This is a genomic window from Bacillus sp. ISL-47 (genome assembly GCF_018613175.1).
In the GTDB taxonomy this organism is placed as follows: domain Bacteria; phylum Bacillota; class Bacilli; order Bacillales; family Cytobacillaceae; genus Cytobacillus.
The window spans coordinates 1-57,671 of record NZ_JAGGQS010000020.1; the positions used below are offsets into that span (position 1 = coordinate 1).

General features: G+C 41.1%; 55 protein-coding genes, 1 other RNA gene and 1 other annotated feature (1 of these 57 running past the window's edge). Of the genes, 9 read left to right on the forward strand and 47 right to left on the reverse strand.

Annotated elements, in window-relative coordinates:
* The first annotated feature begins 422 nt into the window (after positions 1–422).
* Positions 423–1,562: an IS110 family RNA-guided transposase gene (locus J7I93_RS07405; protein ID WP_214724824.1), complete on the forward strand. Its 1,140-nt coding sequence runs from the start codon at positions 423–425 to the stop codon at positions 1,560–1,562.
* Positions 1,563–1,875: 313 nt separating this feature from the next.
* Here the strand turns inward: J7I93_RS07405 and J7I93_RS07410 are convergent, their stop codons facing one another.
* Positions 1,876–2,025, reverse strand: a complete 150-nt coding sequence (locus J7I93_RS07410; protein ID WP_214724826.1) for a hypothetical protein — start codon at positions 2,023–2,025, stop codon at positions 1,876–1,878.
* Positions 2,026–2,499: 474 nt separating this feature from the next.
* On the opposite strand from J7I93_RS07410, the gene J7I93_RS07415 reads away from it, so the two are divergent.
* Positions 2,500–3,474 carry a F510_1955 family glycosylhydrolase gene (locus J7I93_RS07415; RefSeq protein WP_214724828.1) on the forward strand — a complete coding sequence of 325 codons (975 nt, stop codon included), beginning with the start codon at positions 2,500–2,502 and terminating at the stop codon, positions 3,472–3,474.
* A 25-nt stretch (positions 3,475–3,499) separates the two neighbouring features.
* Here the strand turns inward: J7I93_RS07415 and sigK are convergent, their stop codons facing one another.
* From sigK to mtnN, 4 genes are all read right to left on the reverse strand, one after another.
* Complete coding sequence (gene sigK / locus J7I93_RS07420; RefSeq protein ID WP_110066085.1) at positions 3,500–4,216, reverse strand: RNA polymerase sporulation sigma factor SigK; 717 nt, start codon at positions 4,214–4,216, stop codon at positions 3,500–3,502.
* A 785-nt stretch (positions 4,217–5,001) separates the two neighbouring features.
* Positions 5,002–5,142 carry a YrzI family small protein gene (locus tag J7I93_RS07425; RefSeq protein ID WP_214724830.1) on the reverse strand — a complete coding sequence of 47 codons (141 nt, stop codon included), beginning with the start codon at positions 5,140–5,142 and terminating at the stop codon, positions 5,002–5,004.
* A gap of 377 nt (positions 5,143–5,519) precedes the next feature.
* Positions 5,520–5,780 (reverse strand): YrhC family protein, encoded by a 261-nt coding sequence (locus tag J7I93_RS07430; RefSeq protein ID WP_214724832.1) that lies wholly within the window; start codon positions 5,778–5,780, stop codon positions 5,520–5,522.
* A gap of 156 nt (positions 5,781–5,936) precedes the next feature.
* Positions 5,937–6,641, reverse strand: a complete 705-nt coding sequence (gene mtnN, locus J7I93_RS07435) for a 5'-methylthioadenosine/S-adenosylhomocysteine nucleosidase (protein WP_214725106.1) — start codon at positions 6,639–6,641, stop codon at positions 5,937–5,939.
* A gap of 293 nt (positions 6,642–6,934) precedes the next feature.
* On the opposite strand from mtnN, the gene J7I93_RS07440 reads away from it, so the two are divergent.
* Positions 6,935–7,141 (forward strand): YrzA family protein, encoded by a 207-nt coding sequence (locus J7I93_RS07440; RefSeq protein ID WP_214724834.1) that lies wholly within the window; start codon positions 6,935–6,937, stop codon positions 7,139–7,141.
* Positions 7,142–7,241: 100 nt separating this feature from the next.
* Here the strand turns inward: J7I93_RS07440 and J7I93_RS07445 are convergent, their stop codons facing one another.
* The 25 genes from J7I93_RS07445 to J7I93_RS07565 form a co-directional block, all read right to left on the reverse strand.
* Complete coding sequence (locus J7I93_RS07445) at positions 7,242–7,925, reverse strand: YrrS family protein (RefSeq protein ID WP_214724836.1); 684 nt, start codon at positions 7,923–7,925, stop codon at positions 7,242–7,244.
* Between the two features lie 249 nt (positions 7,926–8,174).
* Positions 8,175–9,968, reverse strand: a complete 1,794-nt coding sequence (locus J7I93_RS07450) for a peptidoglycan D,D-transpeptidase FtsI family protein (protein WP_214724839.1) — start codon at positions 9,966–9,968, stop codon at positions 8,175–8,177.
* Between the two features lie 65 nt (positions 9,969–10,033).
* Positions 10,034–10,510, reverse strand: coding sequence for a transcription elongation factor GreA (gene greA, locus J7I93_RS07455; protein WP_214724841.1), 477 nt, complete (start codon positions 10,508–10,510; stop codon positions 10,034–10,036).
* A gap of 361 nt (positions 10,511–10,871) precedes the next feature.
* Positions 10,872–11,507, reverse strand: a complete 636-nt coding sequence (gene udk, locus J7I93_RS07460; protein ID WP_214724843.1) for a uridine kinase — start codon at positions 11,505–11,507, stop codon at positions 10,872–10,874.
* A gap of 4 nt (positions 11,508–11,511) precedes the next feature.
* Positions 11,512–12,780 (reverse strand): peptidase U32 family protein, encoded by a 1,269-nt coding sequence (locus tag J7I93_RS07465; protein ID WP_214724844.1) that lies wholly within the window; start codon positions 12,778–12,780, stop codon positions 11,512–11,514.
* Between the two features lie 60 nt (positions 12,781–12,840).
* Positions 12,841–13,770 carry a peptidase U32 family protein gene (locus J7I93_RS07470; protein ID WP_214724846.1) on the reverse strand — a complete coding sequence of 310 codons (930 nt, stop codon included), beginning with the start codon at positions 13,768–13,770 and terminating at the stop codon, positions 12,841–12,843.
* Between the two features lie 5 nt (positions 13,771–13,775).
* A complete protein-coding gene (locus J7I93_RS07475) occupies positions 13,776–14,411 on the reverse strand; it encodes an O-methyltransferase (RefSeq protein ID WP_214725108.1) in 636 nt (211 codons plus the stop codon).
* A 513-nt stretch (positions 14,412–14,924) separates the two neighbouring features.
* Positions 14,925–16,058, reverse strand: a complete 1,134-nt coding sequence (gene mltG, locus J7I93_RS07480; RefSeq protein ID WP_214725109.1) for an endolytic transglycosylase MltG — start codon at positions 16,056–16,058, stop codon at positions 14,925–14,927.
* 468 nt (positions 16,059–16,526) lie between these two features.
* Positions 16,527–16,811, reverse strand: a complete 285-nt coding sequence (locus tag J7I93_RS07485) for a DUF1292 domain-containing protein (protein WP_026583774.1) — start codon at positions 16,809–16,811, stop codon at positions 16,527–16,529.
* A gap of 13 nt (positions 16,812–16,824) precedes the next feature.
* On the reverse strand, positions 16,825–17,241 hold the full coding sequence (gene ruvX / locus J7I93_RS07490) for a Holliday junction resolvase RuvX (RefSeq protein WP_214724848.1): 417 nt from the start codon (positions 17,239–17,241) through the stop codon (positions 16,825–16,827).
* A gap of 2 nt (positions 17,242–17,243) precedes the next feature.
* The gene (locus tag J7I93_RS07495; RefSeq protein WP_009333061.1) at positions 17,244–17,510 is read right to left on the reverse strand and encodes an IreB family regulatory phosphoprotein; all 267 of its coding nucleotides are present in this window, start codon (positions 17,508–17,510) and stop codon (positions 17,244–17,246) included.
* Entirely contained in the window at positions 17,507–17,746 is a 240-nt protein-coding gene (locus tag J7I93_RS07500; protein ID WP_214724850.1) for a hypothetical protein, read from the reverse strand. The genes J7I93_RS07495 and J7I93_RS07500 overlap by 4 nt, the downstream gene beginning before the upstream one ends.
* 34 nt (positions 17,747–17,780) lie before the next feature.
* Entirely contained in the window at positions 17,781–20,414 is a 2,634-nt protein-coding gene (gene alaS, locus J7I93_RS07505) for an alanine--tRNA ligase (RefSeq protein ID WP_214724852.1), read from the reverse strand.
* Positions 20,415–20,819: 405 nt separating this feature from the next.
* Positions 20,820–21,902, reverse strand: coding sequence for an AI-2E family transporter (locus tag J7I93_RS07510; protein WP_214724854.1), 1,083 nt, complete (start codon positions 21,900–21,902; stop codon positions 20,820–20,822).
* Between the two features lie 299 nt (positions 21,903–22,201).
* Complete coding sequence (locus tag J7I93_RS07515) at positions 22,202–22,327, reverse strand: YrzQ family protein (RefSeq protein ID WP_353050261.1); 126 nt, start codon at positions 22,325–22,327, stop codon at positions 22,202–22,204.
* Between the two features lie 33 nt (positions 22,328–22,360).
* Positions 22,361–22,552, reverse strand: a complete 192-nt coding sequence (locus J7I93_RS07520) for a hypothetical protein (protein WP_214724858.1) — start codon at positions 22,550–22,552, stop codon at positions 22,361–22,363.
* Positions 22,553–22,567: 15 nt separating this feature from the next.
* The gene (locus J7I93_RS07525; protein ID WP_214724860.1) at positions 22,568–23,038 is read right to left on the reverse strand and encodes a PRC-barrel domain-containing protein; all 471 of its coding nucleotides are present in this window, start codon (positions 23,036–23,038) and stop codon (positions 22,568–22,570) included.
* A 125-nt stretch (positions 23,039–23,163) separates the two neighbouring features.
* The gene (locus J7I93_RS07530) at positions 23,164–23,319 is read right to left on the reverse strand and encodes a hypothetical protein (RefSeq protein ID WP_214724862.1); all 156 of its coding nucleotides are present in this window, start codon (positions 23,317–23,319) and stop codon (positions 23,164–23,166) included.
* Positions 23,320–23,366: 47 nt separating this feature from the next.
* Entirely contained in the window at positions 23,367–23,531 is a 165-nt protein-coding gene (locus J7I93_RS07535; RefSeq protein WP_214725131.1) for a hypothetical protein, read from the reverse strand.
* A 62-nt stretch (positions 23,532–23,593) separates the two neighbouring features.
* A complete protein-coding gene (gene recD2 / locus J7I93_RS07540) occupies positions 23,594–26,020 on the reverse strand; it encodes an SF1B family DNA helicase RecD2 (RefSeq protein ID WP_214724864.1) in 2,427 nt (808 codons plus the stop codon).
* 31 nt (positions 26,021–26,051) lie between these two features.
* The gene (locus J7I93_RS07545; protein WP_214724866.1) at positions 26,052–26,717 is read right to left on the reverse strand and encodes a tetratricopeptide repeat protein; all 666 of its coding nucleotides are present in this window, start codon (positions 26,715–26,717) and stop codon (positions 26,052–26,054) included.
* Positions 26,718–26,855: 138 nt separating this feature from the next.
* Positions 26,856–27,971: a tRNA 2-thiouridine(34) synthase MnmA gene (gene mnmA, locus J7I93_RS07550; RefSeq protein ID WP_214724868.1), complete on the reverse strand. Its 1,116-nt coding sequence runs from the start codon at positions 27,969–27,971 to the stop codon at positions 26,856–26,858.
* Positions 27,972–28,039: 68 nt separating this feature from the next.
* Entirely contained in the window at positions 28,040–29,182 is a 1,143-nt protein-coding gene (locus tag J7I93_RS07555) for a cysteine desulfurase family protein (RefSeq protein ID WP_214724870.1), read from the reverse strand.
* 91 nt (positions 29,183–29,273) lie between these two features.
* Positions 29,274–29,693 carry a cysteine metabolism transcriptional regulator CymR gene (cymR, locus tag J7I93_RS07560; protein ID WP_144545340.1) on the reverse strand — a complete coding sequence of 140 codons (420 nt, stop codon included), beginning with the start codon at positions 29,691–29,693 and terminating at the stop codon, positions 29,274–29,276.
* Positions 29,693–30,382 (reverse strand): YczE/YyaS/YitT family protein, encoded by a 690-nt coding sequence (locus tag J7I93_RS07565; protein ID WP_214724872.1) that lies wholly within the window; start codon positions 30,380–30,382, stop codon positions 29,693–29,695. The genes cymR and J7I93_RS07565 overlap by 1 nt, the downstream gene beginning before the upstream one ends.
* Positions 30,383–30,649: 267 nt before the next feature.
* Here J7I93_RS07565 and J7I93_RS07570 point away from each other — a divergent pair, with 267 nt between their 5' ends.
* On the forward strand, positions 30,650–31,912 hold the full coding sequence (locus J7I93_RS07570; RefSeq protein WP_214725111.1) for a replication-associated recombination protein A: 1,263 nt from the start codon (positions 30,650–30,652) through the stop codon (positions 31,910–31,912).
* 60 nt (positions 31,913–31,972) lie between these two features.
* On the opposite strand, the gene J7I93_RS07575 is transcribed toward J7I93_RS07570, so the two are convergent.
* Together J7I93_RS07575 and J7I93_RS07580 are read right to left on the reverse strand one after the other, a co-directional pair.
* Entirely contained in the window at positions 31,973–32,932 is a 960-nt protein-coding gene (locus J7I93_RS07575; RefSeq protein WP_214724874.1) for an ABC transporter permease, read from the reverse strand.
* A complete protein-coding gene (locus tag J7I93_RS07580; protein WP_214724876.1) occupies positions 32,925–33,851 on the reverse strand; it encodes an ABC transporter ATP-binding protein in 927 nt (308 codons plus the stop codon). Before J7I93_RS07580 ends, J7I93_RS07575 begins: the two co-directional genes overlap by 8 nt.
* 183 nt (positions 33,852–34,034) lie before the next feature.
* Here J7I93_RS07580 and J7I93_RS07585 point away from each other — a divergent pair, with 183 nt between their 5' ends.
* Positions 34,035–34,556 carry a hypothetical protein gene (locus J7I93_RS07585; RefSeq protein WP_214724878.1) on the forward strand — a complete coding sequence of 174 codons (522 nt, stop codon included), beginning with the start codon at positions 34,035–34,037 and terminating at the stop codon, positions 34,554–34,556.
* Between the two features lie 888 nt (positions 34,557–35,444).
* On the opposite strand, the gene J7I93_RS07590 is transcribed toward J7I93_RS07585, so the two are convergent.
* Positions 35,445–36,206 (reverse strand): tRNA threonylcarbamoyladenosine dehydratase, encoded by a 762-nt coding sequence (locus J7I93_RS07590; protein WP_214724880.1) that lies wholly within the window; start codon positions 36,204–36,206, stop codon positions 35,445–35,447.
* 239 nt (positions 36,207–36,445) lie between these two features.
* Between J7I93_RS07590 and J7I93_RS07595 the strand changes: the two genes are divergently transcribed.
* Positions 36,446–37,405 carry an NAD(P)H-dependent flavin oxidoreductase gene (locus tag J7I93_RS07595; protein WP_214724882.1) on the forward strand — a complete coding sequence of 320 codons (960 nt, stop codon included), beginning with the start codon at positions 36,446–36,448 and terminating at the stop codon, positions 37,403–37,405.
* An 87-nt stretch (positions 37,406–37,492) separates the two neighbouring features.
* Here J7I93_RS07595 and ssrS read toward each other — a convergent pair.
* From ssrS to J7I93_RS07615, 4 genes are all read right to left on the reverse strand, one after another.
* Positions 37,493–37,680, reverse strand: a non-coding RNA gene (ssrS, locus tag J7I93_RS07600) — 6S RNA.
* Between the two features lie 190 nt (positions 37,681–37,870).
* The gene (gene aspS / locus J7I93_RS07605) at positions 37,871–39,646 is read right to left on the reverse strand and encodes an aspartate--tRNA ligase (RefSeq protein WP_214724884.1); all 1,776 of its coding nucleotides are present in this window, start codon (positions 39,644–39,646) and stop codon (positions 37,871–37,873) included.
* Between the two features lie 37 nt (positions 39,647–39,683).
* Complete coding sequence (hisS, locus tag J7I93_RS07610) at positions 39,684–40,958, reverse strand: histidine--tRNA ligase (RefSeq protein WP_214724886.1); 1,275 nt, start codon at positions 40,956–40,958, stop codon at positions 39,684–39,686.
* 149 nt (positions 40,959–41,107) lie between these two features.
* Positions 41,108–41,349 (reverse strand) — a binding site (T-box leader).
* Between the two features lie 191 nt (positions 41,350–41,540).
* Positions 41,541–41,717, reverse strand: coding sequence for a hypothetical protein (locus J7I93_RS07615; RefSeq protein ID WP_214724888.1), 177 nt, complete (start codon positions 41,715–41,717; stop codon positions 41,541–41,543).
* Positions 41,718–41,997: 280 nt separating this feature from the next.
* Between J7I93_RS07615 and J7I93_RS07620 the strand changes: the two genes are divergently transcribed.
* Entirely contained in the window at positions 41,998–43,749 is a 1,752-nt protein-coding gene (locus J7I93_RS07620) for an N-acetylmuramoyl-L-alanine amidase family protein (protein WP_214724890.1), read from the forward strand.
* Between the two features lie 208 nt (positions 43,750–43,957).
* Here the strand turns inward: J7I93_RS07620 and dtd are convergent, their stop codons facing one another.
* From dtd to J7I93_RS07660, 8 genes are all read right to left on the reverse strand, one after another.
* Positions 43,958–44,398, reverse strand: a complete 441-nt coding sequence (gene dtd / locus J7I93_RS07625; RefSeq protein ID WP_214724893.1) for a D-aminoacyl-tRNA deacylase — start codon at positions 44,396–44,398, stop codon at positions 43,958–43,960.
* Positions 44,399–44,412: 14 nt separating this feature from the next.
* Positions 44,413–46,605: a RelA/SpoT family protein gene (locus J7I93_RS07630; protein WP_214724895.1), complete on the reverse strand. Its 2,193-nt coding sequence runs from the start codon at positions 46,603–46,605 to the stop codon at positions 44,413–44,415.
* Positions 46,606–46,959: 354 nt separating this feature from the next.
* Positions 46,960–47,472 carry an adenine phosphoribosyltransferase gene (locus tag J7I93_RS07635; protein ID WP_214724897.1) on the reverse strand — a complete coding sequence of 171 codons (513 nt, stop codon included), beginning with the start codon at positions 47,470–47,472 and terminating at the stop codon, positions 46,960–46,962.
* Complete coding sequence (gene recJ / locus J7I93_RS07640; protein WP_214724899.1) at positions 47,463–49,832, reverse strand: single-stranded-DNA-specific exonuclease RecJ; 2,370 nt, start codon at positions 49,830–49,832, stop codon at positions 47,463–47,465. Before recJ ends, J7I93_RS07635 begins: the two co-directional genes overlap by 10 nt.
* A 426-nt stretch (positions 49,833–50,258) precedes the next feature.
* Positions 50,259–50,576, reverse strand: coding sequence for a LapA family protein (locus tag J7I93_RS07645; protein WP_214724901.1), 318 nt, complete (start codon positions 50,574–50,576; stop codon positions 50,259–50,261).
* A gap of 29 nt (positions 50,577–50,605) precedes the next feature.
* Complete coding sequence (locus tag J7I93_RS07650) at positions 50,606–51,502, reverse strand: cation diffusion facilitator family transporter (protein ID WP_214724903.1); 897 nt, start codon at positions 51,500–51,502, stop codon at positions 50,606–50,608.
* A gap of 187 nt (positions 51,503–51,689) precedes the next feature.
* Positions 51,690–53,957: a protein translocase subunit SecDF gene (gene secDF, locus J7I93_RS07655; RefSeq protein WP_214724906.1), complete on the reverse strand. Its 2,268-nt coding sequence runs from the start codon at positions 53,955–53,957 to the stop codon at positions 51,690–51,692.
* 329 nt (positions 53,958–54,286) lie between these two features.
* Entirely contained in the window at positions 54,287–54,583 is a 297-nt protein-coding gene (locus tag J7I93_RS07660) for a post-transcriptional regulator (protein ID WP_214724908.1), read from the reverse strand.
* A 134-nt stretch (positions 54,584–54,717) separates the two neighbouring features.
* Here J7I93_RS07660 and spoVB point away from each other — a divergent pair, with 134 nt between their 5' ends.
* On the forward strand, positions 54,718–56,283 hold the full coding sequence (gene spoVB, locus J7I93_RS07665; protein ID WP_214724910.1) for a stage V sporulation protein B: 1,566 nt from the start codon (positions 54,718–54,720) through the stop codon (positions 56,281–56,283).
* Positions 56,284–56,359: 76 nt separating this feature from the next.
* On the opposite strand, the gene J7I93_RS07670 is transcribed toward spoVB, so the two are convergent.
* The gene (locus tag J7I93_RS07670) at positions 56,360–57,010 is read right to left on the reverse strand and encodes a DUF421 domain-containing protein (protein ID WP_214724912.1); all 651 of its coding nucleotides are present in this window, start codon (positions 57,008–57,010) and stop codon (positions 56,360–56,362) included.
* A 212-nt stretch (positions 57,011–57,222) separates the two neighbouring features.
* Here J7I93_RS07670 and J7I93_RS07675 point away from each other — a divergent pair, with 212 nt between their 5' ends.
* Entirely contained in the window at positions 57,223–57,609 is a 387-nt protein-coding gene (locus J7I93_RS07675; protein WP_110066041.1) for a TIGR04086 family membrane protein, read from the forward strand.
* 40 nt (positions 57,610–57,649) lie between these two features.
* Here J7I93_RS07675 and yajC read toward each other — a convergent pair whose 3' ends face one another.
* A protein-coding gene (yajC, locus tag J7I93_RS07680; protein ID WP_214724914.1) for a preprotein translocase subunit YajC crosses the window boundary here: on the reverse strand, positions 57,650–57,671 show its 3' end. It continues 263 nt past the right edge of the window; the window shows 22 of its 285 coding nt (coding positions 264–285); the start codon falls outside the window, past its right edge — the gene reads right to left on this strand; its stop codon occupies positions 57,650–57,652.

Sequence of the window (57,671 nt, forward strand, 5' to 3'; positions counted from 1 at the left end):
GTGTTTATTCGAAGGAGCTGATTCAGTGTCCTGCGGGAAGAGAGGGAGCGGGAGACCCCGCAGGCGTGAAACGTCGAGGAGCTCTGTTCCTCCCCGGGTTCGCTGCGTGACTGGAGCGGAAATCAACGGGCAATCTTTAGAGTCCAAAAACAACAATCTATACGAAAACTATCATGATTCCTCTGGCTCCCAACCCATGCATGAAAATAAATCTCCTATGTCCATAATGTAGAGGACACAAACAGTTTATAGGACGTGGCTCTTTATGGTGGCGTAGACCCTGTTACGAAAACTGTTTGAGTGGATTTGGTGATCAACCCTTTGTTGGCTCATTCCCTCTGGGAAGGATGACCACGTACAGAAAAATGCCTATTTTCAAATCCACTCACTGTTTGTGATTTAATACGTGGAGGATTAGAATTATGGATGTATTTATTGAACGTTGTGCAGGTCTTGATGTTCATTCGGAGACAATCGTTGCCTGCGTTCTTACCGGCAAACAAGACGAGGATTTGATCAGGATAACCGAAACCTTTCCAACCTTGACGAAGGATCTCTTCCGTCTATTAAAATGGTTGGAAGAGCACGGGGTTACCCATATTGCGATGGAAAGCACCGGAGTATATTGGAAGCCTGTGTTTAATATCCTTGAAGACTTTTTTGATATTACTCTTGCGAATGCACAAAGGATTAAAAATGTCCCTGGAAGAAAAACTGATGTTTCCGATGCCGAGTGGATTGCCAAGTTATTACGACACGGACTCATTGAAAAGAGTTTTGTGCCCCCGTCCGATATCCGGGAGTTACGGGACCTGACACGCCTTCGAAAAAAGTGGATAGGCCAATTGACTTCTGAGAAGAACCGGATTCAAAAGGTTCTGGAGTGTTCAAATGTAAAGCTGAGTTCGGTCATTTCTGATGTCTTTGGGGTTTCAGGGAGAAGGCTGCTTGAGAAATTGGTGGAACAGGGATACGTGGAAGAGGATGATGTCGAAAGCCGGATTCACGGAAAGATGTCATCTAAAAAACAATTAATTACTGACTCGCTTTTCGGTACGATAAATGATCGTCAAAGATTTTTAATCAAACAGTCTTGGCTTCACATTCAACAGCTGGAGGAACATATTTTAGAAGTAGAAAAAAGAATTGACCAACTTCTGGAGGAATATAAAGAAGAACTTCACTTGCTTCTGACCATTCCTGGGATAAAGAAAGATACAGCAGCCATCATTATTGCCGAGATTGGAGTGGATATGAATCAGTTCCCAACCTCTCAACACTTATCCTCGTGGGCAGGTGTATCTCCTGGCAATCATGAAAGTGCAGGGAAACGCAAAAGCACTCGGACAACAAAAGGAAATCCGCACATAAAATCAGCTATGTGTGAAGCAGCCTGGGCTGTTTCCAGATGCCGAAATAGGTGGTTAGCTACTAAATACTGGTCTACGGCCGCTAGAAGAGGAAAGAAAAAAGCACTCGTTGCCACATCGCATCGAATGCTTCGAATCATCTACTCCATGCTTATAAACAAGGAGCCATTTAAAGAAAAAGAAGTTATTTAGTTTAACCCAAACCAAATAGATATATACATGGTTACCTTCCTACAGGTAGCCCTGCTTTCTTATTGGCTTTTTTAGGTTACTTTAAGGGTTGCCGAATATGATCATTAATATTCGTAGATGCCAGAATTAATTATTTTCACAGAAAAGAGCCTTGAGAAAACACGCATTAAGGAATTGTGAGTAATCCAAGAATTTTGCGCCTTTCATTCCAATCAACGTGGTGCCAAAATCAACAACGCCTGTAACCCCCAAAATATTTTATCCTGATAAAAGAAGCCCATACCGACTTCGGTATGAGCTAGGCTGCAAACTACTATTTATAATAACCGCCATAATAGGCAAATCCGCCAAAAACAAGCAGCAGAATCAGCAGAACCACCACCAGTGCCAGCCAGAATCCTCCACCCCCGTAATATCCTCCAGTATAAGGTGGAATCGGATAGCCGTAATAACCATAAGGCATAATGCTTCTACCTCCCTTCGCCTTCTATTATTAAGATATGTGTCAAACAGGAGGAGCGTTTAGGCGATTACATCAAATTCACTGCGATAGATAAGTAAAATCCATATTTTCCTGAGCACCGCTAAAAAAACGCATCATATGATAATAGCAAGAGGAAAATTAAGGGAGGAGTGTTAAATGAAAATCATATCCATCTGCAATAAATGCAAAGGAACAGGAAGTATAAAGGCTTATAAATTTATAAAGAAAACTTGCCCTGTCTGTAATGGAAAAGGAAAAATGACAAAAAACATTACGGATATCAAGAAAGAGAAAAGACAAAAAAATTCGCTTATTCCCCATTAGGAAGCATAACATTGAATTTACATCGGCTATGGACCCTTTCCTCAGGCAAGGGTTTTTTATTTTGATTTTAAATGATTTATAATGACAACGGAAAGAAACATCTGATTACGGTCAATTGGAGTGAAAAAAATGAAACACTGCAGGAACGGGGTACTTCTTTTAATATTTTTACTTGTTTTGCTTGCATCGGGTTGTTCATCTGAGGAGAAAAAAAGTGAAAGTCCAAAGGAGCTGCCTTCTAAAAAGGCTGTTGAAGAAACTCCCTATGAATTTACCAGAGCCTCAGCCCAGCAAATTGAACACATCCAGGGGATAGGCTATCCTGGAAATGATACAGGGCTTTATCTCTCATCCAGTGATGGATTAAAGCTTTTCAAAGATGGCGCATGGCATGAAACTTCCACCCAGCACCACAACTATATGGGGTTTCAGGCAGTAAAAGACGGTTATATTGCCAGTGGCCATCCAGACGAAGATTCTGATTTAAAAGACCCGCTTGGCATTGTAAAAAGCACAGATAAAGGCAAAACGATTGAAGGTCTGATGTTTTACGGTGAGAGTACATTTCCTTTTTTATCAGCTGGCTACAACACGGGTATCATTTATATCATTAATCAGGAGGAAAACACTGAGCTTGATGCCGGGGTATATCGTTCTGAAAATGAAGGGCAAATCTGGGACCCAGTCAGTTTAAAAGGATTGGATGCTGACACACTCGGGATGATAGCAGCCCACCCTGATTATGCTAATATAATGGCAATGTCGACGAGAAGCGGAATCTTTTTTTCCCGTGATAAAGGAGAAACGGTAGACTTAGTGTCTGAACCAATCATGGCTACAGCTTTGGCATTCACGGAAGACAGTTTGTACTATGCATTTGTTGAGCAGGAAAAGGTATTACTCAACAAGGTGAATCTTGAAACAATGGAAACCTCCACGGTCGAAATTCCATTTCTTAGCTATGACAACCCTATTACATATATTGCAGCAGATTATAATAATAGCGGCAGGCTTGCTTTCTCGACCTACCTGAAGGATTTATATGAGTCAGCAGACAGCGGCGAGACCTGGGAGCTTTTATTAAAAAATGGCAGAATAAAATAACTAAAGGGACAGCCAAGCTGTCCCTTTAGTTATTTTTACGCTTTTCTTTTTCTGCCCGATAAAACTCATGGAACATCTTCATTAGTGCCCGCTTCTCTATGCGGGAAACATAGCTCCTTGAAATACCAAGTTCTTTTGCAATTTCTCTCTGGGTTTTTTCTTTTTGCAAGTCCAGCCCAAACCTGCCGACGATGACCTCTTTTTCTCTGTCATCCAAAACATCAATATATTCCTTCACTTTTTCAAGTTCCATATTAAGCTGAATCGTATTTATAACATCTTCGGATTCTGACTTGAGTACATCAATAAGGGATATTTCATTACCCTCTTTGTCCTGTCCAATGGGATCGTGAAGCGATACATCCTTCTTTGTCTTTTTTAATGCCCGCAAATGCATAAGGATTTCATTCTCAATACACCGGGCTGCATATGTGGCCAGTTTTGTTCCTTTGCCTTCTGAATAGCTCTCAATTGCTTTTATCAGCCCAATCGTCCCTATAGATATCAGATCTTCAGAATCTTCTCCGGTATTTTCAAATTTTTTTACGATATGGGCTACCAGCCTGAGATTATGTTCGATCAGCATATTACGGGCATGCGCATCTCCAGCAGCCATCAATCGCAGGTATTTTTTTTCATCTGCAGGTGACAGCGGTTGAGGAAATGCATTATTTTTTACATAAGATACAAGGAACACAATTTCCTTAACCAAATAACCAAGTGCAGTTAAAATTCCGGACATTGTTCCACCCCCGCTTTTAATGCGTGTTCAAAAAAGCCTATAACTAATTCCTATGTAAGCATGGAGTTGTTTTTGTCTGTCCCATATAGATATTTTCAAACGGAAAAATTTCCCTTTCTACTTTGCGGGCTTCAATGGACATTTAATAGGTTTTTTCTTATGATGAGATTATATAAAAAGAGAAAGAGGTCTTATTTTTGAACGCGCAGCGTATAATTTTGGCACTCGTTTTTTTCATTGTTTTGATGGATAGCCTGGCAAAATTCATTTTTGACGGCTTTTCTTTAAGAACTTTACTTTTGTTACTGGCAACAGCCGCAATTGTAGTATTTCTATGGTTATTTCCAAATAAAAAGGACTGACACATTAGCAGTCAGTCCTTTTTTCAAGCAATTGCCTGGCTCTTTATACCTAGTCACTCTGTTACGCTTACCTCAGCGGCAATGATGCAGCCAATTGCTCCGCAAATAACCAATCCCATAACAATCGAGAACATCTCCTACACCCCTTTAGAAATTCCTGGTTTTCTTTAATGTACCATGGATTTTCCTTCTAAATAGCAGGTGAATGTGAACATTCTGTTAATCACAGCAACAGAAAAGGTTATTTCCTTTTTTTCCGGAATCCAAGTGTTAAAATTAAAATATGCAGTGACATACCCAATACCCTCCCTAACACAGTATTGTTAGGTGGAGTCTTTCTCCACCCAGAAAATTGCCTGACGTCCTTGAATACGAAAAATCATTTTCCTAACCACCTTTCATGTTTTTTTTAAATCATTTTTATTAAAACGGGCGATACATTGAAAACTGACGGTCACGGTTTTGGTCCTGGATTTTTTTGACCATTTGTTCACGCATAATATCTTCTGCAGATAATTTACGTTTTTTAATGGTTACAGTCAAAAATAATATATTTAAGGTCATTAGATTTTCCACCTCCTCTTTCATATCCCGCCTAAAGGCACAAAAAAGCCGCAAAGAGATATACACTCTCTGCAGCTTGATCATGAAGGCATAAAAAAGCCGCAGAGCACGATTCCTCCCTGCGGCATGGATATGTACTGTCAAAAAGTCAAGCGATCCATTCCATGTAGGTCGAATTCGGTAAAATAAATATTTAGTTCTGCTTCTACTGCAATACCTTTGTTCATCATTTCATTCGACCTCCTTGTTAGAATTTTTCACTTATAATGGTAATTATATCCACACACATATGGTTTGTAAACCTTTTTTTAGAGATTTTTTTAATTTTTTTTAGAGGCCATAAAAAAAACACCCTGAAGCAGGGCGTTTGCATTCTTTTATTTTTTCATCAGGAATTCCCGGCCTTCATCCATTTCGTCAAGCTTTGCGCGGAAACGCTTGGAGAGTGCAAAGAAATAAATGGATCCAAACAGGAAAACGGAAGAGGATCCAGCCATTATATATAATTCAAACATTGTATTCGCAGTATCGGGAATAATTAAACCCAGGTAAAAAAATGAGCCGACAGCAAGCAGAGCAATAGCAAACCGCTTGAAGTCCACCATTTTCTCAAATAAAAGCTTTGCTTCTTTTTTCATTTTATCACCTTCTATTTTATATGTCTTTTTAAAGACTATAATCCTACTTTAACATAGAAAGCAGTAGTCCAGGTGATGTAAATATTGTAAGCACAATAAGACCATCCAATAAGAGAAAGCGGTTCTCAATGAAAACCGCCTAATAACTTGTGTTGCTTATTTATTTTGGATAATGGCCTCAACAATCTTCATAACCAGATTGGCCGAATGGAGTGCCGCCTTTTCCAAAAATTGATCAAAAGAAATATCGGACTCTTTTCCTGCAATATCTGACAGAGAGCGAATAACTACAAAAGGGGTTTTAAATTGATAAGAGACCTGGGCGATAGCCGCTGCTTCCATTTCTACCGCCTGCAGATCTATGAATTTATCACGGATATAGTCCACTCTTGCCGGATCATTCATAAAGGAGTCACCCGTCGCAATCAAGCCTCTGGCAACCTGGATATCCTGGATTTCATTCGCGCAGCCCTCAGCGATTTTTACCAGCCTGCTATCAGCCTCAAACGCGGCCGGCAGTTGCGGCACCTGCCCGTACTCATAGCCAAAAGCGGTAACGTCTACATCATGATGCCTTACCTCTGTGGAAATAACGACATCCCCTACATTTAAATCAGGGTTAAAACCGCCTGCCGATCCAGTGTTAATAACATAGTCCGGCTTAAACCGCTCTAAAAGGATAGCAGTGGACATGGCAGCATTCACTTTCCCAATCCCAGATCGCAGAAGGACTATTTCTGTTCCATTCATCTTTCCTGTTGTAAACTCGCAGCCGGCGATGGTTTCCTGCCCTTTGCCTTCTATTTTATCTCTAAGTAAAGTAACTTCTTCTTCCATTGCTCCAATAATCGCTATTTTCATCATAAAACCTCTTTTCATATTTTCTATGGCTTTTTCTATTGACAGGTGGATCGCACCACGCTTTATGTAAAACTTCAGGAACATGCCATTTGTTTCCGCAAAGACTATTCTACCATCACTGCCAGGAATTTTTCCATCGATCGCAAATTTATTGGTTTTATCAGCATCTCTAATTTTCAAACCGCCGCAAAAGGATAAATCCTGCAGAAATTTGCCAGAACAGTCTGGCGGCTCTAAAATAAATGATAGAAAATCTTTGTTTGAACTTTGCTTAAGGAAGGATGATTTTGTCTATGAATTTTCAGTTTGATTTAATTGAAGATAAAGTTGAATTTTATGAGGCTCCTTCATTAAAGGAGCTTGAAAAGAAGATAAATAGCCAAATCGAACATAACAAGGCGATTCTTTTATCTGTCCATCATGTTTCCCATCAAATGCATCTTGACGAGAATGGAAGAACTTATTACTCTGCCGTTGTCCATTTCAAGGCAAAAAAATAAGGGCGTTTAGACGTCCTTATTTTTTTGCTCTGTTAAACATGTCTGTTGATTTCAGCTCATAGGGCCAAGTACAATAATTAACAATAACCTAGCCTATTTTTTAATTAATTTCATTTAACACTTCTACCTTTACCGGCTTCCAGCCTTGACCGTCCACCCAGTCAATATAGACACGATATTTTTCGCTTTGGTCCTTTGTTGATATGGTTCCTACAGATTTGTTTGGTCCATTATTGCCAAGAAACCATACTGTCATATTGCTTTGATCAACTTCAGTAGCATAAGAGATTGCCTGGAGCATTTCCTGCCAGTCTACGGCATTCTGGTCATAGACTGCTGTGTGTTCACCTGATTGGGACGTGCCCACCGGTTTCCATGCTGGATTTTCGATTGTTTTTTCAACATCCGGCGAGCTTCCGCCTTCTGTTACAACTTTTTCATCTTCTTCTTTTGATTCATCTTCAGCTTCCTCATCTTCCTCCTTCTCTGCTGCTTTTTCTTCGTCTTCTTTAGCCTTTTCTATTTCTTCTTCTTTTTCCTGTTCAGAATCACTGGCTTGTTTATCTGTATTCTTTTCATTTTCTTTTATCTCATTCTCAGATGCTGTTTGTTCCTCCGCCTGAAGCTCTTCATCATTGTTCCCGCCAAAGAAAATCTTGGCTGACACAACGATAATTAGTAATACAACAAGTGCAATTAGACTATTTAAAATGATATTGGTTTTTTTTCTTTTTTCCCGTTTACCTAATCGGGACTCTCTTGATGATTGCTCATTCCCTTTCAAGGCTTTCTCCTCCCCAAACTTTTATCAGGATTACACAATAATGCTAATGAAAGGCATAAAACTATTTAGCCACGCCACGCCCCATCTAAGTCGTTACTTCCTAAATTGCGGCTGTGAACATTCTAACACGACATAAGGCTATCTTAAAAGAAATAACCTTTTCCATGAAAAAAGCGAGCCGTACGTTTATTTTGTATCAATAAAATGGATGCTGAAGCCATTTGGAAAGTTACAATATATCACAGTTTTTTATGAATCTGCAGAGCCAAAGGACGGAACTTCTTCTTTATGATTAAAGTTGTATATCCCTTTCACCAAGTCTGCAAATAGGGGATTCACACCGCCTGTATCCTCTGTTACCCCAAGATTTACGGTAACAAGCGCATATTTCGGGTTTTTATAAGGGAAATAACCCGCAAACCATTTATTATGGAGCTGCTTTCCGCCTACTATTCTTCCTGTCTCGGCAGTACCGGATTTGCCGGCTACCTCATATGGAAGTTCTCTGAACCATCTTCCGGTTCCATCCTCATTAATCACAACCTCTCTAAGAAGTTTTTGAAGTTTCATAGCTGTATAAGGAGCAACCATTTCTCCGGTCAGCTTTTGCTTCTTAAATTCCAAAAGAGATGTACTGTTTTTATATTCGATTTCTGAAGCAACCCGAACCATTTCTTTCTGTCCGCCTCGCGCTATTGTTGCCATCATATTGGCAACAGCAAGAGGGGTGGCTCTGACTTCGTGCTGGCCAATCCCTGTTAAGGCAACATAATTACGGTCCTTTTTGGCATCTTCTGATAAAAACACACGGCCCTTTTCTTCATCCTGAAGCTGCCTAAAGTCATTGAAATGGTATATATCGCCTTGCCAGGTCACAGGACCCGTCAGCGATAACCTCTCTGCATAAACCTCCAATAATCCGGAATCAATATCTTTTAATTCATTTGCTACGGTAGCAAAAGTATTATTGCAGCTTCTTGCAAAGCTATCATTGAAATTAAGCATTCCATGCTGATACTTCAGGTCTGGCTGCCCATTAATTTTCTTGCTGCAATCAAATTGCCTTGCAGGGTCATCCAGTCCATGATCAATAGCTGCTGCAGCAACGACTGTTTTGAATACTGACCCCATAATTTGCTGTTTTATCATTTGATTGACGGCTCCGCCGCTTTCTTTCCCAAAGGGATTATCTTTATTAATGGCAGGGCGCGATACCATCGCCAATACAGTATTTGTCTCAATATCCAGGAGAACAATTCCCCCTTTTTTGATGCCATGCTGATCAGCAAAATTTTCAGCCATCATTTGCAGATCATAGTCCAAGGTTGTCTTAATATTGACAGGATAGAAAGGATTAGCAGGCTCTACATATTTCACATTGATGCCAAATAAGGGGCCTCCAGTTGCATCCACATGGTAGACTAGTTTAGAAGCACCTTCAGGAAGCAAAAATTCATCGAAGCTCTTCTCCATGCCTGTTACGCCCACCATTGTGCTAATAGATAACTCTTTATCCGGGTACCTTTCCTTAACGAGATTTTGATTTTCTCCTGTAATTCCAATTAACTGTGCAGCTGGACTCTCTAAAAGGTTGTACTTCTTCTCAACAGCAAAAACTCCTGGGATCTTCAGAGCATTTATTTTCTCCATTTGTTCCTCAGTCAGCTGGAGCGGCTCAGGCTTGCCAAAAGCGAAAGGCTCCTTGGCGTTTTCAACTGAATAGCGGAGAGAATATTCCGATGCACCTGTAATTTCCGAAACCCGTTCAATATCCCAATCCATTTTTGCCAGGAACGGAAATAAAATAAGGACAGGAATATCTTTATGAGTGAGGGGCTTGCCATTTCGGTCTAAAAAGTTCCCCCTTCCAGTATCTATGACCATTTCCTGGGATCTCTGGCGAACACTTGCTTCAAGCAGATTTATTCCCCTGTCTGTAAAATGTTCAGTCGATATGAGCTGAAGCTGAATCAGCCTTCCCACCAGCAAAAATAGACCTGCAAAACTTATAATAAGCCAGCCAACTGCTCTTTTTCTCCACATAAAAAACACCTCGTCAAAAGTCTTGACGAGGTTTGCTGATTTCAAACTATTCGAATTTAAAAATATTATTTAATGGAAACAATACGTACGTTCATTTCTCCCCCAGGAGTCTGGACAGTTACTTCGTCCCCAATCGTACGCCCAATTAGGCTTTTTGCAATCGGTGAATCGTTTGAGATTTTCCCTTCGAAAGGGTCTGCCTCGGCACTTCCTACGATCGTATACGTTTCTTCGTCTCCATCTGGAAGTTCAACAAAAGTAACAGAACGGCCAAGTGCAACAGTATCTCCAGCCATTTCTTCCTCTTGGATGATTTTCGCATTGCGGATCATATTTTCAAGTGTTGTAATACGGCCTTCTACAAAAGCCTGCTCTTCTTTAGCAGAATCATACTCAGAGTTTTCGGATAGATCCCCGAAGCTTCTTGCGATTTTTATACGTTCAACTACTTCTTTACGTTTAACCGATTTTAAATAATCAAGCTCCTGCTCAAGCTTTTCTTTACCTGCTTGTGTCATAGGGAAAACTTTTTCTGTAGCCAAAACCTTCACTCCTTCGAATTACACATTCCTTTACGGTTTGTGTTTCTATAATGTGTATGTACTTCTTTATATCAGATTTTTAGGAAAATGAATAGGAGCGCGTCCTCGTTAAAGGGCGCGCATGTAATATTTTTAGCTTTGTTAACCTTGCCTGTGGATTTCGCTCGGTGCTCAGCGAATCGCAGGCGGTCCGGGAGCCTTCAAGGCGCTTTAACACAGCCTCAGTGTTTAAAAATTAGGCTCTTTTCTCATAGATTGTTGTGTTTGTTTATGAATTTTGCCTTCAAAAAACAACAAGCTTTACGAAAAAGCCAAAAAACAAAAATAATGGATCCTATTGAACATTTTCTATGCTATTGTTTCATAAAAATGACTTTTGTTCAAGAATTGTTTGAATTTTTGTGACCATTAAATCAATAGCGACATAATTATGTCCGCCTTCAGGGATAATGATATCCGCATATCTTTTCGTTGGTTCAATAAATTGATTATGCATCGGACGTACCACATTTACATACTGCTCAATGACTGAGTCCATTGTACGGCCGCGCTCCTTAATATCTCTAAAGAGGCGGCGGATGATACGCAAATCTGCGTCCGTATCGACATATAATTTAATATCCATCAAGTTACGGAGCCTTTCATCCTCCAGGACAAGGATCCCTTCAAGGATAATGACATCCTTGGGCTCGACTTTAATCACTTCTTCGGATCTTGTATGCATCGCATAATCATATACTGGCTTGTTCACTGGCTCATACCGCAGCAGGCTTTCGACATGCTCTATCAGCAAATCGTTATCAAATGCAAGAGGATGATCATAATTAGTCTTCAATCTTTCTTCAAATGGCAAATGCGTCTGGTCTTTATAATAATAATCCTGTTCAATCATCAAGATAGAGTGCCCTTTAAAGCGATCGTAAATCGATTTTGTTACACTCGTTTTTCCGGAGCCGGAACCGCCGGCTACCCCAATTACAACGGGTTTGCGTTTCATTCGGTTAGAGCTCCTTTCGCATCATGTTGTTAGGGTATACCGGCTTTTCAACCTTGAAGTGAACAATTTGGAGCGGGTGGCGTGCTGCATCCAATTCATTGCCTTTTTCATCCCAAATTTTATCGATGACTTGTGTAAAGTTCTCAATTTCAGGTCCAAAAAACTCAACTTCCTGCCCCGGCTTAAAATTGTTTCGCTGCTGAAGAGTAACCATTTGTGTGTCGGGATTGTAATCCAGTACTAAACCAACGAAATCAAAATTCGTCTTTTTGCTATGATTTCCAAACATTTGCTCTTTATACCCCGGTACCCCTTCAAAGAACGCTGGAGCAGTTTCACGATTAGCACATTTGTCCAACTCTTCAAGCCACTCCTGCTTAATTACAAAATTGTCTGGATCTGCGCAGTAAGCGTCAATCACTTTTCGATATACACTTACTACTGTTGCAATATAATGAATGGATTTCATGCGTCCTTCGATTTTCAGGCTATCAATTCCCAATTCAATCATACGCGGAATAGACTCGATTAGCTTCAAATCTTTAGGGCTCATAGCAAATGGAGCATCCCCTTCTGTGTAAAGAGGCACCTCATTTTCGTCTTCAAGCTGATACAAATCGTAATCCCAGCGGCATGATTGGCAGCAGCCGCCCCGGTTGGAATCACGGGCTGTCATATGGTTGCTGAGTGTACATCGTCCAGAATATGCAATACACATCGCACCATGGATGAAGGTTTCGATTTCAATATCAACCTTTTCCTTCATTTCTTTAATTTCTTCTGCACTTGTTTCACGCGCAAGAACAACACGTTCCAAGCCTTCTTCCTTCCAGAACTCAACTGCTTTCCAATTGGACAAGGATTGCTGCGTGCTTAGATGCACTTCGATTTCAGGAGCAACACGGCGGCAGGTTTCGATTATTAGGGGATCTGCTACAATAATTCCGGCAACTCCCGCTTCTTTAAGTCCAAGAAGATAATCCTCCAGGCCCTCAATATTTTCATTATGTGCAAAAATATTTGTTGTCACATAAATCTTTGCCCCATATTTTTTGGCGAACTCCACGCCTTCTTTCATTTCATCAAAGGTGAAATTGCCCGCATTTGAACGGAGCCCGTATTCCTGACCGCCAATAAACACAGCATCAGCACCATAGTGAACGGCAATTTTCAGCTTTTCAAGGTTTCCTGCAGGGGCTAGCAATTCAGGCTTTTTTACAATAACCCTTTTGCCATTGACAATTTCGGAAATATTATCTTTTACCGCTGTCATAAAGCTGCCTCCTCTTTCTTATTGTTTTATATAAATCACTATAGCTATCCAGCCAGCAGATTAATAAACTGTTTCTTTGAAGAAGAACCCTGTATCAAGCGGGCGGTTAGCCGGCTGAATCTTTTCAATTTCTGCTAATAGATCATCTTTTATTTCATCATATTGATCCGGGTCTTCGACAAAAGTATCAATTGCTTTTCGATATAATTTAGTGGCTTCAATAATATATTCAGAACTTTTTAATACCCCATCAATTTTAAAGGAATCAATGCCGGCTTCCATCATATCCTGCAGTTCATCGATAATGCAGATATCATTTGGGCTCATAATATGAGTACCGTTTTCGTCCTCGAAAATCGGATATTTGTTTTCACGTTCTTTATCATGAAGAAACATATTCTTTTCCTGTTTACGGTTCTCTACTTCCAGTGCCTTCCCCTGATATTCATAATAATTTCCAAGAAGGGAACGTTTGGATTGGAACATCGCTGTCATACCATGAACCTGCACTTCAATTTCAACTTCAGCATTTTCTTTTATTTCAACAATGGCGTCCATATTAATCTCCCGTGCAAGAACGGCGCGTGCAGCACCTTTTCTTCCCCAGTAATTACATGTATACCAGTTTGTGGCTGTCGTTTCAGTATTCCAATGAAGCTTCATGTCAGGTGCAGCAGAACGGGCAGCCATTAAAACTGCTGGATCTCCAAAGATAATTGCATCAGTATTTATCTCTTTTAAAAAGCTGATATATCCCTCAAGCTCCGGCACTTTATCATTATGGAATAATGCATTCATGGCCACATATACTTTTTTCCCATGACCATGGGCGATTTCAACTGCTCTTTTAATATCTTCTTTTGAAAAATCTCCTGCAAGCCTCAAGCCGTATCGCTGTTCTCCAACCACAAAGGCGTCTGCACCAGCAGAAGCTAATGGAAGAATATCTTCAACACTTGTTGGTGTCACTAACAGTTCAGGTTTTTTCATTTCTTTCACCTCTTTTTACTAATTGCCACTCCGTCCCCTACAGGCAGTATGACTGTGTAGTATTCAGGATGACTCATTAACCATTTGTTAAAACCATCTATCTTTTTTACAAGATTCCGGATACGCTTACTCTCAATTTCCGGCTCACATACAAGGCCTTTAAAAAGGACGTTATCTGTAATAATCATTCCATCCTGAGCAAGATAACGGGAATACATTTCAAAAAAGCGCTGATATTGACCTTTTGCCGCATCAATAAAAATGGCATCATATAAACCATGTTTCTGAACGTCTTCCTCTACCTCCAGAGCATCTCCTTTTATAATGAGAATTTGTCCATTTTTACCCGACTCATTTATATACTGCTCTGCAAGCAGATAGCGTTCAGCATCCCGCTCAATCGTAACAATGTTGCTATCAGGGAGCGCATAAGCCATTCTTAGTGCGGAATAGCCAATTGCAGTACCTACTTCTAAGATAGTCTTCGGCTTTTGTATGCGTAAAAGCTGAAGCATAGCCTCTATTCCTGCCAGCTCCATAATGGGCACACTATGCTTTTTGGCATAGTGTTCCATTTTGCTTAACAATTCCGGCCTTTCCGGTATTATATCCTCTATATATGCATGCAGCTTATCATTCATCAAGCTGGCATCACCTCGATTAAACGTAATTTTATTATCACCTTTAATAAATCATTTAGCTGGCTGTTACACTTGGTTTTGATTTACCCTGCAGGCACTTGGCCTCCTCGGCGCATTCGCGCCTGTGGGTCTCACCGCACCGGGTTTGCTTCTCCCGCAGGACTTTGAATAGTCTCCACCGAATAAACACCTCACAAAGAAAATGCGAATGCATATTAGAGGAGGTGTCACGCCTTCCGCTCCAATCAACACTGTGCAAATAATTATTTAGCATTATCAAAGCTTATTTTACAGCTAGAGTACATTTATGACTTAAACTCTTTCATTTTAGACATGAAAAAATAGCGTTCACAGATAGGATGTCAAAATGCGCAGTGCTGCATTCCGGCCGTTTAGCCTTATCCATGCTTGTCCGTGATTCACGCTATTGCAATGCTTTATTAAAACACCTGATCTATTTTACCATAATTAAAAGGGGAATGCTATATTTCAGCGTTCCCCTTTTTTGGCATCTTAATTGTTAGTAATGTGCTGTGATTTCTTTTGATTATGCTCATCAAGTGTTTTTGAGAATAATACATCTCCTGTAGTTGTAGCAAGGAAGTATAAGTAATCTGTTTCAGCCGGCAGCAATGCTGCTTCAATGGATGAAACGCCCGCATTTGCAATTGGTCCCGGTGTCAGGCCTGGATACTTATATGTGTTGTATGGAGAATCAACTTCTAAGTCCTTATATAGAACCCTTGATTTGTGTTCTCCTTTGGCATAAAGGACAGTTGGGTCTGTTTGCAGAGGCATGCCCGTATCGATCCGATTATAAAATACACTGGCAATCTGGTCACGGTCAACTTTTTCTGTTGCTTCTTCCTCGATCAACGAGGCCATTGTCAGTAATTTGTGCGCAGTGAATTCCTGCTGTTCCATTTCACCACGATATTCATTGATGACTGCTTCTGTTTTATCCAGCATCACTTTAACAACTTCTTCTATTGTCGGATCTTCTTTATAGAAAGGATATGTTGCAGGAAATAAATACCCTTCCAGTGGATATTTAATATTTTCAGCTAAGATTTCATCTGTCAGCAAATCAGGATACTCAGCCATTAACGATTCAATAAAAGCCTTATCGTTAAGCTTCTTAAAAACGGCTTCAGGCTCCTGATTAATTTTTTCGCCAATTATTCCGGAGATCTGTTCAAGCTGTTTTCCTTCTGGAATGGTAATCTTAAAGACCAGCTGCTCCATGACTTTCCCTGTTTTTAGGCTATCCAGAATTTCCGGCATGGTCATGGAAGGCTTCAATTCATATTCTCCGGCCATGAATCCAGCTTCGTTTTTGAATTTCACATAATATTTAAAGACGCGGGCATCTTTTATGATTCCATTTTCCTCAAGAATTTTTGCGATTCCTGTAACAGACGATCCGATGGGAATCTCCACTTTCTTTTGCTGGTCGCTTTCCGGATCGGCAGGCTTCAAAGCTGAATTAATATAAAAATAACCTCCCCCGATGACCGCAATAGCTGAAATAAATAATATAATTGCAACAATCAGAACAATCTTCCGGACAACTTTCGCTTCACTTTGCCGCTCAATCATTTTCTCGCGGATGACTTCCTTCTTTCCTTTTTTCTCTTCTGTGGACATCACAAATCCCCTCCGTTCCATAGACGTTGGCTATATCATACAAAAAGACAAGGTATATCCTTATCTCTTATTTGATCTTTACAGTCATGCTTGCCAACAGGCCTAAGAAAAACTGCGTAATAGTTCTCTTTATTTCCGATACATCTCGGATTATTATACTATATTTTCTTTTTGAAGTCGCAGGATATAACAAAAAACCATATATTTCGCCATTTTTTTCCACAATTTTTGTTAGAAGATCACTAATAGGTCTGATATATATGTTTGTTAATTACCGCTCCAGGCTAAACGAACCGCGGGCGGTGAAGGTGCCTCTTGGCGAACATTGTATGAACATAATGAATTCATCATGAAGGAAGTGCTAATGCATCAGAGAAGTCTTCATCTTCAGTACCTATCAACAGTCTGCCAAAATCAGCAATCAGATTTTATGGCATAAAAAAACCGGCCAGCAGGCCGGTCGTTTTTTTAGTCTTCTTGTTCTTCAAGGAATGTGTTAAGCATTTCTTCAATCAGGTCCCATTCCTCTTCTGTTTCGATTGGCTGCAATTCTCCGTCCTTGCTGTCTTCGCTTGGACTGAAAGCAGATGCATGAATTTCAATTTCTTCATCATCATTTTCATCTGCCCCTACTGGATAGTAAAGAACGTATGATTTTCCGAATTCATCAGAATCAAACGTGAACAATACTTCACACAGCTGTTCGTTGCCCTCTTCATCAATTACTGTAATATTGTTGTCTCCGTGGTTCATTCTTTTCACCTCATTAAATTTGGCTATTTAAAAAGCCTTGTAAAATCATGACGGCTGCCATTTTATCAATGACCTTTTTCCTTTTTTTGCGGCTGACGTCAGCTTCAAGCAAAACTCTTTCAGCTGCCATTGTGGATAAACGCTCGTCCCATAGCACAACAGGCAGGCCGAATAGCTTTTCCAGCTCTGAAGCATAGAACTTGCTTGCCTCTCCGCGCGGACCAATGGTTCCATTCATGTTTTTAGGCAAGCCGACGACAATTTTACTGACTTCATGCTCTTTTATTATTTCACCAATTCTTTCAAAACCAAACTTTTTTTCTTCTTCGTTGATTTTGATGGTTTCCAAGCCTTGCGCTGTCCATCCCAGCGCATCACTTAGTGCGACACCGACTGTTTTAGAGCCGACATCCAATCCCATAGTCCGCATGTTTATCCCTCACGCTGCTGTTTTAAGTATGATTTAACCAATTCTTCGATGATCTCGTCTCTTTCAAGTTTGCGGATAATATTGCGTGCATCCTTATGGCGGGGAATGTAGGCTGGATCCCCGGACAACAGGTAACCGACAATCTGGTTAATCGGGTTATACCCCTTTTCCTGAAGCGCGCCATAAACCTGAAAAAGGACTTCATTCACATCTTGTTCGATTGGTTCTTCAGGAAAATTGAACCTCATTGTTTTATCAAATGAGCTCACTTCTTACACCTCGCTTTTCTGTATGAAGGGTTAGGAGCCTCCACCGGATTTATTTCAGTTGTTCCTGACTTCAATATTCCGGTCAGCTTGTCAGCTTTTTGATCCATGCCTTCATAACGGTTTGGCCTGTGGAAGCCGTTTGAAAATACAGAGCGATCATTAAATGATTTTGTTCCTGACAGGAAAACATGGTGTAGAACAAGCTGGCCTCTTCCTGATTTTGAACAATCTCTCATGGTTACCTACATTTTACACTACTTTTACGGGATATCAAACGGATTTAACCCATTCTTCTACAAATTGCAGTGCACTTTCAAGTTTTTCAGGATCTTTGCCGCCAGCTTGAGCCATATCAGGACGGCCTCCGCCGCCTCCGCCGCATCGGGAAGCCACTTCTTTAACCGCTTTGCCGGCATGGAAACCTTTCTTAATCAGATCCTCTGTCACTCCTGCAATGATATTCACTTTGCCCTCGTTGACGGCACCCAATACAACTACAGCTGATCCAAGTTTTTGTTTTAAGTCATCAGCCATATTACGGAGGTTATTCATATCCGCTGCCTGCACCTTTTCAGCAAGAACTGTTACGCCATTGATTTCCCTCGCCTTAGATACAAGGCTTCCTGCTTCAATATTACCCAATTTTGCTGCTAATGATTCGTTCTCGCGCTGAAGCTGTTTAATTTCTCCCAGTAATACATCAATTCTAGAAGACAAGTCTTTTGGGTTTGTTTTAAGTTTGCCGGAAGCATCTTTCAAAATGTTGATCTGATCATTCATCAGCTTGTATGCAGCTTCACCTGTGACTGCCTCAATTCTGCGTGTCCCTGCACCAATACCGCTTTCTGATTGAATCTTAAACAACCCAATTGACGCTGTATTAGGAACATGGCATCCGCCGCATAGCTCCAGGCTGTAGTCTCCCACCTGTACAACACGAACAATTTTTCCATACTTCTCACCGAATAGAGCCATTGCTCCCATTGCCTTTGCTTCTTCAATCTCTTTGTAATTTATATCTACATCTAGGCTTTGCCAGATTTGCTCATTAACAATTGCCTCAATTTTTTCAAGTTCTTCTGCCGTAATTTGCCCAAAATGAGAGAAATCAAAGCGCAGACGCTCAGGACCAACTAATGAACCTGCTTGGTTTACATGGCTGCCTAATACATCCTTTAAAGCCTGATGAAGTAAATGGGTAGCTGTATGGTTCTTAATTACTTTTGAACGGTTTTGCTCATTTACAGAAGCAAATACGGATGCATTGGTTTTGATTGTACCTTCTTCCACAACTGCTCTATGAAGGTTTTGCCCGTTTGGAGCTTTTTGAACATCCTTAATGGCAACTTTTAGACCTTGTGCTTCAAGAGTTCCCTGGTCGGCAATCTGGCCGCCGCTCTCTGCGTAAAATGGCGTTGCGTCAAGGATCAGCTGAACTTCTTCCCCTGCCGGTGCTTCTTTAATCAATTGGCCATCTTTAACAATTGCAGCCACTATAGCTTCTGTTTGGAGCTTATCGTACCCTACAAATTCACTTTCTGTTTTCAATTCCCCTAAAACGCCGCCTTGAACTTGCATGGAATCTACGTCCTGACGTGCTGAACGTGCACGTTCACGCTGCCTTTCCATTTCCTTTTCAAAGCCTTCATGGTCAACCTTCATGCCTTCTTCCTCTGCATACTCCTCTGTCAATTCGACCGGGAATCCGTAAGTATCATAAAGGCGGAAAACATCTTCACCATGAATCGTGCGGTTTCCTTTTTCCTTCTCTTTCTTTATAACAGCTGAAAGTATAGACAAACCTTCATGCAGGGTTTCGTGGAAACGTTCTTCTTCATTCTTGATTACCTTCTGAATAAACTCTGTTTTTTCTTTTACTTCCGGGTAGTAGTCCTGCATGATTTCTCCTACTACGGGAACGAGCTCAAACATGAATGGTTCATTAATATTTATTTGTTTTGCATAACGTACTGCTCGGCGAAGCAATCTCCTCAATACATAACCGCGCCCTTCGTTTGAAGGCAGTGCACCGTCTCCTACTGCAAAGGCTACCGTACGAATATGGTCAGCAATTACTTTAAAAGCAACATCCGTTTCTTTTGCTGCACCATACTTTATGCCGGAGATCCCCTCTGTTCCGCGGATGATTGGCATAAACAGATCTGTGTCAAAGTTGGTTGGAACATTTTGAACAACCGATGCCATTCGTTCAAGTCCCATTCCAGTATCAATATTCTTCTTTGGAAGAGGCGTATAGGTACCATCAGGATTATGGTTAAATTCAGAAAATACAAGGTTCCAGACTTCTAAATAGCGTTCATTTTCTCCTCCAGGATATAACTCAGGATCCTCTGCGTCATCTCCGTATTCAGGTCCGCGATCATAGAAAATTTCTGTATTCGGACCGCTTGGACCTTCCCCGATGTCCCAAAAGTTTCCTTCCAGGCGGATTATTCTCTCTTCAGGCACTCCAACTTTCTCCTGCCAGATTTTAAAAGCTTCATCATCTTCCGGATGAATCGTAACAGAAAGTTTTTCTTCATCAAATCCAATCCAATTTTTATCTGTAAGAAATTCCCAAGCCCAAATGATTGCTTCCTCTTTAAAATAGTCGCCAATTGAGAAATTTCCTAGCATTTCAAAGAAGGTGTGGTGTCTTGCTGTTTTGCCGACATTCTCAATATCGTTTGTACGGATTGACTTCTGTGCATTCGTAATCCGTGGATTTTCAGGTATAACACGCCCATCAAAATACTTTTTTAGAGTAGCTACTCCACTATTAATCCATAGCAGGGAAGGGTCGTCATGCGGAACAAGTGATGCGCTGGGTTCAACAGCATGGCCTTTCTCCTTAAAAAAGTCTAAGAACATTCGGCGTATTTCTGCACCTGATAATTGTTTCATATTATCCATCCTCCTAAAATTATGTATTCGTTTTTGCACCTGCCTTGAAAAAAGGCAACAAAAAAAGCCCTAATCCCTGGACAGGGACGAGAGCTTGCTCGCGGTACCACCCTGATTATGGAAAAAAGCATAGGTGCCTTGCTGGCTCTGTACTTGTTATTCCATCTCTCAGATCCTTAACGCGGATAAACGGCAGGTATTAACTGCACTCAGGATTAGCTTTCTGTTATCCTTCATCTGGGAATTCTCTCAGCCTGGGAACTCCCTCTCTTATATGAATGCAAAGAATAATCACATCCACGCAGATGGTCTATAACATACTCATTCCGTCTTCACGTTTTCAATAATAAAATAACTTTATAGACGCATTATAGCGACTTTTCAGGAACATTGTCAATACAGCCGTTATGATCCTGTGAATTTTGGTTCCGGCCTCTTGGAAAAATGTTTTCTCGCATGTATGAGGCTCACTTTCAAGACAGCCAAAATCGGGACGGCAATAATTAACCCTAATATTCCTCCTGCCTCTCCCCCCGCCAGCAAAGCGAGCATAATTAAAAGCGGATGCATATGAAGGCTCTTGCCCACAATTAATGGAGATAGGATATTCCCTTCAAGAAATTGCAGGACAATTATAATTCCCACGGTAATGACAATCATTTTTACTGATAGGGTTGAAGCGATGATGACAGCTGGTACAGCTCCAATGATCGGCCCAAAATATGGGATAACGTTGGTTACCCCAATAATCAAGCCGAGCAGGAGAGGATAACGCATGCCAAAAACCCAAAAAAGCAGGGAAGAAATGGTTCCAATCGCTGCGCATACCAAAAGCTGCCCTCTGATATAACTTCCAAGGGATTTATCAATATCCCTCAAGAATAATACACCTTCCTTTCTCCATTTCCTGGGCGTCAAATACCAGACTGCCTTCTTCATAATCGTAAAATCCTTCAGCAGGTAAAAAGAGATGAAGGGAATTACTGCAATTATTACGGCATAATTCAATATATTAACCAAAGAATTGATAACCCTTGAAAGCAGTCTATCCAATGCCCCCTCCACTGCAACAATCCCATCATCAATCCTGGATTGAAGCCCATCCGGCCAAGTGGAGGTTTTTTGCTGTATGACACCGATCCATCCCCGGTACTGGTTCGCAAACTGGGGAGCATTTTCTGCAAGATCCCTTAATTGATGGATAATAGCTGGTATTCCTTTATATAAAGAAAAACCGGCACCTCCAAAAAATAAAAAGTAAATAATAAAAACGGCTATTCCTCTATGGAGTCCCGTCTCATGAAGTTTCTCCACTACAGGATGCAGGAGATATGTAATAAAAGCTGCTATGATAAAAGGGATAATAATAGACAAAAGGATGTTCAGAACAGGCTGCCATAAAGTCTGAAGCTTAAAAAAAACAAATATTATGATAAGCAAGAGAAGCAGAAATCCAAGCCTGTAAAACCATTTCAATCGAATATCCAATAGGTCCGCCTCCTTGTTTTTATTGTGAGAGCTTCTTGCAGATTTATGCATGAGGACCATTCAAGTCTTTATAAAACTATTGCTATGCAAAAGCTAAATCTTGATCTAGCGTCGAGTTGTTTGGAGCAGAAGTTAAGACTATTTTAAAAATGCATGTTTATTTCCTCTGCAGATGCCTACTTTGGGACCTGTTAAATTTGAGTGTACCCAGGCAGACTCTACAGTTAAAAATGGAGAGGAATGTGCACGACCTAAAAGGCTGGCCCCCGTTCGAGGACCAGCCTACATTTAAATTCATTTTAGAATAAGGCTTTCGTTATTCTTTTTTGCATACGTTTCATCTGGCGCCCTGACATCAGGTTATTTTTTTGAGCTAAATTATAAGCAGCCATGCCTGCACCTATTAACATTGCAGAGGTTAACATTCTGTTCAATCGTCTCACCGCTTTCGTCAAAATTCACGAAAGATATCGGCGCTCATCTTCTTCAAACAAATCATCAAGGGAGCTAAGTGTTCCGTCTTCCTCAACCTGATGGGTATTGATGACTCCTTTTGACAAGGAAAGTTCAATAAAGCAATTCCAGCAATAGAATTGGTTGATACCGATTTTGCCGATATCCTTACTTAGGCAATTAGGACATTTTAGCATGGAAAAGACACCTCACTATTTTACATTTACAATGATGGCGTCCTTTCCAATAGCAGGGGGTTCATCGGTTTTTATAACACGTTTTCCTTCCAGCACATCTGAAAAGAAGCCATCCGACAGTTCATACCCTACAATCGTCCCCAATTCTTCCATAAAATATACATCCTCAAGTAATCCCAGCCGTTCACCTTCCCTGCTCATCATCATCTTGCCGGTTAAACGGTTATGGCTTTCAAATGTATATTCATCAATTTTGGGAATTGCCGTTAGAACAGAGGAATCTTCAATCATCACGCCATCCCAGCCAAACGAGGCAACGTCCTCAATCCCAATCAGATAAGTTTTTTTCAGCAGAGCGCCCTTTCGCAGAAGTAAACCCTTAACTTTCCCATTGCCTGAAATGGATAAATCACAAACTTCACCTATATTATTGCCTGTTTTCACTTCAAAAACAGGCAGCCCTTTTAATAAAGAAAATGTCCGCAAGGAATGTCCCACCTTCCCGAACATTTATAGTTTTAACTGGTTTTAAAAAAACATAACGAAAAACCATTGCCATTGGACCCAATAAGTTTACTGATTAGCCATGCAAATTTATGCTGCACTGGTTCTCAGCGGCGGCCATTATATCTCGGTTTATTAAAACGAGCGTTCCGTTCCCCTCCGTCTGAAAGCTCTTCGGAAAACTCATAATCCTGCTGTTTTGGCTGTTTTTGCCGCTTTACTCCATGGAGGTTGAGAAGCAAGCTTCTTTTTTTCTTTTCCACAAAAATCATATCTCCTTTACCAATATCTATTTGTTATGGATACTGAATTAAACTGTTTTTCTATTGCCAGGACCTACTTTTGCTTTCCCGTCTGATTCATGGTTATTCTTGCTTGCTTTTGCTTGCCCGGAATTGGAAACAAGACTGGATGATGCAAGTTCTTCTGATGCCATATTATTATTAGGTGCTGCTTCTTCATTCCACTTGCCCATATCTACAGCCCTCCAATGGATGGTATATAAAAAAGAACAGCCTGTATTTAGACTGTTCCTTTTTAGCTATATTCTTTTTCCATAAAATCATACGGTGATATATTTCCCATTCCGATCATGGGGTCTGCTTGAAGCAGTCTTTCTTCGAGTGTGAGTGCTTCATTTAATGAAGTATCACCAGCTTGATCCTCTTTATACTCACCTTCTTCCGGGATTGATTCCCGGAGCTTTTCAGAAAGCGTTGTTAGGCGTTCTTGTTCATCTGACCGCTCAACTCCAATTTTCAACGCTTCCTCTTCACCGCACAGAATTAAAAATTGCTTGCTGCGGGTGATCGCTGTATAAAGCAGATTTCTTCTCAGCATTCGATAATAACTTTTTACAACCGGCAGAATAACGATCGGAAATTCACTTCCCTGAGATTTATGGACGGAGCAGCAGTATGCATGTGTAATCTGGTTCAAATCCTGCCTGGTGTATGTAGCTTCCGCACCATCAAAGGAGACGACAACCATATCCTGTTTTTCCGTATTTTCTTTCGCATAAAAGATCGAAACAATTTCACCCATATCTCCATTGAATACATTATTCTCCGGCTGGTTAACAAGCTGAAGAACTTTATCGCCAATTCGGTATTTGACATCGCCAAAAGCGAGTTCCTTCCTCGAACCATCCGGATTGGGATTAAGGATTTCCTGTAATATTACATTGAGTTTATCAATGCCTGCGGGCCCTCTGTACATAGGGGCAAGCACTTGGATGTCCCTTGACGAATAGCCTTTTTTCTTGGCATTCAGAACGACTTTTTCAACAACATCCGTAATTTGTCCAGGTCGGCATTTAAAAAACGACCGGTCAGCCTGCTGTACGGAAATATTCTCAGGAAGCTTGCCTTTTTTCATTTCATGGGCCAGCTCGATGATTGACGATCCTTCCGCCTGGCGGTATATATCGGTTAAACGGACAGTTGGAATACGTTCTGAGCGGAGGAGATCTTTCAACACCTGACCTGGTCCCACTGAAGGCAGCTGATCTTCATCGCCTACCAGGATTACCTGCATATTTTCAGGCAAAGCCTTGAAAAGCTGATTAGCTAGCCATACATCCACCATTGAGGTTTCATCGATAATTAAAATCTTGCCATCCAAAGGGCTCTCCTCATGACGATCGAAACCCTCTGTCCCATTCCAGCCTAGGAGCCGGTGAATCGTTACAGCGGGCAGGCCAGTTGACTCTGCCATCCGTTTTGCTGCCCGGCCAGTAGGGGCCGCCAGAAGGAACGGGAAAGGCTCATCCTTTTTATAATCCTTAGGCTCAAGAGAACAGCCATGCAATTCAGCGTAAAGTTCTACAATCCCTTTTATGACCGTTGTTTTTCCAGTGCCTGGGCCGCCTGTAAGAATCAGCATCGGGGACATTAGAGCTGTTTGGATGGCTTCTTTTTGGGTCGGTGCATATTGGACGCCAAGACGCTCTTCCAGATTGCCAAGTGCCAGCAGAAACTCCGACTCCGGAAACTGTTCATCATACTGTGCTTGTTTAAGGATTCGTTTTATATTTGTTACAAGGCCTTTCTCCGAGAAATAAAGGGAAGGAAGAAATAATTTTTGCCCTTCAGCCATGATTTTTCCTTCTTCTTCAAGTTTAATCAGCTCATTAGAAATTTCTTTATATTCAATTGTGTCCCGCTTATTGTCTTCCAGCAGCTTTTTAACGCTTTGCAGGAGAACCTTTGCTTCAACAAAAACATGGCCTGCTTGCATGCTTTCCATTTCAAGTATGTATAGGCAAGCTGCTTTAATCCGATCGGGGTGGCTGCCCGAAATGCCAAGCTGATATCCCAGTTCATCCGCTCGGCCAAACCCGACACCTTCAATATCTTCTACAAGTTTATATGGATTGTTTTGCAGCACTTCTATTGTTGACTCTTTATAAACCTGATAAATTCGCATAGACAGTTGAGGGCCGAATCCATATTGATTAAGAGCAATCATGGCCTGTTCAAGGCCTTGATGCTCCATAAGGGTCTCGTAAAGCAATTTGGCTTTATCAGGTGAAAGCTTGGGAACCTGGTCGAGAAGGGAAGGCTGGTTAAGGATTCGGGAGATTGCATCTTCTCCAAGCGTCTCAACGATTAGCTCTGCTGTTTTCTTTCCGATTCCTTTAAATAATTCGCTTGATAAATAATTAGCCACACCTTGTTTAGTTTGGGGAAGGTCTTTCCGGTAATGGCTGGCATGAAATTGGACGCCAAATTTGGGATGATCTTTAAATTCACCATAGAAAATATAAGTTTCATGCTCATGCATCTTTGGAAGATAGCCGGTAATAACCGCCTCTTTCTCCTCATACGAATCATTCGTTTCATCAACCCGAATTCGCAAAACGGTATATAAATTTTGTTCATTATGAAATATGGTGACAAGATGCCTGCCTTTTATAAATTTTCCCTGTTCGGCAAAAAGATCCATGGAGTCCTGTTTTTCCATCTTTTATCCCCTCCCCTTAAGCAAATCATTCTTATTTTGATTCGGTATCTCCGTTTTCAATAAGCTTTTTCCCATATCCAGCCAAAACATGGTCAGGCTGAATTTCAAGTGCCTGATTGAAGTGGGCAAGCGCTGCATCCTCCTGTTCCTTAAAACCATAGGCTACACCCAGGTTATAAAAGGCGTCTGCATGTTCTGGCTCTATTTCAATGCACTTTTTCATTTGCTTAATGGCTTCATCAATATAATTTAATTGCGCGAGGCATAACCCATATTGAAAATGAGCTTCCGCATCGTTTTTATTCAATTCCGCACTTCGCTGCAAATAGGGCAAAGCCAGTTTTCCCTGATCAAGTGCTAAAAGCGTCATACCGAGCATAAAAAAGTTATCCCCAGTTTCCAGCCCTTTTTTCATGGCTGTTTCAAACATTTTCTTTGCTTCATCAAATTGCTGCATTTCATAATATAAGTTACCCGCGCTATAATAAGCTGCCCCCGCATTCTCATCAAGGCCGATTGCTTTTTCATAAAACTTCAGAGCCTTTTCATTCTCTCCTACAGCAGATAGTACGTTTCCAAAATTAATATACGAAACAGGGTCAGAAGGACTTTCCTCAATCGCTTCCATAAAAATCTTTGCTGCTTCTTCCCATTTTCCTTCTTGCATATATTGAATACCGATTTGGTTTTTATCCATGATCAATCACTCCATTCAAATGAAAGTATAGCATATTTTTGTCAGCTCTTTTACAAACGGGCACCATCGAATTTCCCCAAAATAATACCCCGACTCCTTGAAAAAGAATCGGGGCATTTTGATTGAAGTAAGCGATGCTTACCCTACGTAATCCAGGCGTTTTCCATCTTTGTATATTTCATCAATTGTACCGCCGCCAAGGCACTCGTCTCCGTTATAGAAAACAACAGCCTGACCGGGAGTTACAGCACGGATTGGCTCTTCAAAAACAACTCTAACTTTACCGTCTTCCAGAACCTCGACTTTTACCTTGCTATCATCCTGGCGGTATCTGAACTTCGCCGTGCATTCAAAGGTTCGTGGTTTATCTATAATTGATACCCAGCTATTATTAACAGCAATAATCGAATCAGAGTAAAGCTTTTCGTTATGGAAGCCTTGTCCTACATAAAGAACGTTGCGCTTCAAATCTTTGCCGATCGCAAACCATGGTTCACCTGCCCCGCCGATGCCAAGGCCATGGCGCTGCCCGATTGTATAATACATCAGTCCATCATGCTTGCCGACGACTTTTCCGTCCATCGTCTCCATACTCCCAGGCTGTGCAGGCAAGTAATTTCCAAGAAACTCCTTGAAATTGCGCTCACCGATAAAACAAATACCTGTACTGTCTTTCTTCGTTGCTGTTGCCAAACCGGCTTCCTTTGCCAATTCGCGTACTTTAGACTTTTCAATATCGCCAATAGGAAACATGACTTTTTCAAGCTGCTCCTGTGTTAGCTGGTTCAGGAAATACGTTTGGTCTTTATTTTCGTCAAGACCTCTAAGCATTTTATGCTCACCGTCTCTGAATTCTACACGGGCATAATGCCCGGTAGCCAGATAATCTGCTCCAAGGCTCATGGCATGCTCAAGGAATGCCTTAAACTTAATTTCCTTATTGCACATAACATCCGGGTTTGGCGTTCTTCCTGCCTTGTATTCCTCAAGGAAGTACGTAAACACCTTATCCCAATATTGTTTTTCAAAATTCACTGCATAATAAGGAATGCCGATTTGGTTGCACACCCGGATAACATCATTATAATCTTCTGTGGCAGTGCAAACACCGTTTTCGTCAGTATCATCCCAGTTCTTCATAAAAATGCCGATTACATCATACCCTTGCTCCTTTAACAGAAGGGCTGCAACAGAAGAATCAACGCCCCCGGACATTCCAACGACGACTCGTGTATCCTTCGGTTCTTTTTGCATATTTTTCACCTCATTTCCTTAGGAAGGCACATGCGCAAGGATGCATTTTCCTTTCCTAACTAGTTCATCTATTTTGCCAGTCGTTTAACGATTTTGGCTGTTTCTATTGCTGCTCTTTCGATTTGATCCTCTGTGTTAAAAAGGCCAAAGCTGAAACGGATGGAATTCTGCAGCTTCTCTGATCCTTTTCCAAACATGCTGACAAGCACATGGGAAGGATCTATGGATCCTGCTGTACAAGCGGATCCGCTTGATGCTGCTATTCCCGCCAAATCGAGATTCACAAGCATAGCTTCCACATTTGTTCCGGGAAAGCTTAAGTTTAAAACATGGGGCAGGGAATAATCAAGCGATCCGTTCTGCTCGAAGTCCACATCAGACTGTTTAAGCTTATTCAAAAATAACCGTTTAAAAGCTTTGTATTCTTCCCGTTTGTTATCCATCTTCTGCTGAGAGATCTGGACCGCTTCCTGGAAGCCGGCAATCGAAGGAACATTTTCTGTCCCTGCCCGGCGTTTCCTTTCCTGTTCTCCTCCAAATAACCTGGAAGAAAGTTTTACATCAGGATGGACATACAAAAAGCCAATTCCTTTTGGACCATTAACTTTATGTGCGGAGACAGACAGTAAATCGACTCCCAATTCTTTTACATCCAAGCTTTCAAGACCATAAGCCTGCACTGCATCCGTGTGGAATTTTGCTGGATGGCCAGCCAGCACTTCTCCAATTTCCTTAATTGGCTGGATTGTGCCTACTTCATTATTCCCGTACATGATCGTCACAAGAATAGTATCATCCCTTAAAGCTTTGGAAACATCCTCTCTTGAAACACACCCATTTAGATCCACAGGTAAATACGTTACTTCATAGCCTTGCTTTTCAAGCTGTTCACATGCATGCAAAACCGCATGATGTTCGATCTGGGTAGTAATGATATGCTTTCCATTTTCACGGTAAGCTTCTGCAACGCCAAATATCGCATGATTATCAGCTTCCGTCCCGCCGCTTGTGAAGATAATATCATTCGCCTTTGCCCCAATGCTGTTTGCTAAGACAGCCCGTGCTTCATCTATGATATGGCGGGCACTCCGCCCAAAAAAGTGGATGCTTGACGGATTGCCAAACTCGCATTTCATTACCTCTGTCACTCGTTCTATCACTCCCGGATGCATAGGGGATGTTGCTGCATGGTCAAGATAAATTCTTTCCAATCTATGTCACCTACTTATTTTCGTCCTGCTACTTGCATTTTTCCTATAAAAATAGGAATTATTCTCATCAGCAGCTAAATTCGTTATATACCTAAATATAAAACATATAAGCATCAGATTCGCCTGTATCTGTATGGCTGGCAAGGTCTTCCAGGGTTGTGTTATCAAGGACATCTTTTACAGCATCGCGAATTCGCATCCAAAGCTCTCTCTTTGCAGGCTCTTCATCTTCAATGCCTTCTACCGGACTGATCGGCCCCTCTAATACTCTAATAATGTCGCCCGCAGTTATTTTTGTTGGATCATTCCCCAAAATATAGCCGCCATATGCACCCCGTATACTTTTCACGAGACCGGCGTTTCGAAGCGGAGCAATAAGCTGCTCCAGGTAATGCTCGGACAAGTCATTTGTTTGGGCTATAGATTTCAGGGAGGTAGGACCCTCCCCATGCTTCTTTGCTAATTCAATCATAATGGTTAAACCATAACGGCCTTTGGTAGATATTTTCATCAACTGGCACCTCTATTCTTTTCATTCATCATTCGATTTAAATATATTTCTTTATCATCTTTAAGCTTTGCCAAAAATCGGTCGGTTAAAGCCTGGCTCTGCGGTAAAGCAGCCCCAGCAATCGGACCAACCATTAAACTGAGGACGATGGTGCCCCAAAAAACAGGCCCGCCAAGCAGCCATCCAATGGCCAAAACAATTACCTCCATTAAGGCTCTTACATTCCTGACCTTCCAGCCGGTTTTGGCTGTTAATGCAATCATTAGGCTGTCGCGCGGTCCTGCTCCAAACTGTGCTGAGATATACATTCCCATACCATAACAGTAAATAACTAAACCAGAAGCAAACATCATCATTTTTCCGCCAAGAGCATTTGGTGTCTGCATGAATGGCAAAAACAAATACATGTCAATAAAAAGTCCAATGAGCACCATATTCAAGAAAGCTCCGACCTGCGGAAATTCCTTGGATATGATTGCAGCAATTGCTAATATAAAAATTCCGACAATGACCGACCAGCTACCTATTGTTAGGCCAAACTGGTAGTATAATCCGACATGGAGAACATCCCAGGGGGTTGCCCCTAAATCAGCCACAATTAATAAAACAATTCCAAGGCTCATGACAAGCAGCCCGAATAAATACACCAAAAACCTGGGTCCAATTTGCCCTTTATTTTTCAAAATCATGTGCCTTAATCTCCCCGTTGGTTAGGCATCTTAAATCCTTAGTAATAATATAGACTTTTGACATTATAGCATATTTTAGGAGGAAAAGGGGCAGGTGTGCACATGCCCGGCTGCCAGAAGCCCAAAACCAAATTCATTTTGCAGTGAGATGTATTATGGTATCTTAAATATAGAGCCTTAATGCCTGCAGGTATTCCTGTGTGCTGAGCATAAATTCTATTAATGAAGCCGAAAAGCCTTCTAAAGGTTGGAGTGATAAATTTGAGCATTAAACCTCTTGCATTTCGAATGCGGCCGAGAACGATTGAGGAAATTATCGGCCAGGAGCACCTTGTTTCTGAAGGGAAAATCATAAATCGGATGGTGCAGGCCAAACAGCTGTCCTCTATGATTCTATATGGCCCGCCTGGAATTGGAAAAACCTCTATTGCAAGCGCCATTGCCGGAAGCACAAAATATGCTTTCCGAACATTGAATGCTGTTACCAATAATAAAAAGGATATGGAGGTTGTGGCGGCTGAGGCTAAAATGTCGGGTAAAGTTATTTTACTGCTCGATGAGGTCCACAGGCTGGATAAAGGAAAACAGGATTTTCTGCTTCCTTATCTGGAAAACGGCAGTATCACGTTAATTGGGGCTACTACAAGCAACCCATACCATGCAATAAATCCGGCAATTCGAAGCCGATGCCAAATTTTCGAACTAAAGCCGTTATCAGTTGAAAATATAAAAGAAGCCCTGACCAGAGCATTAAATGATAAAGAGCGCGGAATTGGCAATAGAGACACGGATGTTACTGATGAAGCGCTAACCCATCTTGCAACTGCATCAAATGGTGATGTAAGAAGCTCGCTTAATGCTTTGGAACTTGCTGTTTTATCGACAAAGGCAGATGGAGACGGCATGATCAGAATTGACCTGTCAGTTGCTGAGGAGTGCATCCAGCGAAAAAGCTTTACCCATGATAAAGATGGCGATGCCCATTATGATGTTTTATCCGGTTTTCAGAAGTCAATACGTGGAAGCGACGTTAATGCGGCCCTGCATTATCTAGGAAGATTAATTGAAGCAGGCGACCTTCAAAGCATCAGCAGACGCTTGCTCGTCATTGCCTATGAGGATATTGGACTTGCATCACCTCAAGCTGGATCCAGAACCTTAGCCGCGATAGAAACAGCGGAAAGAATCGGATTTCCGGAGGCAAGAATCCCGCTGGCTAATGCAGTGATTGAGCTTTGCCTCTCCCCAAAATCCAATTCAGCCTATAAAGCATTAGATGCAGCTATTGCCGACATTCGGGCAGGCAAAAGCGGAGAAGTCCCTGACCATCTCAAGGACGCACATTATAAAGGGGCAAAGGAGCTTGGAAGAGGCATTGATTATCTATATCCGCATGATTATGAAACCGGCTGGGTCAAGCAGCAATACCTGCCTGACAGGATTAAAAACAAAGTATATTATGAGCCTAAGAAAACTGGAAAATTTGAGCAGGCTTTAGCTGCAGTATATAACAAGCTCTTAAAATCTTAAAGGTCTGGCAGACGCCAGACCTTTTTTTGAAAAAATAAGATTTTTTCCATAGTCCATCTTCTAAGCAGCGACATCCCTCTTTTTAAACACATAAAAAGCCAGCGCTTGAAATAGCAGAAAATAAATAAAAATCATCATGATCGAGAAACCTAGCGTCATCCCTTGAACCATTGGGACTCCTTCAAAATATTGCAAAAGATCTGTGTTGGCAAAGAGGCTGTATTTTGCCCAGTGAAATTTCATCGCAATCAGCCTTGTGACCTGGCCGCCCATAAACATAAGAAATAAAGAAAGACCGATTGCAAGTGAGCTGTTTCTGAAAACTGCTGAAATCATAAAGGCCATGGTTGCCAGCATAAGCATATTAATGGATTTCAGGAAGTAGTAAATAATCAAATGCAGGGCCATGCTTTGTTCTTTAACGGAACCATTATAATAGGTCAAAAAGGGCGCTGCTTCTTCCGGCATCCCAAAAAGCAGGATTCCAAGGAGTGCGGAATAAGTGAAAAGGAAGAGCAAAATAATTAAACCAAAAAGAATAACAGTAATATATTTTGCAGCTAGGATCTTGCCTCTTTTTATCGGCCTAATTAATAGCAGCTTGACGGTTCCCCAGTTAAACTCACTTGCAACAATGCCCCCGGCAATAATGATGGTAAATAGACCTGCAAATTCAATCAGCTGGGACGTGTCTTCTACAAATCCCCAAATAGAATAATCCTGGTTGGGTGAAATATCGTTTTCTATCCTATATGTATTAATGGCTATTTCTCTTTCATATTGTTCCTTCAGTTCTCTGGGCACCATCCCTCCCATTTCATCAAGCTGCTTTTGATAGCTTTCATTTTGTATTTGCAGCCCTCTTTTCCAATCAGAGTTATCTGGAACTGTTCCACCGCTTTCCTGATACTTTATGAATGCACCGGCAACAGTCGTCATGATTAAGAGCAATCCTAACATGATATAAGTGCCGGGGCGCCTAAAGATTTTCATCCACTCATTTTGAATTAAACTAAACATTACCGGCACCCTCCCTGTACTCTGTTACTTCAAGGAAGCGGTCCTCAAGCGTTTTGGTTACTTCCCGGACAGCAAATATATTTATCTCGGCTTGTACAAAGTGTTTAATCAGGTTCGGAATTTCATCACGGACCAGCGGAATAAGCACGCAACTTTCTGTTAGCTGGATCGGCAAGTCAGGATATGAGCCTTTCAATATGGCATTAGCTTTCTCAGGATTATCTACTTCTATTTCATAGACCTTTTCTCTTCCATGTACAAAATCACTGATATGCTGAACATCAATCAGCTTTCCATTTTGAATAATGCCAATCCTATCACACATCATTTCCATCTCGGATAATAAATGGCTTGATACGATAACTGCCATATCCCGTTCCCTTGCCAGCATTCTAAGGTGGTCCCGAATCTCTCTGATTCCTGCTGGATCCAGCCCATTAGTGGGTTCATCCAGGATTAGAATCTTTGGATCATGCAATAAACATTGAGCCAGCCCAAGCCTCTGCCTCATCCCAAGAGAATATGTCCTTACTTTATCATGGATTCGATTTGTCAGGCCGACCAGTTCAACCGTCTCATCAATCTTCTCCTTTGTTACCCCTCTTGACATCCGTGCATAATGGACAAGATTTTGATAACCTGACAAAAATTTATACATTTCAGGATTCTCTACGATTGCGCCTATATAGGAAATTGCTTTTTCAAAATCTGTTTTAATGCTGCTTCCAATTATTTTAATATCACCTGATGTCATGCCGATCAAGCCAACCATCATACGAATTGTTGTTGTTTTGCCGGCACCATTTGGACCCAGGAAACCAAAAACTTCTCCCTTTTTTACCTCAAAGCTGACAGAATCGATAATGGTCTTCCCTTTAATCACTTTTGTAACATCCTGTATTTCTACAAGGGTTTCCATAAAAGCATCCTCCTCTCGCTCATTTAAAGTTTCACCGAAACCAGACCACTTTATATAGAAGGAATCACTCAATCTTACTCTATTTGCTATTTTACCTTTCACCCTCTGAGAATGGAATATTTTCATTTAGAAGGGTGACGATAAGCCTATAGTTATAATCGTATTTTCGAGGTGATGAATGGAATGAAGGAACGGAAAGATTTATGGAAACCGGAGGAGGATCAGTTTTTAAAAGAAATGGTCCTTGAGTATACATCCAATGGCGATTCTAAAGCATCAGCTTTCAAAAAAGCGAGCAGTGAACTGGGACGGACAGTTTCGGCATGTCAATATCGCTGGAACGCTGTCTTAAAAAAGGAATTATCTTTACCTGCAACTGAAGCTGATTCAAGGATCACTACGGCCAAGCAGTCAAGCAATGAATTCGAAACTGCTCCCCTTGCAAACTTGGATCAAGTTATTCTCTTCTTAAAGAATTTTGCAAAAACCCAGCCCGATTCTGAACTATTTAAACAAAATAAACTTTTAAATGAAGAACACACCCAATTAAATCTGCTGAATGAACAGCTGAAAATCAAGCTTGAGGACAAGAGAAAAGTTTTTGAAAAAGAACTTCTGCAATACGAAGAAATGGCCGGGATACTAAAAGAAGCCGATCAACTCCTTAAACAAGAAGGTCTAGAAGAAAAAAGAGCCATTCATTAAGGGAATCTGGATATATTTAGGATAAGGGGTACGAGCTTGCGGGGATTCTATACTAGCTGAGTTTACATTTTATGAGCGGACTCCCCTCTTTCAGCGCGGGTTTTTCCTTTTCACACGTGATTTTCCGGGCTTTTCATTTGTATATGTCCAGTATCTAAAATAAGCCCCTATCTATAGCTCAAACCTCCTGCCAAAAAAAACCGGCTTCATCAGTAACGGGTTCTTTTACCTGTCACAAAAATCCAATGTGTATTTTAAAATGACCATCAATTTGTATGTGAATTTGATGGTCATTTTTCATTGATATAACGCGAATAATTATAAAAATAGGCTTGAAACTGTGGTCCAATTTGTATTTCGAAATGTAAGGTTACAGAGATTTCTGTTACCTCGCAAATTGAATTGCAAAATCTTGTGTTTTTTAGTTACAAAACTAAGTTTCTCTTTGTAATTATTCATTGGTGATTTTCGTATAGGTATGAGAATTAATAGGCGGAGAATTTCCGGCTAAAGTATATAGAGGAAGCATAAGAAGCAGAGATAAGCGGAGGAATTCCGGTTAACTGCTCTAAATAAACCAAAATTCAAAGATTTGGATCATATAAGCGAAAAAACTCCGCTTATTCTTAAGGAAATATGGGTATTTCCCGTTTTAAACGGAATTTTTCCGGTTATTTTTCAAACACAGTGAAATCAACATTTAGTTTTATAACAGTACTTTGGCCATAAAATGCATGATACATTAGATGGCAATTTGTAATATTCTTACATAACAAAAAGCCCTGCATTTTGCAGGACAAAATGTATAACAAATATAAGCAGATTTTCAAACGTATTTTATAAAAAGTGACAGGTATCCGAACCCGTTGCTTCATCAGCCGGTCTTTTTCAGTCATTCACACGTGATATTTTAATATCGCTCAATAGCTTTCTTACTACATAGCTCGCCATGATTAGTCCTGCAACAGATGGGACAAATGCGTTTGAAGATGGAGGCATTTTTGCTTTTCTGATTTCGGCATCATCTTTTCCGACTGTTTTACGTACATCTTCTCGGATGACGATGGGGCTTTCATCAGAGAATACAACCGGGATTCCTTTGCGGATTCCTTCTTTTCGCAGGCGTGTGCGAATGACCTTGGCAATTGGGTCTGTATGCGTTTTGAAAATATCTGCAATTTGGAACCTTGTTGGATCCATTTTGTTTGCAGCGCCCATGCTGGAAATCATCGGAATGTCTCTCTTCAAGCATTCTTTGATTAAGTGAATTTTGTAGGAAATCGTATCAGATGCGTCCACGACAAAATCGAGGCCATAATCAAAAAATTGCTCATAGGTTTCCTCAGTGTAAAACATTTTCAGCGCAATCACTTCACAGTCAGGGTTAATATCCATTATCCTTTCTTTCATTAAATCAACTTTTGGCTTTCCAACTGTCGATAACAACGCAATTACCTGACGGTTTACATTCGTAATATCTACATCATCTTTGTCTACAAGCACCAGCCGGCCAACCCCTGAACGGGCAAGTGCTTCAGCAGCAAAAGAACCGACTCCCCCGATGCCGAGCACGGCAACCGTACTGTTTTTCATTTTCTCAAGGCCTTCCTTGCCGATAGCCAATTCATTTCTTGAAAATTGGTGAAGCATTTATATCAACTCCATAACAGGTTATTAAAAAATTTAAGCATTCATTATCTATTACCCGATAATGAATATATCATACTTCAATATTAAAACAAGTAGTTCTATAGGATTAATGATGTTAAAATACACCAAATTTAGTAATCAAGTTATATGACCAGGTAATAAAAGTCACATCTTTTTTAAAAATTTAATGCTAAGATGCTCTTAGAAATACTATTAAATTTTTGAAATGAGGTTGAACAATGAATCTTCCACAACTACAAATCGGCCATATGAAGCCCAGGGTTCCCATTCTTCAAGGGGGCATGGGGGTAGGCATCTCTCTTAGCGGACTTGCCTCAGCAGTTGCGAACGCAGGAGGAATTGGAATCATTTCCGGAACTGGCATTTCTACTGATGAATTAAGAATGCATATAAAAAAGGCCAGAAATCAACTAAAAACGGAGGCTGGGTATATCGGTGTCAATGTCCTATTCGCTATGAATGACTTTGCAGAGAAAATGAAAGCCGCATTGGAGGAAAAAGTGGATTTTATTATTTCAGGCGCAGGGATCTCACGTGATATGTATTCATGGGGAAAGGAATATGGAGTGCCGGTCATCTCCATCGTGTCATCTGCAAAGCTTGCACGGCTTTCCGAAAGGCTTGGTGCATCAGCTGTGGTAGTGGAAGGGCACGAAGCAGGCGGACATTTGGGAACAGACAAGCCATTGTTTGATATTCTTCCAGAGGTCGTTAAAGCTGTGAATATACCCGTCATTGCAGCCGGTGGTATTTTAACAGGAATGGATCTTGCAAAAGCGCTGGATATGGGAGCCTCAGGTGTACAAATGGGAACACGATTTGTTGCAAGTGAAGAATGCGATGCACCCAGATCTTTTAAAGAAAAATATGTAAGTGCCAAGGAAGGAGATACTGTACTTGTTAAAACCACTGTGGGACTGCAGGGAAGAGCAATTAAAAACAAGTTCACAACTCTTATCGATGGGACAGACAAACTGAAAATAGACAAATGCCATGATTGTTTAAAAAACTGCTCCTACCGTTTTTGTACACTGGATTCATTGCTAAAATCGGTTGGCGGAGATGTAGAAAACGGGCTGGTATTTGCCGGATCCCGGGTTTCTGAAATAGAAGAGATTCTTCCAGTACAGTCTATTATAAATAAAATTGCGTCTGAGTATCACAGTGCCATTTCATAGGGATAAAAGCCTGCCATTTCGGCAGGCTTTTTGAAGACATAAAAAATCCATGCAATCGCTGCATGGATTTTAAAGACGTATGTATTAAAAAGTCCCAATCGTGCCGTCGCTATTGATGCCCTCGTTTTGAACCCGCACACAGCAGGTGGGTGTCCTGTTTCCTGCGTTTGTAAGTCCTCATCCATGAGGCATTTACGCTGCCGGAAAACTCCGGACTCCCGAAGGAATAATGTTGGTCAAAATTTCAGGTTTCACAACGAACACATCAGGACTCTTTATTTATTATTTGTATTGATCATACCATATGGCTTTCTCTTTTTCAAGCTGGTCAAGCAGAGCTAACATCATCGCTCTAACCAATTTTCTACTCAATTTGAAGAAAAAACTACAAAAATCAGGAGCATCTTCCCAGTTTAAATTTATGGGAAGATGATTGTCTATTACTTATCCTGATTATTTAGGACATTACTCACTTTTTTTCAAATTAAGAGCCAAATGCAGATCATTAAGCTGCCCTTCACTTACCTCGCCTGGCGCATCTGTCAGAATACAGCTTGCACTAGCTGTTTTCGGGAAGGCTATAGTATCGCGAAGATTCGTTCTTCCTGCCAATAGCATGACAAGTCTGTCCAGCCCGAGTGCAATTCCTCCGTGTGGAGGGGTCCCATATTCAAAAGCTTCCAGCAGGAATCCAAATTGTTCCACTGCTTCCTCCTTAGAAAAACCGAGAATGCTGAACATTTTCTCTTGTACTTCTCTTTCAAATATACGCAAAGAACCTCCGCCTAGCTCGTATCCATTTAATACAAGGTCATATGCCTGAGCTCGGACCTGAGAAGGATCTTTATCTAACATCTCCAAATCCTCTCTAGCAGGCATAGTAAACGGATGGTGGGCTGCATAATAGCGCCCTTCTTCCTCATCGTACTCTAGGAGCGGCCATTCGGTAACCCATAGGAAATTAAACATGCTTTGATCAATAAGGTCAAGCTCTTTTCCAAGCTTTAACCTTAAAGCGCCAAGTGCGTCTGCCACAACGCTTTTCTTATCTGCCACAAATAACAAAAGGTCACCAGGTTCAACAGATAAAGCAGCATAAAATGCTTTTTGTTCATCCTCAGTTACGAATTTTGCAATCGGCCCTTTTAATCCGTCTTCTTCCGCTTTAAGCCAGGCAAGCCCTTTTGCCCCATATACTGCAACAAACTCTGTCAAAGCATCTATATCTTTGCGTGAATACTTGCCAGCAGCATTTTTTACATTAATCGCTTTTACTTGTCCGCCTGAAGATACTGCTCCCGCAAAGACTTTAAAGCTAGACTCCTTCACAATCTCCGATAAATCGGTCAACTCCATTGCAAAGCGGGTATCCGGCTTGTCGGAGCCAAAACGGTCCATCGCTTCTTGATAGGATATCCGAGGGAATGGTAATTGGACATCCAGACCTTTGACTTCTTTCATAATTTTCTTCATCATGTTTTCCATTAAACCAATGATTTCATCCTGGTTCATAAAACTCATTTCGATGTCGACCTGAGTAAATTCAGGCTGGCGGTCCGCACGCAAATCTTCATCCCGGAAGCATCGTGCAATTTGGTAGTAGCGCTCAAATCCTCCAACCATTAATAGCTGTTTAAAAATTTGCGGGGATTGAGGCAAAGCATAAAATTCACCCGGATGCACCCGGCTTGGAACTAAATAGTCACGTGCTCCTTCTGGTGTGCTTTTTGTTAAAATTGGTGTTTCGACATCAAGGAAGTCTTCACTATCCAGAAAATCCCTGATTCCTTTTGTTACCTGGTGCCTCATTTTGAAAGTATCAAACATTACTGGCCTTCTTAAATCCAAGTAGCGGTATTTAAGACGGACGTCTTCCGAAACGTCTGTTTTATTATCAATCATGAAAGGAGGCGTTTTTGCTTCATTTATAATTGTGATTTTTTCAGCCTGAATTTCAATGCGGCCTGTTTTAAGGTTCTCATTGACAGTACCTTCCTCACGGGCAATAACTTTTCCCTCTATATCAAGTACAAATTCATTTCTTACTTTTTCTGCTGATGCAAGTGCCTCAGGGGACACTTCCGGATTAAACACGACCTGAACGATTCCTGTACGGTCGCGAAGGTCGATAAAAATTAGTCCACCCAAGTCGCGTCGTTTTTGTACCCATCCTTTTAAGCTGACTTTTTCTCCAATAGCCTTTTCTGTTACTTCCCCGCAAAAATACGTTCGCCCGAACATACTGATTCCTCCCATACTGTTCTTAATACGCTTAAATTTATGACTTATAAAGCTCTGTAAATTTCTCTATAAACGAATCAAGTTCAACCTCTAATTGTTCGCCTGTTTCCATTGATTTAACATTTATTTTATTAGCTTTGAGTTCATCCTCGCCTAAAACCGCAACAAACTTCGCATTCGCACGATCAGCTGCCTTAAACTGAGCCTTAACTTTCCTGTCCAGATAATCTCTTTCAGCAGAGAATCCAGCTATCCGGAGCTTTTGCAGAAGGCCAACTGTATAATCCTTTGCAGCTTCGCCCAAGGATACAAGGTAGCAATCAATCCCTTTATCGAGTGGAAGCTCTGCCTTCTCGGCTTCAAGCGCTGCGATAAACCGCTCAATACTTAAGGCAAACCCTATTCCTGGCGCTTCAGGACCACCTATTTCCTCTGTAAGGCCATTGTAACGCCCTCCGCCACATAGAGTCGTGATTGCCCCAAAACCTTCTGAATCACTCATGATTTCAAATGCGGTATGATTATAATAATCAAGCCCTCGAACGAGATTAGGATCGACAGTAAAGTCAATGCCCAGGCTCTCCAAATATTTTTGAATCTTATCAAAATAAGCCTTGGAATCATCGTTTAAATAATCAATGATTGATGGCGCTGATTTCATCAGTTCATGGTCACGGTCCTGCTTGCAGTCAAGAATACGCATTGGATTTTTCTCAAGGCGACTCTGACAATCTGAGCAAAACTCTCCGATACGTGGCTGAAAGTGATTTATTAGCGCTTCCCTGTGTGCAGTTCTGCTTTCTTTATCACCAAGGCTATTTACGATCAACTTCAGCTTCTTTAAGCCCAGACTCTGATAGAGTGACATAGCAAGTGCAATAACTTCTGCATCAATTGCAGGATCTGCACTGCCTATAGCTTCTACACCAAATTGTACAAACTGGCGGAAGCGCCCTGCCTGAGGCCGTTCATAACGGAACATCGGTCCCATATAATATAGCTTTACAGGCTGGTTCGCATCACCATACATCTTATGTTCAACAAACGATCTGACAGTTGAAGCTGTTCCCTCAGGGCGAAGTGTGAGGCTGCGCCCTCCGCGATCTTCAAAGGTATACATTTCTTTCTGGACGATATCGGTTGTGTCACCCACACTGCGCATAAACAATTCTGTATGTTCAAAAATAGGCGTCCTGATTTCACGGTATTGAAACCTTTCACAAAGTTCTCTGGCTTTTTCTTCAATCAGCTGCCATTTTTCAACTTCTCCTGGAAGAATATCCTGAGTTCCTCTCGGTATTCGAATTGACATGAAAATTTCCTCCTAATGCTAAAATGATAAAAGTTTATGTATTTAAAGAATGCGTTCAAAAAGGAACAAAATAGAACTGACTGCTATTTTCCCAGGACTTTCTAAACATCCTTAAAATAAAAAAAACTCCCGCCTCCTTGTATTTAAATACAAGGGACGAGAGTTTGGAATTCCCGTGGTGCCACCCTAGTTGAAGCCCTGGTAAAAGGTACTTCCTCTTTTACAGTTAACGCCTGTTAACGTTCAGCTCCTACTATAGGCAAAGCCTGTTTCAGAGAGAAACCTACGAAGTGTTCTTTCGTTAAATCATCATGTGAAAATGCTTTCAGCCAGTGGCATTTTCTCTCTTTTCATGTGGGGTTTAACTACTCTTCTCCATCAATGGTTTATCGAATAGCGGAAGCGACCATGATTCATGGGCGGCAAGCAGAAGACAAACAGCGGGAAGGTTGTACTCTTCCTTCTTGCTGGATGGACTTTTGATCCCGAGCCCCTTGGCGCTGCAGCTAGACATTTAATTGTATGTCATTTTATTTATATTATAATACGGAGCATCTTCACCATTGTCAAGACCGAATTATATTATGATCTCTCAAGCTTCTTTTTCAGCTTGCGGACATCCTTCATCGTTAAACCGAACTCCGAGGCAAGCTCAATCATATTTGAGCTTTGCTCTTTCTGGATAAAATCATGGAAATCAACTCCAAAAAGCTGATTTTCCCCTGATTGAGCTGACATCCCTTTATCTCCAAATCTCATAGCATTCACCCTTTGTTATGTAGTCTGCTTTATTCTTTCCATTTATAAAAGAAATGTTTCATAATCCGGCAAATTTAATCTACCGCTAAAATTGCCGACTTAAAAACCGATAAAAAAAAGGGAATTTGTACTCCAAGCAGAAGTAATTTTAAGGGCAGAAAAATATGATTAGGACCAAAGTTATCTTGACTATCAAAGGCTTGTTTGTTTTTCTTTTAGATAAGGAAAATTAACAAAGTTTTTGATAGTAACTGAATTTACCGCGAAAGGAGGAAATGTATTGCAGAAAAGAAGATCAATCATTCTGGCGTTTTGCTTTATCCTTTTGGCCGGATTAATAAAGCTGGAAGGACCGGCAAAGGCCGAGGGAACAGCCGTAACGATCAGCACTCATAATCTAAATGTTCGTCAAGGCCCTGGCTTAAGTTACCCTATTTTAGGACAAGCCCAAAAAGGAGACCGATTTAACATGCTTTCCCAAAAAGGAGAGTGGATTGAAATCGCCTTTCAAGGTAAAAAAGGCTGGGTAGCCAGCTGGCTTGTGTCCGTACCTGCTTCCAGTCAGGGATCTTCAGCAAATAAAGGATCTGGATCACATGCAATCATCACTACAGATGGCCTTCGAGTGCGAAATGGCCCTGGTACCGGCTATGCGGTTTTAGGAACCGTACATAAGAAAGCTGCCTATAAGGTACTGGAGAGTAAAGGCAACTGGATTAAGCTCCAAACACCCCATGGAGATGGATGGGTTTCCGGTGAATACGTCCAGAACAGCAGCCAAAATAAAAATACTGTCAATGGCAGCAGCGGCAAAACCGGGAAGATTACAGCAAACTCACTGAATATCAGAAGCAAACCATCACTTCATGGCGCTGTTACCGGCAAGCTGAATGCTGGAGATATTGTAACAGTTATTTCGCAAAATGGCAGCTGGACTGAGGTTGCATTTTCAGGAAATACCGGCTGGGTCAGCAGCCAATATGTTGAGGTGCAAAGCTCTCAGTCAGGGGAAAGCAATTCGGCACTGCCGAATATCGGAAAAACAGGCACCGTAACCGCTACAGCTTTGACAGTCAGAAATAAAGGCTCATTAAGCGGCAAGCCTATCGGTTCTGTTTCAAAAGGGCAAGCCTTTTCCATTCTTGAGGAAATGAACAACTGGTCTAAAATAGAATATCAACCCGGATCATTTGGCTGGGTGGCAAGCTGGTTTCTTGAGCAAACGAAAGCAAAGAAATCAGGGACTGCTCACCAGGCTGTAAATGGCAGTTCTGCAGTTATCTTACATAATGGATTAAACATCAGAAAAAGTGCCGGCACCCATTCTTCTGTCATACACAGGGCAAATAAGGGAGACAGCTTCGATATTATCAGCCTGCAAAATGATTGGTACGAAATACGTCTGCCGAACGGCCAATCCGGTTATGTGGCAGGGTGGATTGTATCTGTTAATGGCTCGGCTCCCAAAGTGGAAAAGCAGGGTGCAGAAATGCATTTGAAAAATAAAACCATCGTCCTGGATCCAGGCCATGGCGGCAGAGATAATGGGACTACAGGGGCTAGAGGAACACTCGAAAAGACCCTTACACTAAGAACGGCACAATTGCTCTATGAAAAGTTAAGATCTGCAGGAGCAAATGTCATTCTTACCAGAAACAGTGATTCTTATCTTCCTCTTCCCTCCAGAGTGGGTGTTTCCCACTACCATAATGCCGATGCTTTCATCAGCATCCATTATGACAGCATCGCAGATCGCACTGTAAGGGGAATGACAACCTATTATTATCACTCCTTCCAAAAAAGTCTGGCATCCAATATCCATTCAAATGTAACCTCCATGACAAACTTGAGGGATAGGGGTTACCGGTTGGGAGACTATCATGTAATAAGAGAAAATAAGCGTAATGCAGTGCTTCTGGAGCTTGGTTACTTGAGTAACCCTGCCGAAGAAATCCTAATTACGTCAGCTCAATATCAGCAATCTGTTGCTGCAGGAATTTATCAGGGACTAGCACGTTATTTTAAAAATTAGAACAAAAGCCCCGGCCAAATTGGCAGGGGCTTTTGTTATAAAAAACAGCTCTATGAAAGAGCTGCTGAAATTAACGCAGTCTTATGGGCCGTAAGCACCCAAACAAAAAGGCAGAGCTATCCAAAGTTAAAGGAGGGAGCAACTCTGCCACCTGTACGATCGGTTCAACCAGCAACAGTTCAAAAGGCGCTATGATTACAGTTTCAGCTTATTTACTTTCAAGAATCAAAGTAACCGGGCCATCGTTGGTCAGCTTAACATCCATCATAGCACCGAATTCTCCGGTTTCTACCTTCAGGCCTTTTTCTTCTAAAAACCCGTTAAATGCTTCATAGATTTTTATAGCATGGTCAGGCTTTGCCGCTTCCATAAAATTCGGGCGGCGGCCTTTTCTGCAATCACCATATAATGTGAATTGGGAGACTGAAAGGATTTCACCCTCCTGATCCAGAAGGGATAAGTTCATTTTCCCATTTCCATCCTCAAAAACACGGAGATTGGCAATTTTATCAGCCAAAAATGCGGCATCTTCTTCTTTATCTTCATGGGTGACTCCAACGAGCAAAACAAACCCTTTTTGAATGCTCCCAACGGTTTTGCCGCCAACTGTTACACTGGCTTCTTTGCTTCGCTGCACTACAACACGCATGCTATCTGCTCCCTCTAGTTCATTATTCTTCTTACTGCATATATGTCAGGGATTTGTTTAATGCGTTCAACAACCTTTTGCAGATGGCTAACATTGTGAATCGCGATAGACATATTGATCGTCGCCGCTTTATTGCGGTCAGAACGGCCAGATACGGCAGATATATTGGTTTTCGTCTCATTTACTGCCTGCAATACTTCATTTAGTAATCCCCGGCGGTCATATCCTGTAATTTCAATTTCAACATTATATTCCTTCCGGTCATTTAATGCAGTTTCCCACTCTACCGGTATTAATCTTTGTTTCGCATCATCTGTATCGATATTCGGGCAATCAGCACGGTGTACAGACACCCCTCTGCCCTTGGTTATAAATCCGACAATTTCATCGCCAGGCACCGGATTGCAGCAGCGGGAAAGCCGAATCAGCAGGTTATCAATACCTGAAACTCTTACACCGGATTCCCGTTTTTTCGCTGATGGGAATGTCTTCAGCTCGGAAACAGCATTGGTAATATCAGCTTGTTCAAGATCGCGTTTCTTTCGCCATTTCTCTGTTAGCCTATTAGCCACCTGGAGAGCTGTTACCCCGTTATATCCGACAGCAGCATACATATCCTCTTCACTGGCAAAGTTGAATTTGTCAGCAATCCTTTTGACATTTTCAGGTGTCAGTATCTCCTTCAAATCGAAATCCATATTCCGGATTTCTCTTTCAACGAGTTCCTTCCCTTTTTCCACATTTTCTTCTTTTCTTTGCTTTTTAAAGAAGGTCCTGATTCTATTTTTCGCCTGTGTTGTTTGTGCAAGCTTAAGCCAATCCTTACTTGGTCCGTAGGAATGCTTTGAGGTCAATATTTCGATAATATCACCTGTTTTAAGCTTATAGTCCAGCGTGACCATCTTACCATTTACTTTGGCACCAATTGTCTTATTGCCAATTTCCGAGTGGATGCGGTAGGCAAAGTCAATCGGAACAGAGCCGGACGGAAGTTCAATAACATCCCCTTTAGGTGTAAACACAAAGACCATATCCGAAAACAGATCAATCTTCAGTGATTCCATAAACTCTTCAGCATTGGCCGCATCATCCTGAAATTCCAAAATTTCTCGGAACCAGGTCAGTTTCTCCTCAAAAGAAGATCCTTCATTCACTCTTTTGCCTTCTTTATATGCCCAGTGAGCCGCAATACCATACTCTGCAATCCTGTGCATATCCATTGTACGGATTTGGACTTCGAGAGGGTCGCCTTTAGGGCCTATAACTGTTGTATGAAGAGATTGATACATGTTCTGCTTTGGCATCGCAATATAATCTTTAAAACGGCCTGGCATCGGTTTCCAGCATGTATGGATAATTCCCAGGACCGCATAGCAGTCTTTTATGCTGTTCACAACAATACGGACTGCCAGCAAATCATAAATCTCATTGAATTGCTTGTTTTGAAGGGCCATTTTACGGTAGATGCTATAAATATGTTTCGGGCGCCCCGAAATTTCAGATTTAATTGAAACTTCAGCCATCCTGCCTCTCATGACATTAATAACATCATCCAAATACTCTTCCCGTTCCGCTCTTTTCTTCTTCATCAAATTAACAATCCGATAGTATTGCTGCGGATTTAAATATCTAAGTGCTGTATCTTCCAGCTCCCACTTAATTTTTGAAATTCCCAGCCTGTGGGCCAGGGGAGCGAAAATTTCAAGTGTCTCATTGGAAATTCTGCGCTGTTTTTCAGCAGGCAAATGTTTAAGAGTCCGCATATTATGAAGGCGGTCTGCGAGCTTGATCAAAATGACACGAATATCCTGTGCCATCGCTACAAACATTTTCCGATGATTTTCAGCCTGCTGCTCTTCCTGGGATTTATATTTAATTTTACCTAGCTTTGTTACTCCATCGACAAGCATTGCCACTTCGGCATTGAAGGCTTCCTTAATATCCTCTAATGAGACTTCGGTATCTTCAACCACATCGTGAAGAAAACCGGCTGCGACCGTAGATGGATCCATCTCCAAATCGGCCAGAATCCCGGCCACTTGAATGGGATGGATAATATAAGGCTCACCGGATTTTCTATATTGTTCACGGTGGGCATGCTTGGCAAACTCGTATGCTTTTTTTACAAGCTCTGCATGCTCATCGTTTAAATATTCTTTTGCCCTGTCGATGACTTGCTCGGCGGTCAGAACTTGATCGTTCGCCATGGAATCACCTTTATCTCACTAAATTTTATGCGAATGCATAATGCTTTTTCTCTTTTTAAAAATTGGCTCTGTTAACATTAACATAGCCCAAAAACTCTATGAACAAATTTTATAATTAATAAAAAATTAATGATTGCTACTATTATCGAAAAAAAAAGTAAAGATGTAAAGGGAAAGACTGTTATTTTTATGGGAATAACAAAAAAATTGTCGTATTTTGTTGGAATTTCTTTTTATTTTTCCATTATTGCCAATGGAAGCCCTTTATAAGGGGATAATTAACGCCCATCAAAAGGTAAATTAAAAAGAGCGCCTGTTTCGTCCGGCGCTCTCCTGAAGTATAAATGGATGGTTTTAATATTGCATTAATGTCAGGATATCGTAGTTATCCAGTTTTTTGCGGCCATCTAAATAAGTTAATTCGATTAGAAATGCAATTCCCGCTACAACTCCGCCAAGCTCTTCGACAAGCTTGATTGTTGCATCAATGGTACCGCCGGTTGCCAGCAGGTCATCAGTGATCAAAACCCTTTGTCCAGGTTTGATTGCATCTTTATGAATAGTTAAAATATCTTTGCCATACTCAAGGCCATAGTTTACCTTGATTGTTTCGCGTGGAAGCTTCCCTTCCTTGCGCACAGGTGCAAATCCTACTCCCAAAGAATAGGCTACCGGGCAGCCAATAATGAAACCGCGCGCTTCTGGTCCAACAACCAGGTCGATTTGCTTTTCACGTGCATATTCAACAATCTGGTCAGTCGCATATTTATAAGCATCGCCATTATCCATTAATGTTGTAATATCTTTAAATTTAATTCCCGGCTTTGGCCAGTCTTCAACAATTGTTACATACTGTTTTAAGTCCATTTTTCTTCCTTTGCCTCCTCAAATTTAACAGCCCCTTGCATAATTTCATCAAACCAGTTTTTGAGCTGCTGAAAGGATGAATAGAGCAAATCGCTCTCAAGGCTATATTGTGCCTGTTTTTGCTGATATGTTCGTGAATCAGCCAAATCACGTTTATTCGATGTATTATTTAAGGAAATAACACCATTGTTTATTTTAACAAAATCCAATTCAAAAAACACTTGTGACATAAAATCTACCGTTTCCCTGCTCCATCCCTTATGCTTGGCAATATCATTGCCATGCCGCTTAATATCAATGTGCCCTTTTTTAGCAAGCAGAGCAAAATACCATTTAAAATGGTCCCTGGTTGGCATCGTACTGAAATAATCGCTGTCTTCTTTATAAAAATGCGCATAAATTCGAGCAGGCTTTTTACCCGAGAATAACTTGGACAACATTTCTATTGAAGGAGGCAAGTCTGCCAAAACAACATTTGCTTCATCCAGCTCTATAGATGCAGCTTCCACTACAGAATTTATTTTGACCATTTTTCGGCCGGCATATGTCCTAAATTTGGAAGTGTTCTCATCATTGAAGAAGATCCATATAGTATTTTGCTCAGGAATGACGCTCTTAAGCCTTTCAAGCCGTTTTATACTGCGTATGTCGAACAGCTGCCAAGAGTGTACTGCCATATCCTGCAAAAAGATTTGCGGCTTTTTGTTATTATTCCATTCATTAATCGATAGCTCGCCAATAACAGACAGCTTGGAATAAGGTGAAATGTGTTCATATAAATGTCCAAGTCCAAATCCAATCCCATCGAGGGAAGAGCCTTCGCTCTCAATTGTGACTTTAATATGATTCTGTTCGGAACCGATTTTTCTCATTCCCGCGATATTTGCATCTTTAATCAAAACCTTCGGTTTTGGGTTTCCCATCCCATATGGAGAAAGCAATTGCATTTCTTCAATTGAGGAAAGAGTGATATCTTTGAGATCAATGATTCCATCTAGGGTTGTGACAGGAATAAAGTCTTCTTCTGTAAGCTGGTCGTTAGCAAGTGTGTTCAGCCGGCTGCGGAGGTCATCAACTGAGTTAAGATCAAGCGTCATCCCGGCAGCCATTGGATGCCCTCCAAAATGGGGAAGGATATCCCGGCATTCAGATAGATTCTTAAACAAATCGAAGCCTTCTATGCTTCTTGCAGATCCCTTTGCCTGCCCTTTTTCATAATCAAAGCTAAGAACGATTGTTGGCCGATAGAACTTTTCTACAAGCTTGGAGGCTACAATCCCGATAACTCCAGCATTCCATCCTTCCTTGCCTATAACAATCACAGAATTATCGCTGATTGGAAATTTGGATTCTACTTCATTAATTGCTTGTGCCGCGATATCATTGACAATAGCTTGTCTTTCTTTATTTAACTGTTCAATTTCCTCGGCAATTGTTTGGGCTTCAAATGGATCATCAGTCAATAGCAGCTCGACTGCAGGGTCTGCGCTATCCAGCCTGCCAACTGCGTTTAGGCGCGGCGCAATTGAAAAGCCTATCGTTTCTTCCGTAATGGCAGGAAGCTCTACACCTGCCACTTTAAATAAGGCATTTAAGCCAATATTTTTAGTGGACTTAAGCTTTCTAATCCCCCGTTTTGCAATCAGCCTGTTCTCTCCTTTAAGTGAAACGAGGTCAGCGATTGTGCCTATGGCGGCGATTTCCAGAAGGTGGGCTGGCATTTCCCCGTATAATGCATGAGCAAGCTTAAATGCTACCCCAACACCTGCCAATTCCCGAAAAGGGTATTTGCTCTCAGGATGTTTCGGATGGATGATTGCCAATGCTTCAGGGAGCACTGGCCCGGGCTCATGATGGTCCGTAATGATTAGGTCCATTCCCAGCTCTTTTGCTGCTCTCGCTTCATTAACTGCTGATATACCGGTATCTACCGTTATAATTAAACCAATGCCTGTCTCAGCGGCATGTGTAAAGGCTGGTATATTAGGCCCATAGCCTTCGGTAAAACGATTCGGTATGTAGAATTGGACATTGGCCCCCAGGTCCTTGAGTGCCATCATCATGACAGAGGTACTTGTAACGCCGTCCGCATCATAATCACCAAATATTAAAATTGGCTCCTGTTTGTCAATCGCTTCTTTTATTCGGGAGACAGCTATTTTCATATCTGTCATTAAAAAAGGATCATGAAATTCCTGGTCTTTATCCAATAAAAAATACCGTGCTGATTCAACGGTATCCATTCCGCGATTTATTAATAACGACGCAACAAGAGGAGCAATATTCAATTCTTTTGCAAGCTGCTGTACTTTTTCTTCCTGTGTTTGCCGAACAATCCATCGCGTTCTTGAATGTAACATACGTTCACCCCTCAGCTTATTAATTATACAAGAGGGGGACTGGTGTTTCAATAATAGAAAACTGGGATATCCCATACATTTTTGGAAAAGGTACTGTTAAAGCTCATTGTTGATAATAGCAACCTATTTAATGGACATAAGCCCGAGCTCCTCAAAAATGCTTACTTAATTCCTTCCTTACCACGAATGCTTAATCAAATGTCCAGATGAGTGCAGCGAGTCAATGAGAGCCCCCACAGGCACAAGACCAGAGGAGGATCCCGAATAGCCTGCAGTTCGCTGTATCCGTTTATATTTTTTCTGATTGGCGGAACCTTTGTATTAGCTTTCAGGAAAGAGCATTAACACCAAAAATCAATCCAGCTCCCAATTAATCTGCCAGCAGAAACTAAAAGGCTTGGGCGAATAGCAGCCCAAGCCTTTCTCCTAATGAATATCCCGGTCTAATTCTTTTTCCGCTTCTTCCTTGCGGCTATCTTCGGAATTGCCATGTTCCGCTTTCAGTTTTTCATTTTCCTTATTAAGCGATTTCACTTTCCTTTGCAAGGAATACATGCGAACAATGCCAACTGATCCCACAATGAGCCCGCCCATCAAAACTGAACTTAAGATGACAAGAATTAATGGCCATTGGCTTTCCCCAAATAAATAATTTACAGTTACATCATCGACATTGATGACTGCAAAAACTGCCACTATTAAAGCAAATAAAAAACCGAATAATAAAGCCCATTGAAATTTCATATTCCTCTCCCCTTACGTTTATCTCTAGGTTATCCCTCTTCACTATACGGGTTAATATGAACAAAGACATTTTGCACATTTTCCAGTTCAAGCAATTTGCGTTTAACCTCTTTGCCAACCCTGTGGCCAGCCTCTACAGTCATACTAGGTTCAACAGACACTTTGATATCAACAATCACATAGTGGCCGTGTTCTCTTGCATGCAATTCATCAATTCTTTTTACATGGTTTACGGATTCTGCAGTTTTGCGCATCTCAAGTGTATCTTCCTCATGAAGAACGTGATCAAGAGTGCTGTGAATGGACTCTTTGCCAAGATGCCATGCCATTTTAATAACCATGAGGGAAACAATTATCCCAGCTACAGGATCTGCATATTCCAGCCAGCCAATGCCCATTTTCCCACCAAGAACAGCACTGCCAATTCCTATTAAGGCTGCGATAGAAGAGTAGACATCCGATCGATGCTCATAGGCATTAACAATTAATGCATCACTATTTAACCTTTTTCCCAATTTGAACTTATACCGAAACATCGCTTCCTTCACAATTATAGAAATTACCACTGCAGCAATGGCAATTGTCTTTGGGGGTTCAATCGGTGAGAAAAATGCTTCAAAAGATGATCTGCCTATCTCTATCCCTACCAGGAACAATAAAACGGCAACAATAATAGCTGCGATCATTTCTGCCTTTCCATGACCATACGGATGGTCCTCGTCAGGCGGCTGCTTTGCGGCCCTCAGTCCCAAATAAACAGCAAAAGAACCTGCGACATCGGAGGCAGAATGGACGGCATCCGCAACCAATGCCTTACTCCCGGAATAAACGCCAATGCCCCATTTGAGCGCAGCAAGAGCAATATTGCCGACAATGCCAATCATTGCGGCAAATTCAGCTTTCTTAAAACGATCATTTTTTTCCAACGCTAAACTTCCTTCCTCCCTGGACTTGTTGTTAGTTTATCCTATTTCGTGAAATCATTAACCTTTTTTTACTAACTAGCAGCCCAAAATACTTTTATTCGTCGGCTTACAAATTCTATATTTCACTTATATAAATCACAAGCAAAAACCCCAGGCATTTAGCCTGAGGTTTTTCAAATGCAAGCCATTAAACCTGCGGTTCGTCACTGACTTTCCGTTTTTCTTTAACTGTTTTGATAACGCCTTTTTTCTTTAATTCTTTCCCTTTCCAAGCAGCCCATAATTGTGCTGCAAGGAAAATGGATGAATACGTACCGGCAATTAAACCGATAAGCAGTGCAAAGGAGAAGTTTCGGATAGACTCACTTCCAAAAATAAGCAATGCTACAACAGCAATTACAACTGTCAATACGGTATTAATGGAACGGCCAAGCGTTTGACGCAGGCTTCGGTTTACAACATCCGCAATATCCTCAAATGTCTTGAGCTTTTTCTTTTTCTGCATATTTTCCCGCATCCGGTCAAAGGTAACGATTGTATCATTGATCGAATAACCGACAACAGTCAATACTGCAGCAATAAATGTTAAATCCACTTCCATCCTTGTAAAACTGAATACAGCGATGATAAAGAATGCATCATGGAGTAAAGCAATAACCGCCGCTATGGCCATGTAAATTTCAAAGCGGATGGTAACGTAGATAATAATGCCAACTGAGGCTATTGCTAACGCAATTAGCGCATTTTTGGCAAGTTCTTTTCCAACAGTCGGAGAAACTGTGCTGACATTCGGTTCGGCATCGAACTCTTCCTTGAAGTGTGACTTCAAGGAAGCAATCTCATCTTTTGTAAGAACCTCTTTTATTCTGGCTACCCCAATTTCATTGTCATTCCCGGAAATAACAATATCATCTGTTTCAAGACCAACTTGAGACAATTGTGTTTGCACTTCTTCTTTAGTCAAAGAATCATTTGAAAGCAATTCTATACGTGTTCCACTTGAAAAGTCAATTCCAAGATTCAAACGAAGAACAGCAAGAATGATTATTCCAGCAGCAATCAAAGCTCCAGAAATGATAAAGAATTTTTTTCGGTGTGCAACAAAGTCGAACTTATCATACTTCGTAGGCAAATCAAGTGTGTCAAAGTTCTCAGCAATATCCTTCATTTCGTCTTTCTTGACGCCAAACCATCCTGGCTTATTATTTAAGAATTTGCTGTTTACCCATAATCCAAGCAATAACCTAGATCCATATACAGCGGTGATAAAGCTTGCCAGAATACTAATGATGAGCATGGTTGCAAATCCCTTTACAGAGCTTGTCCCATAAAGGAATAATACGGTAGCGGCAAGTATGGTAGTAATATTGGCATCAAAGATTGTAGAAAGGGAGTTCTTTCCGCCAGCCTGAAAAGCTGATTTGATCGTCCTTCCCACTTTTATTTCTTCTTTGATTCTCTCGTATGTGATGATATTCGCATCGACTGCCATACCGACACCTAAAATAAGGGCGGCTATGCCGGGAAGTGTTAATACTCCATTCATCCAGTCAAAAACAAGCAGGATTAGATAGATGTAAAATGATAGAGTGATCGTTGCAATAAGCCCTGGAAAACGATATACAGCAATCATATAAAGGAAAATAATCGAAATTCCAATAATGCCTGCAAGAATCGTCTTATCCATTGCCTGTTCCCCAAATTTTGCACCGACTGAAGTGGAATAAACCTCATCAAGCTGTACAGGCAGAGATCCAGCATTCAATAAGTCAGACAGCGTTTGCGCTTCATCAATCGTGAAGTTCCCGACAATGGAGACTGTATCCTGGTTAAATATTTGGCTTACTTGCGGAGCAGATAAATATTTCGGATCTTCCTTTCCAGCTTCAGCCTGGAATGAATCTTCATCCTCCTCAAAGTCAAGCCAAATGACAAGCAAGTTATTTGGCGGTCCCATATTGACAATTTTTTCGGTTACTTCTTTAAACTTGCTTGCACTTTTCAGTTTCAAGGAAACACTAGGTTTGCCATTCTCGTCAAAAGTTTGTTTTGCTCCGCCTTCTGCAAGGTCGGATCCGTCCATCATCTTTTGGTCGTTAACATCCCTGAATGAAAGATTGGCTTCCGTTGAAAGAATTTCGCGGGCCTTATTTTGATCCGTTACACCTGCAAGCTGGACACGGATCCGGCTATCACCTTCAATTTGAATATTCGGTTCACTTACTCCGAGAACATTGATACGTCTATCGAGTGCTTCAGCGGTACTCGCTAAAACTTCTTTATCAATCTTCTGGCCGTCTTCCGCAGGCTTTACTTCATAGAGCACCTCAAACCCGCCCTGTAAATCCAGGCCAAGCTTAATATTTTTTAAGATGTTGTTTGTCGTTGCCCCTGCCAAGCTCCCTATCAATAATACAATAAGAAAGAAAGCAACGATACGGCTGCGCTTTACCATTATGTATAAATCCTCCTTAGCTACTCGCCCGCTACAGGCATATAAAGTGAAACTGTTATCAAAGCAGATTTGCCATGATGTTTTTGTACGAACGGGCTTACACAGACAAACGCATTACAAACTTAATGCAACCCAGGCATTTAAAAAGACTCGCTTCTTTCCAGCCAGGGAATTCTTTCGTCATAATTGTTCTCACTTGCATATGTATGTTTATAGGTACATTGACTGTACAGGCCATTAAACTCCACGTTTAATTATGAAACAGATTGCAAAACCTGTCAATTTGTCTTAGAACATGTTAAAACTTGAAAAATATGGAACAACTAAAATCACTTTAAAAGTTCCCTTCTGTCTTCTTCACTATCAAAAGCAAAGCCAGTCCCTTTATAAGCTTCAATTGTAGCATAATGAATGTATTCACTGACTTTTACAGTCATTATTTCTTCAACAATTTCAAATAGCCTGACATTTTCTTTTGGCTTTTTCCACTTTTTCTTGGTAAGAAATCCCCATAGCTCCTGTTCTGTAACTTTTTCATAGCCAAGCAGTCGAAATTCATCTAATTTACTCTCCAACGCTGGTCTTACTTCCGTGCGAAAATAATCATATTCATGGCCGATCTTCATTTTCAGCCGCCTCCCCGCCAATTTCTATCGCTTGAACTTCATGGAAATTATCCTAGCTTGTCATGCTTTGTCCACTGTCTTGCATATAGTTAATTGTATATGATATCACCCATTTTGAGAAGGCAGGGAGTTGAATGTCCAAATTTCTGAAAGGTACCATGATCCTGCTGGCTGCAGGCCTGGTGACCAGGGTCTTGGGATTTATAAACCGGATTGTCATTGCCCGTTCTATAGGAGAAGAAGGCGTCGGCCTTTATATGATGGCTTTTCCAACCATGATCCTCGTTGTCACCATTACTCAGCTCGGGCTGCCGGTAGCGATATCCAAAAATGTTGCCGAAGCGGAAGCAAGGGGAGACACAGCTAAAATTAAAAAAATATTAGTTGTGTCATTAGCAACTACTATCTCACTTTCGATTATTTTCACTCCTGCTTTAATTCTGCTCGCTCCACTTTTGTCAGAAACACTATTTACCGATAACCGCACACATTTGCCCTTGATGGCCATCGCGCCAATTGTGCCAATTATTGCGATTTCCTCTGTTATAAGGGGGTATTTCCAGGGCAGGCAGAATATGAAGCCCGCTGCATATTCCCAGGTTATTGAACAAATCGTCAGAATCAGCCTGATTGCCATGATGACAAAGGCATTTCTGCCTTATGGGATTGAGTATGCAGCCGCGGGAGCTATGTTAGCGGCTGTGATAGGGGAGCTTGCCTCTCTAATCTATTTGCTGACCACTTTTAAGCTTAAAAAGAAATTTAGAGTGAGAAAACAATTTTTTAAATATGTTCAGTCTGGAAAAGGTACATTTAATGAATTGATGACGGTTGCCCTTCCGACTACTGGAAGCAGAATGATCGGGTCTGTCGCATGGTTTTTTGAGCCGATTGTTGTTTCCTATAGCTTAGCCATTGCTGGTGTGGCGACAGTTGCCGCCACTAAGCAATATGGTGCCCTAACAGGGTTCGCTATGCCGCTTCTCATGCTTCCGTCCTTTATTACTTACTCTCTGTCAACCTCACTTGTACCTGCAATAAGTGAAGCTAACTCCAAAAAAGACATGCATCTCATTGAGTACCGGCTTCAGCAGGCACTTCGTTTTGCTTTTGTTACAGGAGGATTAGCTGTGGTGGTTCTGTATGTCCTTTCTGCTCAATTGATGGAGGTTATGTACGGTTCCCCAAGCGGATCACATTTTATTAAATTGATGGCTCCATTTTTTCTTTTTTATTACTATCAAGGACCACTTCAGGCAACCTTGCAGGCACTTAACCTGGCGAGAGCAGCTATGATTAACAGTTTAATTGGCGCTATCGTGAAAACTGCTGTCATTTTTCTGCTTGCCAGCCAGCCTGCTTTCGGAATAAATGGAGTAGCAATGGGAATCCTGGTTGGAACAGTTCTTGTTACGATGCTTCATTTTGCAACTGTCCTTAAAGCGATATCCTTTACATTTTATGTTAGAGACTATTTAAAGACATTTATAGCCATGGGCTTGTCAGGCAGCTTTGGTTACTGGCTGCTAAGTGACATGCTTCCTCAAACCATGAATACAGCCATTAGAGTTATTCTTATTTCAGCTGCTATCGCGGGAAGTTACTTCGTGCTTTTATTAATTTTTGGTTTAATTAAAAAGAATGAATTGATTCGGATTCCCTTTGTTGGAAAAATACTATCAAAATACGCATTCAGATAATGCAAACACCAGGGCCTGCTCAAAAGTGATCATTGACAATCCTTTTGAGCAGGCCCTTTTAATTGTGCCTATTGTATTATTTCCGTTCATCAATCAAATCTACATAAAACTGGCCATTTTCATAGCTGCAGAATGAAATTTTGGATATCTCTTTATATCCCTGCTTTCTCAGCTCTTGCCTCAGCCAAAAATCACTTTTATTAATTTTTTCGAGATTCGTTTTTTGAATCGTTCCATCGATAATTAACGGGATTGTCATTCCGCCGTCCTTGTTGCCTTCTCTTTCAAACACAGACAGATTGCCTGAAGACTCTAGAATAGCAAATTCAACATCAGAGATTTTGGCAATATCTTTTTCTCTTAGCTGAAGCAGTAAATCATCAAAATTATACCTTTGCTTTCTCATCGCATTTTCGTCTATTTTTCCCTTGTTAATAATGATTGTTGGCTTACCATCCACCACATCGCGAAAAGTCTTGCTTTTAAGAGAAAAAATTGCCAGTACAATTTGCACAATCATTAAGAGGAGCATTGGCAAGACATTTTTTAGGATTTGCGAATCAGGATTTTCAATTGCCACTACTGCGAGCTCCGCTATCATTATATAAACAACTAAATCCAAAATGCTAAGTTCTCCAATCTCTCTTTTGCCCATCAACCTAAATATAAGGAGAATTAGTGCATATAGAAATAGTGTCCTTACAACAATCATTAAATATTCTTCCACTTCCACAGCTCCCCTTTAAATGCATTCTTTATTATTCTTGCGCATCGGCGGAGGATTTATGAATTTTTCTTAATCATTTCCATTCCTTAAACATCTTCATTTTTAGATTCTAATTTTTTATTGCGTGAATATGCTTGTACTAGGGAAAAAGCTGGACAGCCAAGGGGCTTTGAGGCTATTCCGATTTATTCTTCAGAAGGGAGAGGGTCAATATAGAAGAGTCAAAGAACTTTGGAAGTGCCGTTCTCTATGGTATCATTGCCATTTTTGCAATAGCCATTGCCGGCAGTCTTATTTTTTCGCTGTTGCTTCGTTTTACATCACTTCAAGAGTCATCCTTACAGTATATTATTACAGCTGTTTCATTTGTTTCTCTTTTTGCAGGCGGGTTCATTTCCGGTGGAAAAGGAAAGCAAAAAGGCTGGCTGCTTGGAGGCCTGACCGGTCTTATCTATTCGGTGATTATTTTCCTTTTCCAATATTTAGGTCATGATAGTTTGTTTTCAATGGAACAAATGATTTACCATACCTGTTTCATGCTCACTGCCATGATGGGTGGAATTCTGGGTGTAAATCTCAATTCCAAAAGAACCGCTTAGAAAAAAGAAGGTCCGCAGCGGACCTTCTTTCTTTGATATATTAAGATTTAGCTAAAACATCG

What these genes read in the sequence shown, in the direction of transcription:
- J7I93_RS07585 (WP_214724878.1), top strand. Translation starts at nt 34,035, where the DNA reads ATGAAGGAACGGAAAGATTTATGGAAACCGGAGGAGGATCAGTTTTTA.
- J7I93_RS07410 (WP_214724826.1), bottom strand. Translation starts at nt 2,025, where the DNA reads ATGCCTTATGGTTATTACGGCTATCCGATTCCACCTTATACTGGAGGA.
- J7I93_RS07595 (WP_214724882.1), top strand. Translation starts at nt 36,446, where the DNA reads ATGAATCTTCCACAACTACAAATCGGCCATATGAAGCCCAGGGTTCCC.
- sigK (WP_110066085.1), bottom strand. Translation starts at nt 4,216, where the DNA reads ATGTCCGGAATTTTAACTGCACTTGGTTATTTGGTTAAGGAAATTGTG.
- mnmA (WP_214724868.1), bottom strand. Translation starts at nt 27,971, where the DNA reads ATGCAAAAAGAACCGAAGGATACACGAGTCGTCGTTGGAATGTCCGGG.
- J7I93_RS07430 (WP_214724832.1), bottom strand. Translation starts at nt 5,780, where the DNA reads ATGAAAAAAGAAGCAAAGCTTTTATTTGAGAAAATGGTGGACTTCAAG.
- J7I93_RS07405 (WP_214724824.1), top strand. Translation starts at nt 423, where the DNA reads ATGGATGTATTTATTGAACGTTGTGCAGGTCTTGATGTTCATTCGGAG.
- recD2 (WP_214724864.1), bottom strand. Translation starts at nt 26,020, where the DNA reads ATGGAAAAACAGGACTCCATGGATCTTTTTGCCGAACAGGGAAAATTT.
- spoVB (WP_214724910.1), top strand. Translation starts at nt 54,718, where the DNA reads ATGTCCAAATTTCTGAAAGGTACCATGATCCTGCTGGCTGCAGGCCTG.
- cymR (WP_144545340.1), bottom strand. Translation starts at nt 29,693, where the DNA reads ATGAAAATATCTACCAAAGGCCGTTATGGTTTAACCATTATGATTGAA.
- alaS (WP_214724852.1), bottom strand. Translation starts at nt 20,414, where the DNA reads ATGAAACAATTATCAGGTGCAGAAATACGCCGAATGTTCTTAGACTTT.
- J7I93_RS07630 (WP_214724895.1), bottom strand. Translation starts at nt 46,605, where the DNA reads ATGGCGAACGATCAAGTTCTGACCGCCGAGCAAGTCATCGACAGGGCA.
- J7I93_RS07520 (WP_214724858.1), bottom strand. Translation starts at nt 22,552, where the DNA reads ATGCTAAAATGTCCTAATTGCCTAAGTAAGGATATCGGCAAAATCGGT.
- J7I93_RS07545 (WP_214724866.1), bottom strand. Translation starts at nt 26,717, where the DNA reads ATGGATAAAAACCAAATCGGTATTCAATATATGCAAGAAGGAAAATGG.
- J7I93_RS07615 (WP_214724888.1), bottom strand. Translation starts at nt 41,717, where the DNA reads ATGAGATTTGGAGATAAAGGGATGTCAGCTCAATCAGGGGAAAATCAG.
- J7I93_RS07475 (WP_214725108.1), bottom strand. Translation starts at nt 14,411, where the DNA reads ATGAATGATAAGCTGCATGCATATATAGAGGATATAATACCGGAAAGG.
- aspS (WP_214724884.1), bottom strand. Translation starts at nt 39,646, where the DNA reads ATGTTCGGGCGAACGTATTTTTGCGGGGAAGTAACAGAAAAGGCTATT.
- J7I93_RS07485 (WP_026583774.1), bottom strand. Translation starts at nt 16,811, where the DNA reads ATGAACCACGGAGACAACAATATTACAGTAATTGATGAAGAGGGCAAC.
- J7I93_RS07580 (WP_214724876.1), bottom strand. Translation starts at nt 33,851, where the DNA reads ATGGAAACCCTTGTAGAAATACAGGATGTTACAAAAGTGATTAAAGGG.
- recJ (WP_214724899.1), bottom strand. Translation starts at nt 49,832, where the DNA reads ATGTTACATTCAAGAACGCGATGGATTGTTCGGCAAACACAGGAAGAA.
- J7I93_RS07440 (WP_214724834.1), top strand. Translation starts at nt 6,935, where the DNA reads ATGAATTTTCAGTTTGATTTAATTGAAGATAAAGTTGAATTTTATGAG.
- J7I93_RS07465 (WP_214724844.1), bottom strand. Translation starts at nt 12,780, where the DNA reads ATGACAGCGGTAAAAGATAATATTTCCGAAATTGTCAATGGCAAAAGG.
- hisS (WP_214724886.1), bottom strand. Translation starts at nt 40,958, where the DNA reads ATGTCAATTCGAATACCGAGAGGAACTCAGGATATTCTTCCAGGAGAA.
- J7I93_RS07590 (WP_214724880.1), bottom strand. Translation starts at nt 36,206, where the DNA reads ATGCTTCACCAATTTTCAAGAAATGAATTGGCTATCGGCAAGGAAGGC.
- J7I93_RS07470 (WP_214724846.1), bottom strand. Translation starts at nt 13,770, where the DNA reads ATGAAAAAACCTGAACTGTTAGTGACACCAACAAGTGTTGAAGATATT.
- mltG (WP_214725109.1), bottom strand. Translation starts at nt 16,058, where the DNA reads ATGTCCACAGAAGAGAAAAAAGGAAAGAAGGAAGTCATCCGCGAGAAA.
- J7I93_RS07645 (WP_214724901.1), bottom strand. Translation starts at nt 50,576, where the DNA reads ATGAAATTTCAATGGGCTTTATTATTCGGTTTTTTATTTGCTTTAATA.
- J7I93_RS07575 (WP_214724874.1), bottom strand. Translation starts at nt 32,932, where the DNA reads ATGTTTAGTTTAATTCAAAATGAGTGGATGAAAATCTTTAGGCGCCCC.
- dtd (WP_214724893.1), bottom strand. Translation starts at nt 44,398, where the DNA reads ATGCGTGTTGTAGTGCAGCGAAGCAAAGAAGCCAGTGTAACAGTTGGC.
- ruvX (WP_214724848.1), bottom strand. Translation starts at nt 17,241, where the DNA reads ATGCGGACTATGGGATTGGATGTCGGCTCTAAAACAGTCGGTGTCGCA.
- J7I93_RS07425 (WP_214724830.1), bottom strand. Translation starts at nt 5,142, where the DNA reads ATGACCTTAAATATATTATTTTTGACTGTAACCATTAAAAAACGTAAA.
- mtnN (WP_214725106.1), bottom strand. Translation starts at nt 6,641, where the DNA reads ATGAAAATAGCGATTATTGGAGCAATGGAAGAAGAAGTTACTTTACTT.
- J7I93_RS07660 (WP_214724908.1), bottom strand. Translation starts at nt 54,583, where the DNA reads ATGAAGATCGGCCATGAATATGATTATTTTCGCACGGAAGTAAGACCA.
- J7I93_RS07450 (WP_214724839.1), bottom strand. Translation starts at nt 9,968, where the DNA reads ATGTGGAGAAAAAGAGCAGTTGGCTGGCTTATTATAAGTTTTGCAGGT.
- J7I93_RS07415 (WP_214724828.1), top strand. Translation starts at nt 2,500, where the DNA reads ATGAAACACTGCAGGAACGGGGTACTTCTTTTAATATTTTTACTTGTT.
- J7I93_RS07535 (WP_214725131.1), bottom strand. Translation starts at nt 23,531, where the DNA reads ATGGGCAAGTGGAATGAAGAAGCAGCACCTAATAATAATATGGCATCA.
- J7I93_RS07515 (WP_353050261.1), bottom strand. Translation starts at nt 22,327, where the DNA reads ATGTTAACCTCTGCAATGTTAATAGGTGCAGGCATGGCTGCTTATAAT.
- J7I93_RS07500 (WP_214724850.1), bottom strand. Translation starts at nt 17,746, where the DNA reads ATGAGAGATTGTTCAAAATCAGGAAGAGGCCAGCTTGTTCTACACCAT.
- secDF (WP_214724906.1), bottom strand. Translation starts at nt 53,957, where the DNA reads ATGGTAAAGCGCAGCCGTATCGTTGCTTTCTTTCTTATTGTATTATTG.
- udk (WP_214724843.1), bottom strand. Translation starts at nt 11,507, where the DNA reads ATGAAACGCAAACCCGTTGTAATTGGGGTAGCCGGCGGTTCCGGCTCC.
- J7I93_RS07565 (WP_214724872.1), bottom strand. Translation starts at nt 30,382, where the DNA reads ATGATTTTGAAAAATAAAGGGCAAATTGGACCCAGGTTTTTGGTGTAT.
- J7I93_RS07635 (WP_214724897.1), bottom strand. Translation starts at nt 47,472, where the DNA reads ATGGACTTAAAACAGTATGTAACAATTGTTGAAGACTGGCCAAAGCCG.